Source organism: Marimonas arenosa, from assembly GCF_030848945.1.
Classification (GTDB): Bacteria; Pseudomonadota; Alphaproteobacteria; order Rhodobacterales; family Rhodobacteraceae; genus Marimonas; species Marimonas arenosa.
In genome coordinates, this window is the sequence record NZ_JANHAX010000004.1 from 30,001 (window position 1) to 87,671 (window position 57,671).

Annotated in this window: 43 protein-coding genes, 1 tRNA gene and 2 rRNA genes (2 of these 46 only partly in view); 14 read left to right on the top strand and 32 right to left on the bottom strand. The window is 63.4% G+C overall.

The genetic code is table 11. From position 1 onward, the window contains the following. The 4 genes from NO357_RS13515 to NO357_RS13530 all read left to right on the top strand — a co-directional run. Positions 1-1,410, top strand: a 23S ribosomal RNA gene (locus tag NO357_RS13515) (it extends 2,012 nt beyond the left edge of the window). Between the two features lie 82 nt (positions 1,411-1,492). Continuing rightward, positions 1,493-1,607, top strand: a 5S ribosomal RNA gene (gene rrf, locus NO357_RS13520). Between the two features lie 195 nt (positions 1,608-1,802). Then, a complete protein-coding gene (locus tag NO357_RS13525; RefSeq protein ID WP_306736223.1) occupies positions 1,803-2,681 on the top strand; it encodes a glycosyltransferase family protein in 879 nt (292 codons plus the stop codon). Positions 2,682-2,788: 107 nt separating this feature from the next. After that, a tRNA-Met gene (locus tag NO357_RS13530) sits at positions 2,789-2,865 on the top strand. Positions 2,866-3,366: 501 nt separating this feature from the next. Here NO357_RS13530 and NO357_RS13535 read toward each other — a convergent pair. The 4 genes from NO357_RS13535 to ltnD are packed head-to-tail and all read right to left on the bottom strand — an operon-like array spanning position 3,367 to position 6,912. After that, positions 3,367-4,131: a hydroxypyruvate isomerase family protein gene (locus tag NO357_RS13535; RefSeq protein WP_306736224.1), complete on the bottom strand. Its 765-nt coding sequence runs from the start codon at positions 4,129-4,131 to the stop codon at positions 3,367-3,369. Then, positions 4,128-4,775: a 3-oxo-tetronate 4-phosphate decarboxylase gene (gene otnC, locus NO357_RS13540; protein ID WP_306736225.1), complete on the bottom strand. Its 648-nt coding sequence runs from the start codon at positions 4,773-4,775 to the stop codon at positions 4,128-4,130. Before otnC ends, NO357_RS13535 begins: the two co-directional genes overlap by 4 nt. After that, positions 4,772-6,010, bottom strand: coding sequence for a 3-oxo-tetronate kinase (gene otnK, locus NO357_RS13545; protein WP_306736226.1), 1,239 nt, complete (start codon positions 6,008-6,010; stop codon positions 4,772-4,774). Before otnK ends, otnC begins: the two co-directional genes overlap by 4 nt. Then, complete coding sequence (gene ltnD, locus NO357_RS13550; protein ID WP_306736227.1) at positions 6,010-6,912, bottom strand: L-threonate dehydrogenase; 903 nt, start codon at positions 6,910-6,912, stop codon at positions 6,010-6,012. The genes otnK and ltnD overlap by 1 nt, the downstream gene beginning before the upstream one ends. A gap of 32 nt (positions 6,913-6,944) precedes the next feature. Here ltnD and NO357_RS13555 point away from each other — a divergent pair, with 32 nt between their 5' ends. Next, positions 6,945-8,078, top strand: coding sequence for a LacI family DNA-binding transcriptional regulator (locus tag NO357_RS13555; protein ID WP_306736228.1), 1,134 nt, complete (start codon positions 6,945-6,947; stop codon positions 8,076-8,078). Between the two features lie 122 nt (positions 8,079-8,200). Here NO357_RS13555 and NO357_RS13560 read toward each other — a convergent pair whose 3' ends face one another. From NO357_RS13560 to NO357_RS13640, 17 genes are all read right to left on the bottom strand, one after another. Continuing rightward, a complete protein-coding gene (locus NO357_RS13560) occupies positions 8,201-8,455 on the bottom strand; it encodes a hypothetical protein (protein WP_306736229.1) in 255 nt (84 codons plus the stop codon). A gap of 69 nt (positions 8,456-8,524) precedes the next feature. Next, on the bottom strand, positions 8,525-10,357 hold the full coding sequence (locus NO357_RS13565) for a Na/Pi cotransporter family protein (protein ID WP_306736230.1): 1,833 nt from the start codon (positions 10,355-10,357) through the stop codon (positions 8,525-8,527). Positions 10,358-10,373: 16 nt separating this feature from the next. Next, positions 10,374-11,891 (bottom strand): inorganic phosphate transporter, encoded by a 1,518-nt coding sequence (locus NO357_RS13570; RefSeq protein WP_306736528.1) that lies wholly within the window; start codon positions 11,889-11,891, stop codon positions 10,374-10,376. Between the two features lie 384 nt (positions 11,892-12,275). After that, positions 12,276-13,472, bottom strand: coding sequence for a hypothetical protein (locus NO357_RS13575; RefSeq protein WP_306736231.1), 1,197 nt, complete (start codon positions 13,470-13,472; stop codon positions 12,276-12,278). A gap of 180 nt (positions 13,473-13,652) precedes the next feature. Then, a complete protein-coding gene (locus NO357_RS13580) occupies positions 13,653-16,778 on the bottom strand; it encodes an ATP-binding protein (protein ID WP_306736232.1) in 3,126 nt (1,041 codons plus the stop codon). Between the two features lie 140 nt (positions 16,779-16,918). Further along, a complete protein-coding gene (locus NO357_RS13585; protein ID WP_306736233.1) occupies positions 16,919-17,617 on the bottom strand; it encodes an SDR family oxidoreductase in 699 nt (232 codons plus the stop codon). Positions 17,618-17,914: 297 nt separating this feature from the next. Beyond that, positions 17,915-18,466, bottom strand: a complete 552-nt coding sequence (locus tag NO357_RS13590) for a hypothetical protein (RefSeq protein WP_306736234.1) — start codon at positions 18,464-18,466, stop codon at positions 17,915-17,917. A gap of 57 nt (positions 18,467-18,523) precedes the next feature. Then, positions 18,524-19,183: a hypothetical protein gene (locus NO357_RS13595; protein WP_306736235.1), complete on the bottom strand. Its 660-nt coding sequence runs from the start codon at positions 19,181-19,183 to the stop codon at positions 18,524-18,526. A gap of 100 nt (positions 19,184-19,283) precedes the next feature. After that, positions 19,284-19,760, bottom strand: coding sequence for a hypothetical protein (locus NO357_RS13600; protein WP_306736236.1), 477 nt, complete (start codon positions 19,758-19,760; stop codon positions 19,284-19,286). 63 nt (positions 19,761-19,823) lie between these two features. Continuing rightward, entirely contained in the window at positions 19,824-20,621 is a 798-nt protein-coding gene (locus tag NO357_RS13605) for a hypothetical protein (protein ID WP_306736237.1), read from the bottom strand. A gap of 136 nt (positions 20,622-20,757) precedes the next feature. Further along, positions 20,758-21,261 carry a hypothetical protein gene (locus NO357_RS13610; RefSeq protein WP_306736238.1) on the bottom strand — a complete coding sequence of 168 codons (504 nt, stop codon included), beginning with the start codon at positions 21,259-21,261 and terminating at the stop codon, positions 20,758-20,760. Positions 21,262-21,304: 43 nt separating this feature from the next. Further along, the gene (locus tag NO357_RS13615; protein ID WP_306736239.1) at positions 21,305-21,862 is read right to left on the bottom strand and encodes a hypothetical protein; all 558 of its coding nucleotides are present in this window, start codon (positions 21,860-21,862) and stop codon (positions 21,305-21,307) included. A gap of 17 nt (positions 21,863-21,879) precedes the next feature. Next, on the bottom strand, positions 21,880-25,857 hold the full coding sequence (locus tag NO357_RS13620) for an efflux RND transporter permease subunit (protein WP_306736240.1): 3,978 nt from the start codon (positions 25,855-25,857) through the stop codon (positions 21,880-21,882). 25 nt (positions 25,858-25,882) lie between these two features. Continuing rightward, the gene (locus NO357_RS13625; RefSeq protein ID WP_306736241.1) at positions 25,883-27,208 is read right to left on the bottom strand and encodes an efflux RND transporter periplasmic adaptor subunit; all 1,326 of its coding nucleotides are present in this window, start codon (positions 27,206-27,208) and stop codon (positions 25,883-25,885) included. 59 nt (positions 27,209-27,267) lie between these two features. After that, entirely contained in the window at positions 27,268-27,672 is a 405-nt protein-coding gene (locus NO357_RS13630; protein WP_306736242.1) for an SCP-2 sterol transfer family protein, read from the bottom strand. A gap of 521 nt (positions 27,673-28,193) precedes the next feature. Then, positions 28,194-28,823: a sugar transferase gene (locus NO357_RS13635; RefSeq protein WP_306736243.1), complete on the bottom strand. Its 630-nt coding sequence runs from the start codon at positions 28,821-28,823 to the stop codon at positions 28,194-28,196. Beyond that, on the bottom strand, positions 28,820-29,710 hold the full coding sequence (locus NO357_RS13640; protein WP_306736244.1) for an NAD-dependent epimerase/dehydratase family protein: 891 nt from the start codon (positions 29,708-29,710) through the stop codon (positions 28,820-28,822). Before NO357_RS13640 ends, NO357_RS13635 begins: the two co-directional genes overlap by 4 nt. Positions 29,711-29,784: 74 nt before the next feature. On the opposite strand from NO357_RS13640, the gene NO357_RS13645 reads away from it, so the two are divergent. Then, positions 29,785-30,897, top strand: coding sequence for a polysaccharide biosynthesis/export family protein (locus tag NO357_RS13645; RefSeq protein WP_306736245.1), 1,113 nt, complete (start codon positions 29,785-29,787; stop codon positions 30,895-30,897). 44 nt (positions 30,898-30,941) lie between these two features. On the opposite strand, the gene NO357_RS13650 is transcribed toward NO357_RS13645, so the two are convergent. Genes NO357_RS13650 through NO357_RS13660 form a run of 3 tightly spaced genes read right to left on the bottom strand, consistent with a single transcriptional unit; the run spans position 30,942 to position 33,570 of the window. Beyond that, complete coding sequence (locus NO357_RS13650) at positions 30,942-31,745, bottom strand: ABC transporter permease (protein ID WP_306736246.1); 804 nt, start codon at positions 31,743-31,745, stop codon at positions 30,942-30,944. Next, positions 31,738-32,505, bottom strand: coding sequence for an ABC transporter ATP-binding protein (locus tag NO357_RS13655; RefSeq protein WP_306736247.1), 768 nt, complete (start codon positions 32,503-32,505; stop codon positions 31,738-31,740). The genes NO357_RS13650 and NO357_RS13655 overlap by 8 nt, the downstream gene beginning before the upstream one ends. A gap of 51 nt (positions 32,506-32,556) precedes the next feature. Then, positions 32,557-33,570 carry an ABC transporter substrate-binding protein gene (locus NO357_RS13660; RefSeq protein ID WP_306736248.1) on the bottom strand — a complete coding sequence of 338 codons (1,014 nt, stop codon included), beginning with the start codon at positions 33,568-33,570 and terminating at the stop codon, positions 32,557-32,559. A gap of 293 nt (positions 33,571-33,863) precedes the next feature. On the opposite strand from NO357_RS13660, the gene NO357_RS13665 reads away from it, so the two are divergent. After that, positions 33,864-34,829: a hypothetical protein gene (locus NO357_RS13665; protein ID WP_306736249.1), complete on the top strand. Its 966-nt coding sequence runs from the start codon at positions 33,864-33,866 to the stop codon at positions 34,827-34,829. 2 nt (positions 34,830-34,831) lie between these two features. Here the strand turns inward: NO357_RS13665 and trhO are convergent, their stop codons facing one another. Then, positions 34,832-35,737, bottom strand: a complete 906-nt coding sequence (gene trhO, locus NO357_RS13670) for an oxygen-dependent tRNA uridine(34) hydroxylase TrhO (RefSeq protein ID WP_306736250.1) — start codon at positions 35,735-35,737, stop codon at positions 34,832-34,834. Between the two features lie 110 nt (positions 35,738-35,847). Between trhO and pncA the strand changes: the two genes are divergently transcribed. The 3 genes from pncA (at position 35,848) to pncB (ending at position 40,105) form a co-directional block, all read left to right on the top strand. Continuing rightward, positions 35,848-36,444, top strand: coding sequence for a bifunctional nicotinamidase/pyrazinamidase (gene pncA, locus NO357_RS13675; RefSeq protein ID WP_306736251.1), 597 nt, complete (start codon positions 35,848-35,850; stop codon positions 36,442-36,444). An 81-nt stretch (positions 36,445-36,525) separates the two neighbouring features. Then, on the top strand, positions 36,526-38,748 hold the full coding sequence (locus NO357_RS13680) for a PAS domain-containing hybrid sensor histidine kinase/response regulator (RefSeq protein WP_306736252.1): 2,223 nt from the start codon (positions 36,526-36,528) through the stop codon (positions 38,746-38,748). A 67-nt stretch (positions 38,749-38,815) separates the two neighbouring features. Then, positions 38,816-40,105, top strand: coding sequence for a nicotinate phosphoribosyltransferase (pncB, locus tag NO357_RS13685; RefSeq protein WP_306736253.1), 1,290 nt, complete (start codon positions 38,816-38,818; stop codon positions 40,103-40,105). Here pncB and NO357_RS13690 read toward each other — a convergent pair. From NO357_RS13690 to NO357_RS13715, 6 genes are all read right to left on the bottom strand, one after another. Beyond that, positions 40,102-41,829, bottom strand: coding sequence for an AIPR family protein (locus tag NO357_RS13690; RefSeq protein ID WP_306736254.1), 1,728 nt, complete (start codon positions 41,827-41,829; stop codon positions 40,102-40,104). The genes pncB and NO357_RS13690 overlap by 4 nt on opposite strands. Positions 41,830-41,896: 67 nt before the next feature. Then, on the bottom strand, positions 41,897-42,313 hold the full coding sequence (gene arfB / locus NO357_RS13695; RefSeq protein ID WP_306736255.1) for an alternative ribosome rescue aminoacyl-tRNA hydrolase ArfB: 417 nt from the start codon (positions 42,311-42,313) through the stop codon (positions 41,897-41,899). Between the two features lie 346 nt (positions 42,314-42,659). Further along, a complete protein-coding gene (locus NO357_RS13700; protein ID WP_306736256.1) occupies positions 42,660-43,301 on the bottom strand; it encodes a queuosine precursor transporter in 642 nt (213 codons plus the stop codon). A 75-nt stretch (positions 43,302-43,376) separates the two neighbouring features. Continuing rightward, complete coding sequence (locus tag NO357_RS13705) at positions 43,377-44,291, bottom strand: esterase-like activity of phytase family protein (RefSeq protein WP_306736257.1); 915 nt, start codon at positions 44,289-44,291, stop codon at positions 43,377-43,379. Further along, entirely contained in the window at positions 44,264-45,127 is an 864-nt protein-coding gene (mepA, locus tag NO357_RS13710) for a penicillin-insensitive murein endopeptidase (RefSeq protein WP_306736258.1), read from the bottom strand. The genes NO357_RS13705 and mepA overlap by 28 nt, the downstream gene beginning before the upstream one ends. Then, positions 45,109-46,494: an MFS transporter gene (locus tag NO357_RS13715; protein WP_306736259.1), complete on the bottom strand. Its 1,386-nt coding sequence runs from the start codon at positions 46,492-46,494 to the stop codon at positions 45,109-45,111. The genes mepA and NO357_RS13715 overlap by 19 nt, the downstream gene beginning before the upstream one ends. A gap of 153 nt (positions 46,495-46,647) precedes the next feature. Between NO357_RS13715 and NO357_RS13720 the strand changes: the two genes are divergently transcribed. The 3 genes from NO357_RS13720 to yaaA all read left to right on the top strand — a co-directional run bounded on the left by NO357_RS13720 (position 46,648) and on the right by yaaA (position 49,847). Further along, a complete protein-coding gene (locus NO357_RS13720; RefSeq protein ID WP_306736260.1) occupies positions 46,648-46,932 on the top strand; it encodes a YggT family protein in 285 nt (94 codons plus the stop codon). A gap of 75 nt (positions 46,933-47,007) precedes the next feature. Beyond that, entirely contained in the window at positions 47,008-49,050 is a 2,043-nt protein-coding gene (gene recQ, locus NO357_RS13725; protein WP_306736261.1) for a DNA helicase RecQ, read from the top strand. Positions 49,051-49,085: 35 nt separating this feature from the next. Next, positions 49,086-49,847 carry a peroxide stress protein YaaA gene (gene yaaA, locus NO357_RS13730; RefSeq protein ID WP_306736262.1) on the top strand — a complete coding sequence of 254 codons (762 nt, stop codon included), beginning with the start codon at positions 49,086-49,088 and terminating at the stop codon, positions 49,845-49,847. 41 nt (positions 49,848-49,888) lie between these two features. Here the strand turns inward: yaaA and NO357_RS13735 are convergent, their stop codons facing one another. Continuing rightward, on the bottom strand, positions 49,889-52,090 hold the full coding sequence (locus NO357_RS13735; protein WP_306736263.1) for a response regulator: 2,202 nt from the start codon (positions 52,088-52,090) through the stop codon (positions 49,889-49,891). A 165-nt stretch (positions 52,091-52,255) separates the two neighbouring features. Here NO357_RS13735 and NO357_RS13740 point away from each other — a divergent pair, with 165 nt between their 5' ends. Next, a protein-coding gene (locus NO357_RS13740; protein WP_306736264.1) for an alpha-2-macroglobulin family protein crosses the window boundary here: on the top strand, positions 52,256-57,671 show its 5' portion. The gene runs 20 nt beyond the window's last position; 5,416 of the gene's 5,436 nt are visible here — the first part of the coding sequence; its start codon is at positions 52,256-52,258; the stop codon falls past the right edge of the window.

Consider the following 57,671-nt stretch of genomic DNA (forward strand, 5'->3'; position numbering starts at 1 on the left):
ACCCCTAAGGCGAGGCCGAAAGGCGTAGTCGATGGGAATCAGGTTAATATTCCTGAGCCATGTGGTGGTGACGGATCTCGAAGGTAGTTCATCCTTATCGGATTGAATGGGCTGCTAAGAGGTTCCCGGAAATAGCCCCACTATTAGATCGTACCCTAAACCGACACAGGTGGACTGGTAGAGAATACCAAGGCGCTTGAGAGAACGATGTTGAAGGAACTCGGCAAAATACCTCCGTAAGTTCGCGAGAAGGAGGCCCAGTTCCTAGGCAACTAGGGGCTGGGGGCACAAACCAGGGGGTGGCGACTGTTTACTAAAAACACAGGGCTCTGCGAAGTCGCAAGACGACGTATAGGGTCTGACGCCTGCCCGGTGCCTGAAGGTTAAAAGGAGGGGTGAGAGCTCTGAATTGAAGCCCAGGTAAACGGCGGCCGTAACTATAACGGTCCTAAGGTAGCGAAATTCCTTGTCGGGTAAGTTCCGACCTGCACGAATGGCGTAACGACTTCCCCGCTGTCTCCAACATCGACTCAGCGAAATTGAATTGCCTGTCAAGATGCAGGCTTCCCGCGGTTAGACGGAAAGACCCCGTGCACCTTTACTACAGCTTCACATTGGCATTAGGCCGAGCATGTGCAGGATAGGTGGTGGGCTTTGAAACCAGAACGCCAGTTTTGGTGGAGCCACCCTTGAGATACCACCCTTGCTCTGCTTGATGTCTAACCGCGGTCCGTTATCCGGATCCGGGACCCTGTGTGGCGGGTAGTTTGACTGGGGCGGTCGCCTCCTAAAGCGTAACGGAGGCGCGCGAAGGTTGGCTCAGAGCGGTCGGAAATCGCTCGTTGAGTGCAATGGCAGAAGCCAGCCTGACTGCGAGACTGACAAGTCGAGCAGAGTCGAAAGACGGCCATAGTGATCCGGTGGTCCCAAGTGGGAGGGCCATCGCTCAACGGATAAAAGGTACGCCGGGGATAACAGGCTGATACTGCCCAAGAGTCCATATCGACGGCAGTGTTTGGCACCTCGATGTCGGCTCATCTCATCCTGGGGCTGGAGCAGGTCCCAAGGGTACGGCTGTTCGCCGTTTAAAGAGGTACGTGAGCTGGGTTTAGAACGTCGTGAGACAGTTCGGTCCCTATCTGCCGTGGGTGTAGGATACTTGAGAGGAGTTGCCCCTAGTACGAGAGGACCGGGGTGAACGATCCACTGGTGGACCAGTTGTCGTGCCAACGGCAGTGCTGGGTAGCTATGATCGGACAGGATAACCGCTGAAGGCATCTAAGCGGGAAGCCCCCCTCAAAACAAGGTATCCCTGAGGACCGTGGTAGACCACCACGTCAATAGGCCGGAGATGTAAGCATGGTAACATGTTCAGTTGACCGGTACTAATCGTCCGATAGGCTTGATTTGATCCAGTAAAAGCCAGGTTGGCTTACGGATCCGAAAGCATACAACCCCATCGTATGTGACTTGGAACAAAGGTTTTTTTCGGTTTGGTGGTCATAGCGCAAGCAAAACACCCGGTCCCATCCCGAACCCGGCCGTTAAGTGCTGTCGCGCCGATGGTACTGCGTCTTAAGACGTGGGAGAGTAGGTCACCGCCAAACCTAAAAAGACCTTTGGATATCTCTCTGACGATGATTCTCCAAAATTCGCTCGCGACGCCGCCGGCCAGGCGGCTTTTTTCGTTGCGCGAGTCCCACGGGTTGCCGGGGTCATCGTCATGCGCGCTTGACTTGCCGGGCCGAGCGCCCAATTCTGCCGGAAAAAACGAGACAATCCGAGGCAGAGGCAGGGCCCGCATGAAGATCGCCGCCGTGACGATGGTTTGGAACGACAACTGGTTCCTACGTCGCTGGATTCGGTACTATGGCCCGCTGATCGGCGAGAAAAACCTCTACGTCGTAAGCCATGGCCCCCAGGATCTCGGTGAGATCGTTGGTCATGCCAATGTCATCGAGGTGCCGCGCGACCCGTCCGACATTCATTTCGACGAGCGGCGCTGGCGGTTTCTTTCCTCTTATGCATCGGCGCTGACGCAGTATCACGACGCGGTGATCTGCCTCGATGTCGACGAACTGCTGGTTCCGGCACGCGACAATCTGAGCGTCACGGAGGCGATTGCCGCAATGGAGGGCGACGCAACCCGCTGCGTGCCGGGATTCGAACTGTTCCCCGCCGAGAGCGCGGCCGAGGCTGTCGATACCGCCGGCCGTATCGCCCCGCACATGGCGGGCGCGCAGTTTTCTCCGTTCTACAGCAAGTCAGGCATCATCTTCCGCCCGGTTCAGTTCTTCTCCGGCGCTCACGGCATGATCGGGGAGCGACCTGAACTCAGCTCCGACCTTGCACTGATGCATCTGCGCTTCGCTAACCTGAAAGAGCTTGACCGCCGCAATGCGGCCCGCGAGGGTATTGCGTCGGAGGCGATCGAGTCGTGGGACGCCTTTCAGACCGAAGGGAAACCTTTCGCGACCTGGCGCCGCGCCGACCAGCGCACACGCCAGGCGTTTCGGTCGTTCCAGCGCTCGCGCCTGGTGGGTTGGACCGACATGGTCCAGACCGTCTCGACCGAACTCGAGCGGTTGCGGGTGCGCCGCGGACGGGTTCACAAGTTTCTCAACCGGAAATACGAACCCCTGCGCGCGCAGTTGCCCGATTGGATGAAGGCTCACTTTTAATCGACACTCCGGCGGGCCGGGGCGTCACTTAGCGCCGTGATTGTCGAAGTTTTCGAACAGCCCCCCTTGCGGTGCTCTTCGCCTTGCGGTAACACGTCCGAACTTGGCGCGGGGTGGAGCAGCCCGGTAGCTCGTCAGGCTCATAACCTGAAGGTCGTAGGTTCAAATCCTACCCCCGCAACCAACAAAACAAGGCCTCTTGGCGCGTGCGCGCAGGAGGCTTTTTTTGTTTGTGTCCGAAAGGTGTCCGATTTCGTCTCCGAAACAGAGGATCGCAAGCACAAAGCAATCTACCCGACCCACCTTTTTTCTGGACGTCCAGCCTCTCTCGGCTAGCCACCAAGCCGCATTCGTACGAGCCAAATTTTCGAGAATCCATTTCGGTTCAGTTTGGTTCGATCGCGGGGCCCTTGACTAGCGCACAATCACACGAAGATTTTTCCTAGTCGGTCAAAGTCCTGCTTGACGGTCTTCTTAACCGCAGAGATCGTGAGCTGCGAGCCCCCGCGACCAACGTTCTTTGCAAAACCTCCGTCGGTCTCGTCGCGGAGGTTTTTTTGCATTTCTGGGTCTGATCTTCAGCGCTATAGGATCGCGCCCTGCCGCACGAAACGGGACCGCGGTCAGGTCCACGAGACTGCCTGTGCAAAAACGCCCCGATCTTTTTGCCTTGCGCGCGTCGTGATCAAATGAATTGGCGCATCCACCCCAGTGATGCGTCTGTCGGACCGTCCGGTTTGTATTCCGCGCCCAATGATTTGCGCCAGCCGAGGGCTTCAATTTCGGAAAACACCGAGAGGTAGTCGACATCACCGTGATCCGGTACGCGCCGATCGGGAACCGAGGCGAACTGGATATGTCCGATGATGGGCAACAAATCCTTCAACCGGGCAATCACGTCACCTTCGGTTCGGCCGACGTGATAGCAATCGAACATCAGCCTCAGGTTGGGCGCGGCAACCTCTTCGATGATGCGGCGGGCCTGATCGGTGGTTTCCAGGAAATAGCCGGGCGCGTCAAAACGGTTGAGCGGTTCGATCAGGAGGTCGATGCCCTTATCCTGCGTCGCCGCAACGGCGGCCTGCAGGTTGCTTAGAAACACGGTGTGCGCCGCCTGGCCCTGCGCCTTGCCGGCCATGACGTGGATCGCCTGCGCATCGATAGCTTGAGCATAATCCACGGCCTCGGTGATCGCCGCCAGTGCCTCCTCCTCGCGCCCGGGCACGGCACTCAGGCCGTTGTCACCGGCGGAAACGTCACCGCGACGTGTATTGAGCCCGAGCATCGGCAGGCCGGTGTCGTTCAAAGCCGCCCTGACATTGGCGGCGGGCGTCTCATAGGGCCAATGGCATTCGACAGCGTGAAACCCGGCGGCTTTTGCCGCGCGAATGGCCTCAGGCAAGGAACGGTCCGTCCAGAGAAAGCCCAGATTGGCGGAAAACCGTGTCATCCATCCCACTCCACGTCGAATTTTTCTACGACCGCACGGACCTGCTGCGGACCCAGCGCGCGTGCGTCGACCCCCCGAAGCAACATCGCCAGCCGGGCGGTCTCTTCCAGTTCCTCGATGGCGTTGCAGGCCGCCTCGACCTCCTTGCCCGCGACGACCGGACCGTGATTGGCCAACATGACGGCACTGCGCTTTCCGGCCAACCCGCGCACCGCGTCCCCCATGGCCGGGTCTCCCGGCAGGAAAAAAGGCAAAAGCTTCACCTTGCCCAGCTTCATGATCGCATAGGGCGTCAACGGGGGCAGGAAATCATCCTCGTCCACGTCCGGCATCATCGACCAGGCGACCGAGTGACAGGAGTGCAAATGAACGACCGCGCCGGCGGTCGACCGCGTGTCGTAAAAGGCGGCATGCAGCGGCATTTCCTTGGTCGGTTTGTCTCCCGAAATCAACGCGCCCTGTGGGTTGAACCGGCTGAGGCGCCCGGGATCGAGGCGGCCAAAACTGGTGCCTGTGGGCGAGACCAGAAGCCCGCCATCTTCGGTTCGGGCCGAGATGTTTCCGGTGCTGCCATGCGTCAGGCCTCTGTCGAACAGGGACCTTGCCAGCATACAGATCTGCTCTCGAAGATCGGACTCTCTCATACATCCCCCGCAAGTACGCTGTCAGCCTTTTGAAAGAAATCCTCGGCGCCGAAATTGCCGGATTTCAACGCGACGACCAAATCGGGGCCGGCTCGGAGCGCGGGGACGCCAGGATCAATTTCCGGGCCGATTTCAAGTGCGCCCAATCCAAGACCTTCGACAACTGCCCCGGATGTCTCGCCACCCGCGGAAATGATGCGGCTTGCCCCGCCGCGAACCGCCAGCTTCGCCACTTCGGAAAAGAATGTCTCCAATGCCTTCGAGGATCGCTCCCGGCCGTAGCGCTCCTGAACCTTGGTGACGGTTTCGGGTTCGGCAGAGCTGTAGGCCAGCGGCACGCCACTGGCCGTGAGCAGCCAGTCGGCGATCTCTTTCGGACTCAGGCGCCCCTCGATCACGTCCGCAGCCACGATTTCCCGTGTCGGATGGTGTGAGGCGTGGCGGGCAACCTGCGCCCTGGTTGCTGTCGAACACGAACCCGACAGCGCCACCGATTTGCCTGCCTGTCCCGCCCACGGAACCGGGGCGGCGGTGCAGCCGAAATTGCCGGGCAGTCCCAGCGCCGCGCCGGAGCCGCCGGTGATAAGGCGAAACCCCTTCGCTGCCTTGCCCATTTCGATCAGATCTTCGTCCCGGATCGCATCGACGACGATGTGGCGGTTGCCGGCCTTGTGTTCTTCGTCAAGGGCCAGAGATATTTCCTCGGCACCGCCAAATACCCTCTGCGCCGAAACATGTCCGACGTCAAAGCGTGACTGCCGCGTGAGCCATCGGCGAATGTCGGCATCGGTCATCGGGGTCAGCGGGTGGTTTTGCATGCCGGACTCGTTGAGAAGCCGGTCGTTGACGAACAAATGCCCCTGGTACACCGATCGCCCGGTTCCGGGGAAGGCCGGGCAAACGATCACTTTGTGGGCGTCCAGCGCCTCGGCCAGCGCGTCGGCAACAGGTCCGATGTTGCCTTCGGGCGTCGAGTCGAAGGTGGAGCAATATTTGAAGTAGATTTGCTCGCAGCCTTGTGCCCTCAGCCATGCCAGGGCCGCCAGTGACTGCGCGACCGCCTCGGCAGGATCGACGGATCGGGATTTCAGGGCGACCACGCCGGCCTGAACGTCCATGCCCGCAGGCCCGTCCGGTGTGCCGGTATATTGCACCGTCCGCATGCCGCCCTTGGCCAGTGTGTTGGCGAGGTCGCTGGATCCGGTGAAATCGTCGCCAATACATCCAAGCAGCATCAGGTTTCTCCGGGCAAGGTCAGGCGAGCGTTGCGAGCATAAACCTTGGCCACCGCCGAGTCATCCTCGCGGCCCAGCCCCATGCCCGCGGCTGCGAGGTATTGCTGCATCGCCGCTGCCGTGATCGGCGCGCTGAAATTCGCGGATTTGGCGATATCGAGAACGATGCCAAGATCCTTCGGCCAGATGTTGACCTGGCTGTGTGGGGTGTAATCGCCGGCAACGATATGCGGCGCCCGGTTCTCCAGCATCCAGCTTGTGCCGGCGCATTTGCTGATCACCTCGACGAATTTGTCCGGCGCGACTCCCTGCGTCATTCCGAAGGTCAGGGCCTCTGCCATCGCGGCGATGTGAACACCGGCCAGCAATTGGTTGACGGCTTTCATGGCAGAGCCCGCACCGGCCGTGTCGCCAAGTTCGAACACGGTCTCGGCGATGGCATCCAATACCGGGCGGGCGGCATTGAACGCGTCAGGCGTGCCGGACGCCATGATGGAAAGTTGTCCCTTGGCCGCCTTGACCGAACCACCTGAAATCGGCGCGTCCAGGTAATGGATGCCGAAGGCGTTGCAGCGAGCCTCCATGTCCCTCGCGAAATCCGGCGGAACCGTGGCACATCCCAACACGACGGCTCCTTTTCTCATTGCGGGCACCAACCCGTCCCCGCCAAACAGGACGGTTTCGGTCTGGGCCGCGTTGAGGACGACAACAATCGCGGTATCCAAGCCCGCGGCGACATCGAAGAGGTCTGCCTTGGCGCCTCCTTCGGACTGAAGCCGTTCCATCTGGGCGGGAACGACGTCAAAGCCATGGGTTTCGTGACCCGCTCGCAGGCAGGATCGGGCAATTCCATACCCCATGGACCCAAGTCCGATGACGGCGGTTTTCAGGGCTTCTGTCATAGGACGGTCCGTTTCGATACATTGATTGACAGATGGTATCGATACCGGTATCGATACCAGTTGTCAATCGCGGTCGTCTTGCACTGGCCGTGCCGGTTGCCTCGAGAGCTTTGAAACGGTGGGCTGGTGGCGATCGAAGCCAGAAACACAAGCAGATGATCTTGGACGAAAAGAAACGAACAACCTTAGCCGATGTCGCCGTCGCGGCCGGCGTCAGCAAGATGACCGCGTCCCGCGCGCTGCGCGGCGCCGGCGACGTATCAAAAGCAAAAGCCGATAGGGTCCGACAAGCCGCCAAGGAGATCGGCTACGTCGGCAATCACCTGGCATCATCCTTGTCTGGGAAACGCTCAGATCTGATCGGCGTCGTCGTGCCCAGCGTGGAGAACATTGTGTTCGCGGAAGTTCTGGCCGGGATCGCCGACGGCATCGAAGGCAGCGATTTGCAGCCCGTCTTCGGAGTCACCGACTACGATCTCGACAAGGAATATGACGTGGTCAGAAACATGCTGTCGTGGAAACCTGCCGGTATCATCGTTACCGGGCTCGACCAGTCGGACGCCACGAAGCGGATTCTGGAAAACGCGGATGTGCCTGTGGTGCAGATCATGGATGTGGATGGCATTCCGGTGGATGCTTGTGTTGGTCTGTCTCACTTCACGGCGGGAAAAGAAATGGCCGAGGCGCTGCTGAAGATGGGCCGCAAACGCTTTGCCTATGTCGGTTGCGGTCTCGATCGGGACACCCGCGCCGCAAAACGGCTTTCAGGGTTCCAAGCGGCGCTGTCGGAGAATGGACTTGCCTTCGTTGCGACGCGGATCGGTCGCGCCCGATCGACGGTCAAAGCGGGGCGTGACCTCTCGGCCGAAGTTTTGGCGAGCCATCCCGGTCTGGATTGTATCTACTATTCAAACGACGACCTCGCGGTCGGGGGAGCCTATCACTGCATCGCCAATGGCGTGGCTGTGCCGGACGAGCTCGTTTTGGCGGGGTTCAACGGGCTCGACCTGGTAGACAGTTTGCCAATCCGGATCGCCACTACCCGAACACCGCGGCGAGAAATCGGCCGGGCTGCCGCCGAGATCGTACTCAACTCGAACCACGGTGGCGGAGTTGGAACGGAAAGGCGCAAGCAATTCCACCCGGCAATCGACATCGGGGTCTGATCCGGCGGCAACAACCAGGCTCTCCGAGGTCTTCGACCGAGCCACGTGGCGTTCGGACGGAATCCTGAGCGGGGCGGGCGCTGCGCTTCGCGTCTGCGGGCGCCCCAGGTCCCCGGCGGTGACTAGGATCGGCCGATCTTCTCGGCCAGCCAGCGGGCACGCTCTTGTTGTTCCCGCACCATTTGGAGCTTTCGCTCGAGACGCTGTTTCTTCGACTCTTTCTCGGTTTCCGAGATCTCGGTTTGTAGTAGTGCTGCCTTCGCCTCGAGCTTGCCGATCACCTTCTCGACATGGGACGGCTTGATTTTCTGAGCCTTGCCCTTTTCGAGGCGTTTGAAATACTTGTCGAGCTTCTCGACCGCACTCTCAAGTCCCATGGCATTTCTCCTTATGCGACACCCGGTTGTGCCGCCCGTATGTAACAGCTGTGTGACAGAGCCCGTGGGTCATCGCGCGCGGCCCGGGTCGGGTTCGGCCAGTGCCCCGATGACCATGCCTGCCAGCTCCTCGTCCTCGAGCGACAGGATCCGTTCGACCTCGGCCATGGCATCCTCGGTTTCGATGTAATAGGCCCGCGCGGCCCCAAGCAGGTCGCGCATCGCCGCATAAGCATAGTTCGAATCGTTCAGGAACGACGTGGCGACGATTGCCTCCAGTTCGTGGTTTCGGATCAGCGACTCGATCCGGTTGTTGGTGTCCTGCGCATCGCTTTCAACCTGAACGCGCTCCTGATCCAGCCACAAGCTGGAGCGGTCCTCGGGATCGGCCAGATCGAGCTTGCGGATCTCGACCAGGATACGGGCGATTTCGGTCCGGAGCTGGTCATAGAGCTCGGTGATCACCCCCTGCTGACGTTCGGTATAGCGGGTGGCGTTGCGCCGCAGATGTTTGACCGCCTTGACCGCCCGCACGATCCGCCCGGCGACGTCGCGTAGCGAATAGATGTCGTCGATGACGTCTTCGGGCATGTCCTTGGACCCGACCCGGGTGGCGAATTCGACGATGGCGGAATAGAGCGTCTTGATCCGCGCCTCGTAACGTTCGTCGATATCGAACTCGACCGGCTGGCGGCTTTTCTCGACGGTCGCAGCGATATCCCTGGCGGCGAAGATGTCGTGCCGGTGCAGGTTCAGCCCGTGCAGGATCAATTCGACCGCGTTGTCATAGAGATGCTTGACCTCGCGCCGCATCGCGACCTCGACGGTCTGCGGGAACTCGTCGACCGCCTCCGAGAGGTATTTTGGCTGGCTGAGATCCTCGGCAGGCTGAACGATGGTGCGCTCGAGAAAGGTGATCAGCCGACCCAGAAGCGGCAGCATGATCGCCACGCCCAGCGTGTTGAAAATGGTGTGGAACACAGCGAGCTTCAGGGTGAAGTCATTTTCGGGGATTCCGACCCCGGCCGAAATGAAATCGACCGACATCCGGATCGGGCCGATGAAGACCAGCGCGACCCCGGCGGTGATGACATTGAAGATCAGATGCGCCAGCGCCAGGCGTTTGCCCTGGAAATTGGCCGTCAGCGCGCCGATGATCGCGGTGATCGTGGTGCCGATATTGGCACCGATCGCCAGCGCCAGCGCATTCTCATAAGTAATCTGCCCGGCCGCCAGCGCGGTGATGATCAGTGTCATGGTGGCGTGGCTCGATTGCATGACCACCGTCGCGGCGGTGCCGATCAGGGTGTAGACCACGAGGCCGAGAAGCCCGGTCAGGGCAAAACGCGACAGGTCGAACTGGTCCTTGAAGGCCTCGAATCCTTCCTTCATGTGATGGATGCCGAGGAACAGGAAGCCGAGCCCGGCCAGCACGTACCCTGCGCCGCGGATGTACTTGTTCTTCTGGAAGACCAGCACGATGGCGATGGCCAGCATCGGCAGCGCATAGGCCGAGATCTTCACCTTGAGTCCGAACCCCGCCACCAGCCAGGCGCCGGTGGTGGTGCCGATATTGGCGCCAAAGATGATGCCGACACCGGCAATCAGGGAAATCAGCCCGGCAGAAAGAAAGGAAATGGTGATCACCGAGACCAGCGAACTCGACTGCATGATCGTCGTGGTGACGATCCCGAAGCCCAGCGACTTGGTAACCGATCCGGTCGCCTTTTCCAGCGCTGCTTCGAGAAATCCGCCTGAGAACAGCTTGAACCCATCCTCGAGCATCAGCATGCCGAAGAGGAAGATCGCCACCCCGGCGGCGATCTCCTGAAAATCGCCGCTGGCCCAGAACCCGAGGCTCAGGACCAGCAGGATGACCGGCAGCGTCAGTTTCTTGATCATGCCGTGAAACTCACGCTCATGGCAGCATCATGCCCCGCAGCACGAAGTAGAACAGCGCGGCGAGGAAGGCCGACACCGGCACGGTGATGATCCAGGCCGAGACGATTTTCAGCAGCGACGAGCGATGCACCAGTTGCCGCTTCAGTGCCTTTTGCAGCTGCCTGCGCTCGGCCGCGTCGATCACCGCGTCCGGCCCCATTTTCTTGAGCTCGTCAAGGATGCGCTGCTTGTCTTCGGGCGGCGCGTTCTGGAAAGTCATCAGCACCTGCTCGGCCAGGGCGAAGTCCTTTTCGCCCTCGTGATGGTGCAGCACGTCCTCGATCACCTTGCCGAGACGGGTTTCCAGAAACTCGCGCAGGAACCCGACGCCGAACACGGCACCCAATGCCACGTGGGTCGAGCTGATCGGCATGCCAAGCTGGCTGGCGATGATCACGGTGATGGCCGCGGCCAGCGCGATGCAGAAGGCACGCGACCGGTCCAGCTCGGTGATTTCCGACCCTACGGTCCGGATCAGCTTGGGCCCGAACAGCGCCAAGCCGACCGAAATACCGATCGCCCCGATCACCATCACCCAGAGGGGGATCGCCACCTTGGAGGATCCACCCTCGGCATTGGTCAGCGCGTCCACCACGCCGGCGAGCGGCCCGACGGCGTTGGCCACGTCATTGGCCCCGTGGGCAAAGCTCAGAAGCGCCGCCGAGATGATCAGCGGAACGGTGAATAGCTGGTTCACCCCGTTACGGTTGTTCTCAAGCTTCGGGGCCGCCTTGTTGATCATCGGGCGCACGATCACGATCGCAGCAAGCCCGACGACAAGGCCGATCAGAATGGCGTTGGTGAAGTCGACCTTGACCAGCTTCTTGATGCCCTTCAGCACGATATAGGTGGTAAACGCCCAAGCCATGATGCCGATCATGAAAGGCACCACCTTGCGCGCCGCCTCGACCGGATCGGACTTGAAGAAGATCGTCTTCTTCAGGAAGAACAGGAACATGGCCGCGATGATCCCGCCGGTGACCGGAGACACCACCCAGCTCAGCGCGATTTTCCCCATCGAGTCCCAGTTGACAACATCCCAGCCCGCCGCCGCGATGCCGGCACCCATGACACCGCCGACGATCGAATGGGTCGTCGAGACCGGCGCGCCCAGCCACGTGGCGGCGTTCAGCCACAGCGCCGCACCGATCAGAGCGCCCATCATCACCCAGATGAACACATCCTTGTCGGGCACGTCCGCCGGGTCGATGATGCCTTTCTTCACCGTCGAGACAACGTCGCCGCCGGCGATGATCGCCCCGCCGGCCTCGAAAATCGCGGCGATCACGATCGCCCCGGTCAGTGTCAGCGCGTAAGACCCGACCGCCGGGCCAACGTTGTTGGCCACGTCGTTGGCACCGATGTTCATCGCCATGTAGGCACCGATCACCGCCGCCGCGACCAGCAGGTAAAGCTGTTCGACATGGGCGAAACTGGCGCCGGTATAGACCATAACCCCGACCACGAAGAGAATGGCCGATCCCAGCCTCCCCATTTCCGAGCGGCTTAGATTGGTCGCACTTTCGATCTTCAGGTATTCTTTCACTACCACAGGCCTCTCCCCCCCATCGTAAGAACAGGTATACGCATTCGTTCCGCGACCCCGTTTCTTCGTGACCGCGGCAAAAGCAAGCCCTGTTTCAAGATTTGAATGGCACGCCTTCCTTGACCCGGATTTGCGCTGGGTCATTGACAGGTGCTGAAAGGCTGACACTGGGTGTTTTTTGCTACACGTCCTGATCCGCTTGGCCGGAAGGATGAAACGGGAGCCTTCGCACGAGCGTCCGGGAAATGGTGGGCGACGCTTGCCCGCGGGTCGCCGGGCGCGTTGCCGCACGCCGGACAACCGAAGCCCGAGTCGCTCGACAACGGCGGTGTGTCACCGCTCGGTGCTGTCGCGAACAGCGGCTTCGAGCGCCGCGAGCCGGGCTTCGAGATCGGGAATGCGCCGAATCTGGGATTCGAGCTGTGCGATGTAGATATGCGCGTGTTCCAGCTCGTTGAGCATCTGGCCGTGGCGTTCGCTGATATTGATCGGGGCGTCTGGCACGGTGGGGCCGATGGCCGGCAAATGACCCAGCGCAAACATTTGGTCTGCATGTTCCTCGATCGACGGCAGGTCGTAATCGTCGGAAAATACTGCGTCGCAGCCCTTTTCACAGGTTGGGCCGCCGGTGATGAGCTGGCCGGTGATCTCGAGATCGCCGGTCGTGCCGTCCAACATGAAGAACCTGGTCTTGGCGGGGCTGCGTGACCCGACAACGCCGCGCTTCATCACTAGATTGGACCCGGCACCGATGCTCCATTCACCGTCGGTGGCGGTGTTGCCCATCACCAGTTCGGGGCGGCCGTTGTTTTGCAGGTTCATCATCGTACGCGGAACCGTCGTGGCATCTGTTTCCTGCACCATGAACGTGGCCGTGCCGTCGTCGCGGCGTAAATGCAGCGCGGCTGTCGGGCTGCCGAAGCCAAGGCCGATATCGCCGTCGTCCAGGATGGTGAGCGCGTTTTGCGGTGCACCGGCCTGGATCAAGAACGGCACTTTCAATCCGCCGTCCCATGTGCGGATGCCAAACCCCACTTCGGATCCGAAGATATCCCATTCATAGGGCGCGTTGCCGTTGCTGCCGTCCTGTTCCAGCTTGATCGTGGGCGTGCTGCCGGACATCACGTGCAGGTCGGCTTGTGGCAGGAACGTGCCCAGGCCGACATTGCCGTTGTCGCTGATTTTCAGAGCATAGTATGGCGCGTCTGCGTCCACACGAAAGACGGTCTTGGCATGCGATTTGACGGCGAAGTATTCGCTGTCCGACCAGACGTCGTTGACCTCGATTTTCCAATCGCGGGTCGAGGCACCCTGGCCCGTGGACGTGTCCTCGAACACGATTGACGTGTCGGAAGATTTCAGTTTGAGCGCTTCGTAGATGAAGGATTCCGAGCCCGTACAGCCCTGCCCGGCGCATAAATGTCCATCGACGCTGTGATTGCCACTCAGCACGGTCTGGGCCAGTGCGGCCGGTGCCAGGACCAGGCACAGGAACTGACTGGCAAGAAACAGGAACATCCGGGTTCGCATGATCGTCTCCCAAAAGCATGGACCGCCCAAGGTCCGCAATTGCACCGGGATGCGCGCTTGTTCTGAAAAGGTCTCGGTTCTGAGTTCAGCTGGAAAAACGCGCTTTCCGCTCCACCCACATCTTAAGGCGGGCGCGCAGCGGGAATCCTGATCCAGTTCTAAGGAAATTCTGAAGAAGCGCTATTTTGCCGGTTTCAGCGCCAACATATGTGCGCCCATTCCGAAACGCTCGGCCAATGCGGTGGCCTCGGCGGCGTGGCGGGTGGCGGCGTCGGGCTCGCCTAGTATTTCCGCCGAAACGGCAGCCACGGCGTGAATGCGGGGCGCAAAGTACCTGTCCCCGGTTCGTTCCGCGCATGCCAACGCGTGCCGGGCGGCGGCAAGCGCGTCATCGAACCTTTCCGCCCGCAACAGGGTTTCGGCCTTTAACCCGTACCAGTTGGCCAGTTGCACTCCGGCGCCCGTGGCCTCGAAAATGGCGATGCCCTGCTCGATCTCGGCAAGCCCGTCTTCGGCCCGGCCAAGCTGACCGAGCGCCCAGCCGCGTTCGACCAGGCCAGAGCCCAGCCAGAAAGGGAAGCGGTGGTCGCGGCTGATACGGATTGCATCGTCGGCCACCGCAAGAGCGCCCGCGGCATCGCCATCGAAAATCAGCAGATCGGCACACAGCCCGGCATGGGTTGCCGCGGCGAAGGGGTTTTCGCGCAGGTCGCGGATTTCCTCCGACGTGGTCAAGTGAATTCGAGCCGCGGCGCTGTCACCCATCAGGGCCGCGGCCCATCCGGCATATGCCGCGCAGGCGACAGCGGCGTTCTGCGCCGGGATCGAGTCGGGTGGGGCCGCGGCGAGATGCGTCAGCCCGGTGCTTAGATGATCGAGCCCGGTCGCGAGCTGCCCCTCATGCACGAGGATTTCCCCTGCCGCGGCATGGGCTTGCGCCTTGAGCGCCGGGGCGTTCGAACCTTCGGCGGTGGCTAGAAGCGCCTTGGCGTGGGCGAAGGATTTCGACAGTCGTCCCAGCACCCAGTTGTTCAGCCAAAGCCCGATATCGATCTGGAACCCGACGGCCGGCGAGCGCACGGTGCGATTGAGTTCACTGGCGCGGGCATAAGCCTCGCCGACCTCGGTCGCGCCGTAACCACGCAGCGCTGTCAGTGCCAGCGCCATGGCAAGGCGCAGGTCGAGCTCAGTCTTCGCCGCCTCCGGCGTGTCGGTGTCGATCAGCGCGATCCCGGCCTCGGCAAAGGCGATCGCCTCGTGATGCGTCGAGCGGTGCAGTGCGTAACGGCAGGCGGCCTGCCAGTGTCCGATCGCCCGGTTGGTTTCGCCGGCCTCCTGGAGATGCCAGGCCAGCTGTTCCGGCCGGGCGGGTTCCGCGCCGCTGCCGGCGTCGAGCAGTCGGGCGATCTCGCCATGCAGGCGGGTGCGGTCCCGGGGCGAGACCATGGCATAGGCGGCATCGCTGATCAGCATGTGTCGGAACCCGAAGCCGGTGGCCTCTTCTCTGAGGAAGCGGGTTCGCATCAGGGCCTCGGCGTCACGCGCGAGCGCCTCGGACGATCGGCCGAGAAGTTGCGCAGCCAGGTCGGCCGGGGCCGGAGGGCCGATGACGGCCACGGCATAGAGCAGCATCCGCAAGTTATCGGAGAGCGCGCTGATGCGGGCAGAGATCACCGCCTGCACCGTGCCGGGCAGGCTGCGGGCCGGGTCGGCGCCGTCATGCGTGGCCAGCGCCAGTTCCTCGAGGAAAAACGGATTTCCGGCGGCACGTTCGGCCAGGGTTTCGAGCGCGCTGTCGTCGATCCTGGCCAGCGCGGGGTTGGTGCGCAGCAGCGCGACGCTGTCACCATGGCCCAACGGCGACAACTGCAACTGTGCCTCGGTCAATGGCGGCTGGTCGCCGGGCCGGGTTGTCAGTACGAGCAGGATGGGGTGCCGATCGATCCGCCGGGCCATCGCATCGAACAGCGCCTGCGAGGAGGCATCGGTCCAGTGGACATCCTCGATCACGATCACCAGCGGGCGATGGGAGGCGACCTCGCCAAGCAACCGTCCGACCAACGCGTTGCGCCGCTTGCGGCGCTGGTGGTCAGACAACGCCGTCAGCGCCGGGTCGGGCGCGGCGGCGTCGTCGAGCAGGTCACGCCGCAGCGCCTTGTCGATCGGATCCGGGGTCAGCCGGTCAGGCAGATCGGCGAACAGGGTCGCGCACAGCGCCCGCACCGGGGCAAGCGGCGTGTTGGCCAGTGCGGGCAGGCAATGCACGATCGCGCTGCGAAACGCACGCCTGTCGAGCCGGTCCAGAAACTCGGACACCAGTCGCGATTTTCCGATCCCCGCCGGCCCCGACAAGGTCACGGCCTGGCCGCGCCCGTCCTGCAGGGCGGGCAGCCCGGCCAAGAGAAACGCCATTTCGGCATCGCGCCCGACGAACCCGGAGCGTGAGCGAGCCGGTCGCGCCGGGATGCCACTGCGACGTTCGGCGATCGTGACGAGACGATAGCCCGACACGGCGGGGCAGGTGGTGATCTCGTCGCCCATATGCTGCAGCGTGCTGTCGCCGAGCAGGGTCTCGCCGGGCCGCGCGGTCTGGGCGAGCGCCGTTGCGCCGCGCTCGATAGCATTGGGCGGGGCCCAGTTGCCGTCCTCCGCGTCCCCGGATCCTGCGAGTTCGAGCGCCCCGGTTTCGACGGCAAAGGCCGGCATGGTGCCGGCGGCGGCAAGGGTCTCGGTCAGATCTGCCGCACAGTAAAGCGCTTGGCGAGGCGCATCGTCGGTCGAGCGCGCCATGCCAAAGACGGCGGTGAACCCGTCGATCAGCATGTGCAGGAGCTGGCCCTGATGGGTCTCGACCAATGCGCGCGCGGTCCGATAGCTGTCCTCTGCCCGATCCGGTGCCGGTGTCATGCCTGTATCATTGTCGCAGAACCGAACGCAGAGCACCGCCGCAAGCCGGGTTTCGCGCAGGGACAGAGCCGCGGCCGGGGCATTGGTATCGGCATCGGTGATCAACTCGGCGACGAAGCGGAAGCCGCGGCTGTGATAGGTCCGGACCACCATCGGGCGGCGCGGGTCGTCGCCGAGCGCCTTGCGCAGCTGGCTGACGGCGGTCTGCAGCGAGGCCTCGGAAGCATTCGCGGGCCACAGCGCGTCGAGTAACTCGGCCTTGGACACCATCCGGTCGCTGCGTTCGGCGAGGTAGACCAGCAGGGCAAAAACCTTCGGCGGGACCGGTTGTGGCAGACCGTTTCGCCGTAATTCGCGGCGCTCGATGTCGAGTTCGAAATCTTGAAACCGAAATACCATAATAATCAGGATTAACGGACGCACCGCGGCTTTTGTCAAATGACATTGCCTGGACGTCCGGAGTGCGGATCATCGCCCGCGCAGGGGGCTTGGATGGGGGGCGCGGCGCGGCGGCCAAGCCACCCCGATCCGGACGCGGGCTACATCGCCCTGGTCGTGCCGCCGTCCACCCGCAGGCTCTGGCCGGTGATGTAAGAGCTGTCCTCGCTCAGCAGGAAGGCGGCGGCCTTGGCCTGCTCTTCGGCCCGACCAATCCGCTTGAGCGCCGCCATATCGGCGAACTTGCCGACGTCGAGGCTGTCCGTGAAGCCCGGTAACAGGCAGTTCATGCGGATATTGGCCGGTCCGTAGCGGTCGGAATAGAGCTTGGTGAAGGACGAGACGCCGACGCGATAGACCGAGGAGGTCGGGAACATCAGGCTCGGTTCGAAGGCCGAGAAGGTGGTGACGTTGACGATCGAGCCGCCACCCTGCTGCTCCATCACCGGGGTGACCAGTTTCGCCATCCGGATCACCGGCTTCAGTACCATATCGTGGGCGCGGTCCCAGTCCTCTTCCGATATCTCCAGCAGATCGCCCTTTGGCGGGCCGCCGACATGGATCAGGAGCGCGTCGATCCGGCCGTAACGCTCCATCGTCAGGTTGAAGATTGCGCGTGTGTCTTCGGCCCGCTCGGCCCGGCCGCGCCGGGCGATGGCGCCAAGCTCGGCGGCGAGTGTTTCGCAACTGTCCGAGGGCGACATCAGGGCGAGGCGATAATCACGGCTATGCATTTCGCGGGCTATCGCGGCGCCCATGCCGCGACCGCCGCCGATGATCAGGCAGGTCTTTTCCACCATACTGTCTCTCCTCAGCCGGGGTCATGGTTGCATCGGATCTCTGGTCTCCCCAGACGGGCGCAGACGGCCGCGGAAGTCAAGTCCGGCGCGACCGGCAAGCGTGTCACCGACGCGGCCGCCAAGAACCCCGCCACCGTCGTCTCGAGGGTGTGCGGGAAGGTGGAGTGCCCGCCCGAAGCCGCGCAACGATCTCTGCTCACCGGTTTCCCGCAACGACGACAATCCGGCGGCCCCGGTCCGGGAGACACCCTGTCCGGGTACGGCCGGCTTTAAGGCGCGGCCGGCAGGCCGGTGCGGCTATTGTGCGTAGGGCGGCGGGCCGCCGTAGTTGCCGGGCCAGCCGAACGGCATCATCGAGTTCAGCGTGCCCATCATCGGGCTGACGGTGCGGTCGAGATTGGTCGCCGAATGCTGCATCAGCGTCACCGCCTGCTGCATCCGTGCAACGCTCGACGACATGTTGGAGATGGTGCCGTTCATCTCGGCCATGTCAGCGGACATGCCATCGATATCGGCCGACATGACCGAGATGTTCTGGTTCATGTTGACCATCGACCGGGTCATCGCCTGCATTTGCTGGGTCATTTTCTGGCTTTCACCCAGCATCAGATGCACGTCGGTTGTCAGCCGGTAGATCAGGAAGAACCCATAGAACGCCAGGATCACGAACCCGGTCATCCCGGCATAGACGATGAGCCGCACGGTGCGCATGGCGACCGTCGCCTTCTCGAGATACTCCAGATATTCCGGCGGACGGTAGACTTCGCCACGGAGTTCTGCAGCACCGCTGGAATAGTCGAAATTCGGGGGATCCTGCTGCTTGTCCGATGCACCAGTTTTTTTTGTCATGCTCTGCCTCCGCTCGGGTCGGGTCCCCGGCGGGTGTCAGGCCGCCGGGCCAAGTCGTCAATCCGTGTCGCTCTGCCCCTGAGATGCGCCCGCAGTGGCCCCGGGGGCAGTTGGTGCCGTCGCGGCAGGGCCTCCCGCCGGGCTCAAGCCGGCCGGCGTGGCGGGCATCGCCGTCGCTATCGCGATCCGGTTCCGCAGGTCCGCAGCCAGTGCCGGGGCGCCGATGCTGATCGCCGGGACCAGCGCCTGGGCTTCGCCGTTGCGGCCCTCGGCCAGCAGGTAAAGCGCGGCGGAATAATAGGCGCCCGCGGCTTCGCCGACCTCGCCGTTGTAGTAATAGACGTTGCCCAGCTCGCCATGTGCATCGGCATCCGCAGGATTGGCGGCGAGATAGACCTTGTATCGGGTGATTGCCGCCTTGACGTCGCCGCTGGCAAAGGACTGACGCGCGGCGGCGAGATCAGCCGTGACTCCGGTCCCGAGAGTGTCATCACTGCTGGCCGGAGCGGTCGCATGGGCCGGCGCGGCGGTGCCGCTGTCGCTGCCTTGCGCGCCTTCCGCGAACGCCCAGCGCCAGGCTTCGCGCGCCCCATAGGCGATCGCCTTGCCGCCGCGGGTGAGCGCGTCGCCGATCGGTTTCAGGCTGCCGCCGCTCCATGCGCCGAGCGCGAAGAAGATCGCGGCCCAGAAGATGGCCGTTATGAGTCGTCCCAGCATGGGCGTTCCTTTCCGGTTATTTCATCCGGTCATTCTGTTGGCGCCTGCGGCGGGGCGATGTCGTGGCTCCGCCGCAGGTGCAGAAGGTGCGGCTGCCGTGTTACCAGCCCATGCCGGGAACGCCGCCGAACGGGCTTCCGAACGGGCTGCCGAACGGGCTTCCGAACGGGCTTCCGAACGGGCTGCCGAACGGGCTGCCACCCCATGGCGAGCCACCCCAGGGGCTACCGCCCCAAGGACTGCCGCCCCCCCAGGGACTGCCGCCCCACGGGGACCCGCCGCCGCCCCAAGGTCCACTCCACGGGCCGCCATAGCCGCTCCACGGGCTGCCCCAGCCATTGCCCCAGCCGCTGAGGTCGGCAGAAAAGCGCAGATCACCCCAGCCGCTGCCGTAGCCGCGGCCATAGCCGGAACCATAGCCGGAGCCGTAGCCATAGGGGTTTGCACCCCACGGGCCGCCACCATAGGGGCCGCCGCTCCAGGGGGATCCACCCCACCATTGGGCCTCGGCCCCGCCGGCGGTGCTCATCGCCGCGGCCAGGGTGGCAGCGCCGATTACGTGCTTGAGTTTCTTCATGGGTCTCCTCCTTTCAGGGAGCTGCCGCCCGGGCGTGAGTCAGCCCGGGCGGCGACGCGTTGCTTACCAGTCCCAGGGGGCCCAGCCGCGACCACGGTTCCAGCCGCGGCCAGAGTTGTTGCCCCAGCCGTCGCCCCAGCCGTCGCCCCACATGTCGGAGTCGCCGCCGAAGCTGAAGTTGCCGGACATGTTGCCACGGCCTTGACCGTAGCCCGAGCCGTAGCCCCGGCCATAACCGTCGCCATAGCCGTAACCGTCGTAATAGGGGTTATAGTAGGGTCCGTAGCCGCCATAGTAGGGTGCTGGCGGGTATGGATAAGGTGCCGGCGGCGCGGCGTATTGCTGCGGTGCCGGTGCGGCCTGGCCTTGAGCGGCCGGGGCCTGCGGCGCGGGTGCCGGAGCACCATAGCCAGGCTGTGCCCAGTCCGGACGCTGCGGGCGCTCGGGGCGCTGGGCCCAGTCGGGGCGGTTCGGACGCCCGGGACGGTCAGGGCGCTGCATCGCCCATTCCGGCGGTTGCGGGCGGTCGGGGCGTTGCATGGCCCATTCCGGCGGTTGCGGGCGGTCAGGACGCTGCATGGCCCATTCCGGGGGTTGCGGGCGCTCGAGGCGCTGCATGCCATAGCCAGGCTGGGGGGCCCACGCGGGGCGCTGCATGCCCTGCATGCCGTGGCCGTAAGGCCCGTACGGGCCGGAGCGGTCGCATTCGCCCGGCTGTTTTGCGGCGGCAGGTGCCGCCGGTTGGGCTTCGGCTGCGGGCGCAGCTTCGCCTTCGCTCTGTTGTGCGCTGGCAAGACCGGCGGGCAGGACACCCAGAGCCGCCACGGCCACCGCGCTCAGAAGTCTTTCGCGATCGAACATATTCGTTCCTCTTTCTCAACTTGGCCCGTCTTGTCGACGTGCGTTTCAGGTGCGGATTACCCGTCTTGTTGTCAGGTCTCCCTGCGCGTGGGATCGCCGCCCGGGCGGCTTCAGGCCCGGGCGGTGATCGGTTCGCTTACCAGTCCCAGGGGGCCCAGCTGCGACCACGGTTCCAGCCGCGGCCAGAGTTGTTGCCCCAGCCGTCGCCCCAGCCGTCGCCCCACATGTCGGCATCGCCGCCGAAGCTGAAGTTGCCGGACATGTTGCCGCGACCGGTGCCCCGGCCGTAACCCGAGCCGTAGCCCCGGCCGTAGCCGTCGTAGTAGCCACCGCCGTAGTACGGATTGTAGCCGTAGCCATAGGGCGCATAGCCGCCATAGTAGGGGGCCGGCGGAGCATAGCCGTAGGGCGCAGGCGCATAGCCGTAGGGCGCGCCGTAAGGTGCCGGCGGCGGACCCCAGCCCTGCGGGGCCTGGGCTTGCTGCTGGGCCTGGCCCTGCGGCGCCGGTGCGGCCTGCGGCTGCTGTGCCTGGCCATAGGGGCCCGACGGCGGCGGGGGTTGCATGGTTTGCTGGGCGCTTGCGACGCCAGCGGTTGCCGCGAACGCTGCGGCAGCAATCACAGATGTCAGAGTCTTCATGAGTCTCTCTCCTCTCAGGTTGAAGTAATCGGCCACGTGCCAATCACCAGTTGCGGGGCAGGGCGCCGGAGCGCTCCCGCCACCAATTCCAGGTTTGCGAATTCGTCCAGCCGGCCAGCGGGGTCGACCAGGGTACGCGCATGTAGGGTGTGCTGAGCCCGTACGGGTTGTACGGGTCCGTCCCCGAATTGTACTGCCCGAAGCTCCACAGCATCATTGGCGAGTTGGGGCCATCGGCATAGCTGCGGAACGGCATATAGGCCCGCGGATTGGCGGCCAGTGCCGGCACGAAGGGGCCTTCGGGCGACGCGCCGGGATCACCGGGCGGAACGCCTTCCGGCCCGCCGCGCCGCGGCATCGCGCCGGGTCCTGCCATGCCGCCCGGGACGCCGGACATCATGCCGGCCCCATAGCCGGGCGGAATGCAGTTCGGCGGGCAATAGACCGGAGCGCCGGCATAGGGGCCCGCGGCATAGGCCGGGGCCATGCCCATGGTGTTCATTCCGACCGGTCCGGCGCCGCTCAGCTCGCCGAAGGTGGCGGCGGATGCCCCGGTTGCGGTGGCAAGCGCCAGGGCGAATGTCCTCACTGCAAGTGCCATGATGCCAGTCCTCCTCATCAGTCGCTTCCTTCCCGGTCATCGGTATCCGCAGCGGCCCGACGGGCGGCGGCCAGAACCTCGGCCAGCGGATCGTCAGTCTGCGGATTGCCCTGCGGCGTCTCGCCGGTCTCGGGCGGGGTTTCCGCGGCGGGCGTGGCCGTCTTGGCCGAACGCTTGCGCGCCGCCGGTTTCGTTGCCTTGGCCGGATTCTTGCGCGGCGTCGGCGCGGGTTTCTGTTCCGGTGCCGTCGCCTCTGGCGGATCGCCGGCCGGTTGTGCATCTATCGCATCCGTTTCGGCAGCCGAGGCGAGCGCCTCTTCGACCGGTTGCTCGGATTTCTTCAGGAGCTTCGGCGGACGTCCCGCGGCGGGCGGTGCAGCCGCGGCAGCCGCGGTGGCGTTGGTATCCGACTTGCGTTGCAGCTTGGCAGGCCTGCCGGCGGGGGCTTCGGGCGCGACGGCTTCGGTGGCAGCTGCGTCGGTTTCCGACTTGCGCTGCAGCTTAGGCGGACGGCCGCCTGCCTGCACCGCCGGTGCTTCCTCGGTGTCGGATTTGCGCTGCAGCTTAGGCGGACGGCCGGCGGGACTTGCCGTGGCATCCGCTGACACGGTCTCGGCTTCGGTTTCGGACTTGCGGGCAAGCTTCGCCGGGCGGCCAGAGGGCGCCGGGCCGTCGCCGCCCCCGTTACCGCCCGACGGCGGGCTGTCAGGCGCGGGGCCGCCTTCGGGGCCACCGGACGGCGACGGTCCACCGGCCAGCACCTCGAAGCGCTTGCGCGAGCTGATGCAGCCAAGCGGGATCACCACCAGGGTGAGGAACGTGGCCACCAGCGAGCCGAACAGCAGCGACACGGCCATGCCCTGGAAGATCGGGTCGCTGAGGAGCACCATCGAGCCGATGATCAGCGCCAGCGCGGTGATCACGATCGGCCGCAGGCGGACCTGTGCGGCCAGCGTGATCGCCTCTTTCACGTCCATGCCGTTCTGCACCTCGGCGCGGGCGAACTCGACGAGCAGGATCGAGTTTCGCACGATGATCCCCGCCAGGGCGATGAAACCGATCATCGAGGTGGCGGTGAAGTCGGCGCCCAGCAACCAGTGCCCGGGCACGATACCGATGAGCGTGAGCGGAATCGGCGCCATCACCACCGCCGGCAGCAGGAAGTCGCGGAATTCGGCAACCACCAGAATGTAGATCAGTACCAGCGCGGCCATGAAGGCCAGCCCCATGTCGCGGAAGGTCACGTAGGTCACCTGCCACTCGCCGTCCCATTTGAAACCCGACACGTCGGTGTTCTCGGGGCGCGAGAAATAACGGCCGCCGATCACCTGGCCATCGGGGGTGACATAGCTCTTCAACGCGCCATCGACCTGCAACATTCCGTAAAGCGGGGCACCTAGCGGACCAATCACGTCGCCGGTCACGTATTCGACCGCGCGCAGGTCCTTGTGGTAAATTGGCGGGTTGACCGGCACCTGGGTGAACTCGCCCAACTCGCCCAACGGCACCATCCGGCCGGTATCGGACGGGATCGGAAGCACCAGAAGGTTGCCAAGGTTCACCCGTACCGACAGCGGCGCCTGCAGCACGATCACCGCCTGTTCAAGGTTGTGCGGGCTTTGCAGTGCACCCGCCTCAAAACCGCCGGCCACCATCATCAGTTCGCGGTTGATGGCCTCGACGGTGACGCCGAACATGGCGGCGCGCTGACGGTCGACCTTGAACTCCAGCCGGTTATGCGGCGCTTCCATGAAGCTGTTGACGTCGGCGATGTCCGGCACGTCTTCCATGATCTGCATGATCTCGGTTGCCACCTCGCGGCGGATTTCCGGCGTGGGGCCATAGACTTCGGCCACCAGCGGCGCCAGCACCGGCGGGCCCGGCGGGGCTTCGGCGATGGTCAGGCGGGCCCCCGCGGCCCGGGCAATCGGATGCAGTACGGCGCGGATATCCTCGGCCACGATATGCGACGAGCGTTCGCGATGGTGCTTCGGCTGAAGCTGCACCGCGATATCGCCCTGCCAGGGTTGGCTGCGCAGGAAATAGTGGCGCACCAGACCGTTGAAGTTGAACGGCGAGGAGGTGCCGACATAGGTCTGGTACGCCGTCACCTCGTGGATCTTCTGCAACTCGGCTCCGATCCGCGTGGCGAGATTGGCGGTAAGGAACAAATCACTGCCTTCGGGCATGTCGATCACCACCTGCAGCTCGGACTTGTTGTCGTAGGGCAGCATCTTGAACGCCACCTGCTTAAAGGGCAGAAGTGCCACGGCGGCCATCATCATCGCGATGATCGCGAGCAGCGTTATCCAGCCAAGCAGGCGGTTGTTCATGATCGGCACGATGAACCTGCTGTACCAGCCGGCGATGATCTCGGACTGGCGGTGCTCGGATTCCGCCGCGCGGCGCATGGTTTCCATCGACGGCTTCACCCGTGCAGCCAGCCACGGCACGAAGACGAAGGCCGCGATCAGCGAGAACAGCATGGCCGCCGAACTCAGCACCGGGATGGGCAGCATGTAGGGGCCCATCATCTCGGAGACGAAGCCCATCGGCAGCAACGCCGCGATCACGGTGAAGGTCGCAAGGATCGTCGGGTTGCCGACCTCGTCGACCGCATCGACGGTGATTTCGTCGCTGGTGTCCTCGTCGGCCAGCCAGCGGCGATAGACGTTTTCCACCACCACGATGGCGTCGTCGACAAGGATGCCGATGGCGAAGACCAGCGCGAACATCGACACCCGGTTGATGGTGAAGCCGAGCACATAGGCCACGGCCAACGACATCAGCAGGACCGCCGGGATGGTGATCAGAACGATCACCGCCGGCCGGAACCCCATAGTGAAATAGGCCAGAACCGTCACCAGCGCCGAGACGATGAACAGCTTCTGGATCAGGTGGCTGACCTTGTCGCGGGCGGTTTCGCCATAGTCGCGGCTGACGATCACGTCGACCGACTCTGGGATCAGCGAGCCTTTCATCTGGTCGAGCTCGGTCAGCAGCGCATGGGCCACATCGACCCCGTTGGTTCCCAGTTTCTTGGCCACCGCCACGGTCACCGCAGGGCGGGTGGTGAAGGCGCCGTCGGCGCCGCGAATCGTGCTTTCGACTATGGTCTTTGTTTCCGACGGGCCCTGGACGATGTTGGCCACGTCGCGCAGATAGATCGGGCGGTCTTCGCGGGTGGTGATGATCAGGTTGGCGACATCCGCGGCGCTTTTCAGGAATTCGCCGGAATAGATCTCGAAATAGCGGCTGCCGTCGATCACGTCGCCCGCCGGCATGCGCTGGTTGGCGGCGGAAAGCGCCTGCGCCACCATGCTCGGGGTGAGGTTGTAGGAGCTGAGCCGCGACGGGTCGACCTCGACCCGGATATGCTCGAAACTGCCGCCGGTAACAAAGCTGAGGCCGGTGTTGGGCAGCGCCTTGAATCGCTGCTGCACGTCCAGCCCGAGCTTGCGCAACTGCACCAGGTCGAGTTGGTCCGAACTGAGCGTGACGGTTACCACCGGCACATCGTCGATCGACTTGGGCTTGACCAGCGGCGGCATCACGCCCTTGGGGATGACGTCCATGTTGGACTGCAGCTTGTCATAAAGCTTGACCAGCGACGGCTCCATCTGCTCGCCGACCTTGAAGCGGACGGTGACCATGGAAAAGCCGTCATGGCTCATCGAATAGACATGCTTGACGCCCGAAAGCTCGCTCATCAATCGCTCGAGCGGCTCGGACACCAGGTTGGCGACTTCCGTGGACGAGGCTCCGGGATAAGCCACCATCACGTCGACCATTGGCACCGAGATCTGCGGATCCTCCTCGCGCGGGGTCACCAGTGCCCCGAGGAAACCGATCAGGAAGAAGGCCAGCAGCAAGAGCGGCGTGATCGGGCTCTCGATGAAGGCCCTGGCGGTGCGCCCGGCCAGACCGAGACCGTGACGGGCCGCGTGCCCGTTTCCGGCTGGCGTGTCGCCGTTATGGTTTCTGCTGTCGCTCATTTTTCCCTACCGCGCAGCGCCCCGCTCAGTGCCCAGTGCTCGCCGCGGCCCGGCCGCGCGACGGCCCGCCGTGGATCGGATCGCCCGATTTCAGGTGCGGACTGGGTTGGGCGACGACATGTTCGCCCACCGCGAGACCGGACAGGACGGCGGTGTTCGAACCCTGGCTGTCACCGAGGCGCAGCACGCGCATCTCGACCGTACCGTCAGGTCGGGCGACGAAGGCCACCGGCAGGCTGCCGCGCTGAACGATGGCCGAGTTCGGCACCGCCGGGGCCAGTTGGCTCGGGCTGCCACCGCCGGGCTGGGCGATCCACGCCAGCACATACATCCCCGGCGCGGCCTGCGCCCCGGCAGGCAGGGTCAGCTTGACCGTCACCGTATGGGCGCCGGGTTGGGCGGCAGGATGGATCTGGCTGACCAGGGCCCAGTGGTTGGTGTCGTTCACCGTCACCGGTACCGCGTCGCCCAACCTCAGGTTTGCGACCAGCGCCACCGGCACCTCTACGCGCACGTCCAGTTGGTCGACATCGGCGATGTCGGCGAGCGGCTGGCCGGGCTGGACGATGTCGCCGACGCGGACATAGCGTGTCAGGATCGCGCCCTGCCAGGGCGCCATGGCGCGGCGGTTTCGCAACTGCGCATCCAGCCCGTCGAGCCGCGACTGCGACGCGGCGAGCTGCGAGAGCTGGCGCTCATAGGCGGCCCGCGCCGTGCTGGCGGCCGGGAAGCCGCGCTGCGCCTGCTGCTGGGTCAGCATCGGTCCGTTCTGCCCCATCGGGCTGTTGAAACCGTTCATCCCCGGAAACATCGAGCCGAACATGCTCTGGGCCATGTTGTAGAACGGCACGGTCAGCTGTTCGTAAGCATCGTAGCCCGGACCGCCCAGCGGCGAGGTGCGCGGGCCTTCGAGCTGATTGTAAAGCTGGGTGCGGGCATCCTGAATGCCGGTCATCTGCGACGACAGGTCGGCCCAGGCCGCACGATAGTTCGGCCGCAGGGCATCGTCGTCGAGCGCCACCACGACCTGGCCCGAGGCTACCCGGTCGCCGGCGTCGCCGGCCACGTAGGTCACGCGGCCGGGGGCCTGGGCGGTCAGCTTGACCATGCGACTGGCCTCGACATAGCCGCCCAGACGGATGCGTTCGGCCGCCGGCATCTGAGTGACTTCCGCAAGACCTGCCATTGGGGTCATGAAGGCGCCGATACCGGCTGCTGGAAGGGCACTGCCATTGCCACCGGTGGTTGCCGCTTGGTCGGACTCCGATCCGCCGGCAAACCATGCCGCGATCAATCCGCCGACGATGGCCGCCGCAATCAGCGATCCGAACCGCAAAACACCGGAGATCATGTCTCACCCTCCCTAACGTGCACCGCTCCACGGCGGTGCAGGTGGTTTCAGACGCGCCGTCAGCTGCGGGCGACGCGCCCCATTACGGTGAAACTCTTGATGAACGGACCGGCCATTGCCGGGTTCTTGATCATCGCGCCGTAGTCACCGGTCTTGAATTTCAGTTTGCCGCCCGTGTAGGCGAGGCCAAGCGCCATCATACCGAGGCCCTTGTTGCACCACTTTTCCCAATCATCGGGTTTGGCGCGCAGGTCCCAGTTCAGCTCCTGGCCGTCAAAGGCGCCGGCGGCGGTGACATAGCCGTTCTCGACATTGAGATAGCCGCGCGCGGTATCCTCGCCCTCGAAGCCATAGCCGATCACCGAGTTGAAGCCGATCTTCGCCAAAGCGTCGCCCAAGTCGGGCTCTTCATTCCATTCGTTGCCGAAGTCGACCATCCAGTCGTCAGAAAATAGTGCGGGCATTGCGGTCCTCCTCTCCGCAGGAATGCCGGTCCTGGCATCCTGTCCCGTTTCCCGCCCGTAGTTTTTGATTTACGGATCGTGTTTCTTGACTGCTCGAAACTGTCTCAAATAACAGTTTCAAACATTGGAATATGATGGTTCCACGAGTCAAGATGTTTCTTCCAGCTGCCTTAGATGGTGCCATTAACTATGCCGAATAAAGGCTATTTCCGGAAATCAAATGGAAATTAAGATGTTGATTTCGTGAGATAATGTTTCCGCTCCTGCGTCAAAAGTACCTAATCGGCAGCATTGTTGGCGAAACAGGGACAGCCGTTGAACATACCAAACCGAATCGTTTGGTTGATTCCTGTTCGGGGCCTGCCGGTCGCGGGCTGAGCGCCCCGCGGCCGGCCTTGCCACAGCAGATGTTCATTCCGAAGCCGGGCACGGCTGACGCGGCCTGCCAACAGCCAGGTTGCGAGGGCTGGCCGGCGGTGGAATACGGCAAGGTCTGGCCTGGGTCCCGACCGGTGTCGCGATCAGGTGCGGCGGCGACGCCGGTGCAGGGGCAGGCGGCGGAACACGGTGGCCGCCATCAGCAGCAGGTCGAAGCAGAGGTTGCGGTTGCGGGCATAGATCAGGTCGAGCCGCGCCTTGGCGGGCACGCAGCGGCGGGTATAGACGGCCTCGGTTTCAGCCGCCGTCCGGCAGGGAGCCAGCAGACGCTCCTCGGTGCGGTGATAGACCAGCGTCGCCAGGCCGGTTACGCCGGGGCGGGATTGCAATACGGTACCGTATATTTCTGGAAACTGTTCAACATAGCGACGCAGCGGCGGCCGCGGGCCGACGAAGCTGATATCGCCGCGCAGGATATTCCACAGCTGCGGCAGTTCATCGAGCCGCGTGCGCCGCAGAAATCGGCCCGTCGGGGTGATGCGGTCGGCCTTGTCACCGCCCGAGACGCCGGCGTCCCTGGCCACCACCCGCATGGTACGGAACTTCCACAGCATGAACGGCTGGCCTGGCGCCTTCATCCGTTCCGACACGTAGAACACCGGCCGCCCGTCGCGGACCAGGATGACCAGCGCGATGCCGGCGATCAGCGGCGCCAGCGCCATCGCCAGCAGTGCCGCCAGGATCAGATCGAAGAGGCGTTTGCCGATGGTCATCGCGGCTCCCTCAGTCGGCGCCAGTCGGCAATGATGTCCGTGGCAGAGGTCCGCGGGAGGACGCCGGTCAGGCGTTGCAGTCGCCCGGTATCGAGCTCGACCATCGCCGCTGCTGACGGTGGGGCCGGACGCCAGTCTACGGCGCATCCCGCGGCCCGCGCCAGTTCTTCCATCTCATACGGCTCGGGATCGGCGAGGTTGACGACGTCCGGCAGGGCGTCGATCGGGCAGGTCACCAGAGCCTGCAGCGCGCGGGCCAGGGTCGGCACCGAAAGATAACTGCGCCGTGGGCCTGCGCCGCCGTCGAACCGATCGAGCGTGATCCGGCCCGCCCCGCGATCGATTGCGGCAAACAGGCTGTCGGCGCCGACCACGTTGGCAATCCGCATCGCGCAGCTCGGTGGACCGCCCGAGGCTGTGGCCTCGGCAATCGCCGCTTCCATCGCCAGCTTGGCCGCACCATAGGCGTTCACCGCGCCGCCGGCCTCGGGTTCGGCCCGCGGTTCAGGCCCGGGTTCGTAGACCGCCGCCGAGGAACAATGCAGCACCCGACCGGCCCCGAGCGCCTTTGCCAGCGCCATGGCCGCAACCGCCAGCCGGCTGTTTTCCGCCAAATCGCGGCCCGGGCCCGGCGTCACGCCCCAGAGTGCGACAACCGCATCGATTTCCGGCAGATCCGAGGGCGCCGGCGCGCCCGGCTGCCAGACCAGGCCGTCACCTTGCGGATTCTTTCTGTATTGCCAATGGATTGACAGGCCGGGCGGCGGCGCATCCCGCCACAGATTGCGCAGCATCCGGCCGAGCTTGCCGCTGGCCCCCAGCACCAGAATGTGCCTTTCCTGCTGCATCTCGGGCATGATCTTCGCGTCTCCGCTTTGCTGGCGCATTTGAGGCTGTTTATCACCGCATCTAGCGTGTAATACAAAACGAAATACGTGATATGGAGACCTGGGGGGTCCTTGTGCGCCGATCCGTTCCGCATGTGCTGCTTTTCGCCACCATGATGTTCCTGGCCGCCTGCTCGCTTCCGCGCGGCGCCGGCATGGTCAACGAGATCCTCAGGGAACAGGACAAGGAGGCGCCGTCCTTCCAGGTGGTGCAGGTCACACGGGCCAACGTGGCGGCGCTGCGACAATGGCCGGCGACCGGCTGGGCCGGAGGATATCGCTGGCTGTCGGGCAACCGCGGCCCGTCGGGCAATATCATCCGCCCCGGCGACTCCATAGATCTGGTGATCTGGGACAGTCAGGAAAACTCGCTGATCGCCTCGCCCGAGTCAAAAATGGTGCGTATGGAAAACCTGGTGGTGTCCCCTGCGGGAGAGATCTTCGTGCCTTACGCCCAGGACATGCGGGTTTCGGGCATGACCCCGGACGCCGCCCGCCGGGAAATCCAGGATGCGCTGGCACCGGTGGCGCCGGACGCTCAGGTGCAGCTGTCGCACAGCTCCGGCCAGGGGAACTCGGCCGATCTGGTCAGCGGCGTCACCAAGCCCGGTACCTATGCGCTGGACGGGCGCAATGTCACGATCCTCAGCCTGATCGCCCAGGGCGGAGGCATCTCCAAGGAGCTGCGCAATCCGCTGGTGCGGCTGATCCGCGACGGCAAGACCTACGAGGTCCGGGCGGATGACCTCTTTGCCAATGCGTCGAAGAACGTCGTCATCCGCGGCAACGACAAGGTGCTGGTGGAAGAGGACAAACGCTATTTCACCGCGCTGGGGGCGACCGGCAAGGAAGAGCTGGTCTATTTCGAGAAGGAACAGATCAGCGCGCTCGAGGCGATGTCGATCATCGGCGGCCTGTCGGACAACCGCGCCAACCCCAAGGGTGTGCTTGTCCTGCGCGACTATTCCGAGCGCCAGCTGCGCCGCGACGGCAAAGGGCCCGAGATGCCGCAGGTTGTCTTCACCTTCGACATGACCAATGCCGACGGGCTGTTTGCCGCCCGCAAATTCGAGATCAACCCGCGCGACACCGTGCTTGCGACCGAAAGCCCAGTCAACGCCGTCCGCACCATCATGGGGCTGCTGGGGACTGCCATCGGGCTGAGCACGCGGATCGACGAAATCTGATCTCGCACAGGCTGGGCGCTGGCTTCCGACCGCGCCGGTGCGTCTCAGCTGCGCCAGCGCAGTAGGCGTTTCTCGGCCTGGGAAATAGCGGCCGAAACCACCACGCCCAGCAGAGACAGGATCACCACCCCGGCAAACAATCGCTCCAGATCGTAGAGCGAACCAGCTTCGAGAATATAGGCTCCGATCCCGTATTCCGCTCCCAGCATCTCGGCCGCGACCAGCAGGATGATGGCGATCGCAAGGCTGACGCGCAGGCCCGACAGGATGCCGGGCATGGCGCCGGGGATGACGATCTTGCGCACGATCGACCACCAGCTGAGCCCGAAGCTCTGGCCCATGCGGACGAGGGTGCGGTCGACGTTATCGACGGCCCCGTATGTCGCCACCACGGTGGGGGTGAAGGTGCCGAAAGCGATCAGCGCGTATTTCGACCCTTCGTCGATGCCGAACCAGATAACAAACAACGGCAGGAGGGCGATTTTCGGGATTGGGAACAGGGCCGCCACCAGTGGAACCAGGCCAGCCCTTATGTAGGAAAACAGCCCGATCAGAACACCGACTGAGATGCCGATCGAGGCGCCAAGGGCGGCGCCGACCGCCAGCCGGGTGAGCGACGGTTGCAGGTGTTTGAACAGCAGCCCCGAGTCCCACAGCTCGCCGAATGTGGCGAGCACATCTGATGGGCGCGGCAGGGTCAGAGCCGAGATCCAGCCTTGCCGCGTGCCGATTTCGGCGATGGCAATCAGGGCGACGAAAACGAACGCCCCGACCATACGGACCGAGCGCGGCGCGAAACCGCCGCCGCGAAACGGTACAGGCCGGATGTCGGGACCGGGCTCAGGCATGGGCAAGCTCGGCGTCGGCGGCGCGCGCCTCGTCGCGCATCAGTTGCCAGAGATGCTCGCGCCGGGCCTCGAGCGCGGGGTCCGTTGCATTGCGGTTTTGCAGCGGCTGATTGATCTCGACCACCTCGCGGACGGCGCCGGGGCGGCGCGACAGCACCACGATGGCATGGCCCAGCCGCACCGCTTCGGCCAGGTTATGGGTGACATATACGGCGGTAAACGGCGTCCGGGTCCAGAGCGTGACAAGGTCGTCCATCAGCAGCTCGCGCGTTTGGGCATCGAGCGCTGACAGTGGCTCGTCGAGCAGCATCACCGCCGGGTTTACCGCCAGAGCGCGGGCGATGGCGACGCGTTGTTTCATGCCACCGGACAACTGCCGTGGCAGGGCGCGAGCGAAGTCGGACAGTCCGGTGCGCTCGAGCACACCAGCGACGATGTCCCGTTCCCGCGTGCGGCCCAGCCGGTGATCCTCGAGCGCAAGCGCGATGTTGCCTTCGACGCTGCGCCACGGCAGCAGGGCGAAATCCTGAAACACGTAGGTCAGGGGGTTCAGGCAGCCCGCGGGCGGAGCGCCCACCTGCAGGATCTCACCACTGTCTGGCCGCTCCAGCCCGCCTATCATACGCAAGAGTGTGGACTTGCCGCAGCCCGACGGGCCGACGACACAGACGATCTGGCCCTCTGGGATGGTCAGCGTGATATCGCGCAGCACCTCGGTGTGGCCATAGGCGTGGCTGACGGAATTCAGGCGCAGTTCCATAAGATACGTGGGCGTACGGCGACGTCCCTTGCGGGGCGCCGCCACGAAGCCTCAGCCCACGGTCTTCACGTAAGAGGCGTCGACCAGCGTGTCCATGGTGATGCCGGCATCGACCAGTCCTTCGGATTTGAACCATTCCAGCTGATCGCTGACCGACGCCGTGTTCAACGCCGCGCCGGGGTTGAGCCGCATGGTGCCGTTGATGATCGACGGCGCCGCCTTTTCGCGCGGCCGGTCAGTGTAGACGTATTTGTGGATCAGATCGACCATCGCGTTGACGCCATCGTCACCGCCCGCCTTGTCGATCATGGTCGCATTGTAGTCATCCACGCCTTTCGAGAACCCGGCCAGGAAGGCGCTGGTCATGTCGCCTTCGTCGCTGGCATTCGTCGACGAGGTGAAGACGGTGGTGACCTGGTAGTTGGGAAGGTAATCGGAGATGTTGCCGATGATATGTACCGCGCCCGACCCGGCCAGCGGCTTGGCGATATGCGGCACGATCGACCAGGCGTCGATCTGGCCGGATTTCAGCGCGCCGATCACCGCGCCGACTTTCTGCAGCGGCTTGAAACTCATCTCGACACCCTCGGCGGCGGCGACCTTGGACCCCATGTAATGGAACGACGAACCGGCGGTGGTCATGCCGAAGGTCTTGCCGCCCAGTTGCGCCGGGCTGGTCAGCCCGGCCTGGTAGGCAGCGTCGGAAGCCAGGATCTTCTGGCCATCGATACTGGGCTCTTCGCTCAGCGCGCCGCCGATCACCTTGATTGCGCCCTTGTCGGCTAGCGAAATCAGCCCGCCCGAGATCGCGGTCACGGCGTAATCGACATCGCCTGAGGCAATCGCCACGGCCATTGGCTGGGCGGCCTGGAAGAATTTCAGCTCGACATCGAGCCCGGCCTCGGCGAAATAGCCGCGTTCGACCCCGATGAAGCTCGCCGAATGCGAGGTGAAGCGCAGCGCGCCGACGGTGATCTTACGGTTCGCGGCGATCGCCGGGGCGGCCAACGTTGCGGCGGCGGCTCCCATCAGGCCGATCGTCTGGCGGCGGTTCAGATGTGTCATGGTCTCTTCCCTTGTCCAAGTCTCCCTTGTACCGAGTTAAGCACCAAAGGTCACTGTGCGGAAGGAAAAACCGGACCGGAAAAGGGGACAGGACCGGGACGACGCGGGCGCAGACCGGAGCTCATATCGCGATATCCTTTTCGAAGCCGGAAGCGCCCGGATGGTCGGATTCCAACAAGACAAGCCTGCGGCTCGAAGAACCTCATTGGCGGACAGGTTGATTGGTTCTAATCTGCCCTTGTGTTTCTTTGTTGTCCTTTTCTCCATCATTCCAAACTGTACGGGGCGAGATCATGTCAGGACACGGCTTTTCACGCGTGCAGTTTCCGGCGGCACTGGCCGCGGTCGTATGCCTCACAGCCTGGTCAGCGCAGGCCTTCGGAACGGCCAATTTGCTGGGCCAGAACGCCGAGCATGAAAAGATCACCCGGCTGGCACTGGCCGGTCAGGGCTTCGAACGCAAGTCGCTGGACGAGCTGGCAGGCAAAGGCGGCACATTCGGAGCAGTCGGTGCGCCGGACAACCCGGCGCGGGGCCTCATGGACAACAAGCCGGCGCATTGTGACGGCGGCGATTATCTGGCGGTCCGGGGATATCCGCATTCGGACCGGGCCGCCCGCGCGGCACTTCTGGCCTGCCGCAAATGGATGGTCGACCATGTCAACAAGGCCGTCAAGGCCGCAGGCCGGTTGCTCGACGCCAATGGTCGCGTCAGGGACTCGCAGATACCGACCGTCGTGCCCTGCGCCTATAACGGATCCGGTGGTCGCGCCAAATGCGAGGTTTTCGAGGCGTTGGGTCTCGCGCTGCATGCAAGCCAGGATTTCTATGCCCATTCCAACTGGGCCGATGTGGCCAAACCCGGCGGGATTTCCATCCTTAACCCGCCTGGCCTCGGCAACACCGCGCCCGCCCCCTTCCTCGATCCGGGCCGACGGGCAGGTTTTCCAAGAGGGTTGATCAGTGGCTGCTACGAGGGAATACCGGAACGGCTCCATTGCGAAAACCGCATCCGGCATGACGTGCTCAACAAGGACACGGGCGCCATCAATGTCGCCGCGGGGACTGTCGGGCGCGGCACGACCAAGCGGGCCAAGGGCAATGACAATTTTGCCCGGGCCGTGCGGGTGGCGGTGTCCGACACCAGGCGGAAATGGGCCTATTTCGAAGCCCGCGTCATCACCGTCTATGGCCGGACCAGAGGCGCCCGCATCATCTGCGCGATGAAAAAGGATGACCCGGCCAAGGCCTGCCGTTGATCTCAGGCGCTGCGCAGGTGCTGTTCGCCGCGCGCCTCGGCCAGCGCAATCTGCTTCTGACGCTCGCGGAAGCGGGCTTTGTCGGCCTCCGAGGTCTCGTCGACACAGTGATGGCATGACACGCCTGGCTCGTAGCCAGGCCGCTGCATGTCGGCGGGCAGGATCGGGCGCCTACAGGCATGGCAGAGCACGTGCGGGCCTTCCTTGAGCCCGTGGCCGACCGAGACCCGGTTATCGAAGACGAAACATTCGCCCTCCCAGGTGCTGCCTTCGGCCGGCACCTCTTCAAGGTATTTCAGGATGCCGCCGTGCAGGTGAAAGACGTCTTCCACCCCTTGGCTCAGCAACCAGTTGGTCGATTTCTCGCACCGGATGCCGCCGGTGCAGAACATCGCGATGCGCTTGTTGTGGAAGCGGTCCTTGTTCTTTTCCCACCAGTCCGGGAACTCGCGGAAGCTCTCGGTTTGCGGGTCGATGGCCCCCGTGAAGGTGCCGATCGCGACCTCGTAATCGTTGCGGGTGTCAATCACGGCGACGTCCGGGCTCAGGATCAGCGCGTTCCAGTCCTTTGGCTCGACATAGCGGCCGACCTTCAGGGTCGGATCGACGTCGGGCTGGCCCATGGTGACGATTTCTTTTTTCAGCTTCACTTTCATCCGGCGGAATGGCTGTTCGCTGGCCGGGCTGTCCTTCCAGGCGATATCGGCGAATCCGGGCAGCGCCCGGATATGGGCCAGGACCTTATCCAGCCCCGCGACCGACCCGGCGATCGTGCCGTTGATGCCTTCACGTGCCAGAAGCAGCGATCCGGTGATGCCGTTTTCCTCGCACAGCCGCAGCAGCGGTTCGCGGGTGGCGGCGGGATCGGCGATCGGGGCGAAATGATAAAGAGCGCGGCAGGTGAACATGACGCGCGATTTACGCCCGTTGCGCCTGTCTGGCAAGGGGGGGCGCTGCGGCCCGTTGACCTCGTCCGGCCTTGTGGCCAGTCTTGGACCGGACAGTCAAGGAGACGGCAATGACAAACGCCCTGATCGTAATCGACGTGCAAAACGATTTTTGCCCCGGCGGGGCGCTCGCCGTCACCGGCGGTGATGAAATCGTGGCGGGCATCAACGCCCGGATGGGCGATTTCGCCACCGTGGTGCTGACCCAGGACTGGCACCCGCGGGGTCATTCTTCCTTTGCCTCCTCCCATCCCGGCAAGGCACCGTTCGAAACCGCCGAGATGCCATACGGCACCCAAGCGCTCTGGCCAGATCATTGCGTGCAGGGCAGCGACGGCGCGGCGTTTCATGCCGGCCTCAACACCGACCCGGCGGCGCTGATCCTGCGCAAAGGCATGAACCCGGCCATCGACAGTTATTCCGCATTCTTCGAGAACGACCAGAGCACCGCGACAGGGCTCGACGGCTGGCTGAAAACGCGCGGCGTCGACCGGTTGACCTTTGTCGGGCTCGCCACCGATTTCTGCGTCGCCTGGTCGGCGCTCGATGCGGCGAGGCTGGGTTTCACGGTCACGGTCGAGCGTGGTCTGTGCCGGGCCATCGATCTTGAGGGGTCGCTGACCGCGGCCAAGGCGCAGATGCAAGCCGCCGGCATAGCTCTGGTCTGACTGGTTGACACGGCGGAATTTGCCGGTTTCTTAACCCTTCGGCGCTAAACCGGGGCGGAGACGGAAACATCCCGCCCGGCCATGGTTGTCGATCTTCACGAAATCGAACGCGAACTTACCGACTTCGACGTGCGCAACAGCCCGGCGGGTCTGTTCGAACGCTATGCCCGCGCGCGGGTATCTCGGTTCTTGCGGCGCCAGGTCCTGACGGTTCTTGGCGCGGTCGCCGTCGCGCTGCTGGTCTCCCCGCTGGCCGGGGTGTTTGCTGGGCTTCTGGTGATTCTGGGCGATGGGCTCGATTGCATGTTTCTCGCCGCGGTGCCGCGGCGCCTGGCCCAGGGCGTGGACTGCAACCGGCTTCGGCGGGTCTCGGCGCTGACGGCCGGGTTACATGCGCTGACCATTTCCGCCGGCGTCGCCATTGCCTGGATCGCAACGCCCGAGCATCCCGCCGTGGCGGTGGCGCTCGCCCTTCTGCTGGCAGCGGCGACCAACGCCGGGTTGGCGCTGCCGTTCAACAGGCCCGCCGGGCAGGTGCAGCTGGCCATCTTCGCCGTCACGGCACCGGTGCTTTTTGCCGCCAGCGCCGTGCTCCATCCCGCGGCGCAGGCGTCGATCCTGACAGATGCGTCTTCCGCGCTGGTTATGGGATTTGTCTGCTTGGCGTTTACCCGTCAAGCTTGGCAAAACCGGATCCGCCACCTCACGCGAAACCGGGCGCTGATCTGCCAGCGCACGGACCTCGTCCGGGCCAATCGCCAGCTTGAGGACAGTCAGACGGAACTGCGCTATCTGGCGCTGGTAGCGGAACATGCCAATGACAGCGTTATCCTGTCGGGCCGCGACGGGCGCATCCGCTGGATCAACGATGCCTTCACCCGGATCACCGGTTACCAGCTGTCGGAGGCGCGCGGCAAAACCCCGGCCGAGCTGTTGAACGCCCCCGAAACCTCGCAGCGTGTGTCCGACGGGATCGCCCAGGCAGTGGCAGAAGGCCGGCCGCACCGCACCCAGATCCTCAATGCGACAAAGGATGGCCGTCAGATCTGGGTCGGCACCAACCTGGTTCCGGTGCAGGACGAAAACGGCGAGGTGGAATTGGTGATCGCGATCGAGCGCGACATCACCGACATCAAGGCGCGCGAGGCCGAACTGGCCCGCGCCAAAGAGCGTGCCGAGCAGAGTGAAGCCGCCAAGGCGCAATTCCTCGCCGCGATGAGTCATGAAATACGTACCCCGATGAACGGTATCATCGGCATGGCCGATCTCCTGGCCGAGGCCGATCTTGACCGGGAAAACCGTCTATACGCCGAGACCATCCGCCAGTCCGGCGAGGCGCTTCTGACCATCATCAACGACATCCTCGATTTTTCCAAGCTCAGCGCAGGCAAACCGGCCACCCATTCCGTGGTGTTCCCGCTGCGCCAGGTGGTCGACGGGGTGGTGACGCTGCTCCGGCCGCAGGCGCGGGCCAAGGGGCTCAATATCGACGTGATCGCCGACCCGGCGCTGCCCGTCCATGTGCTGGGCGATGACGGGCGGCTACGGCAGATCCTGCTCAACATCGCCGGCAACGCGGTCAAGTTCACCCACGCCGGCGGGGTGACGCTGAGCCTGTCCAGCTCGTCCGTCGAGGACGGTCACCGGCTGTGCATTGCCGTATGCGACACCGGCATCGGAATCGCGCCTGACCGGCTCGACCACGTGTTCGAGGAGTTTGCTCAGGCCGATGCCGCCACCACGCGGGAATACGGCGGCACCGGGCTTGGCCTGTCGATCTCGCGTCTTCTGGCGCGCGAGATGAGCGGCGACATCACCGTCGCCTCCACCCAGGGCGCAGGGTCGTGCTTCACGGTCACCGTGGTCGTCGGTCAGATTGTCGAGGATCCGCCCCAACGGCGGCAGACGTCGTTCGGGCCGCCCGAGGCTTTGGCCGGCCGGACCGTGCTTGTGGCCGAGGACAACCGCACCAACCAGCTCCTGCTGCGTAAGTATCTCAAGGGCCAGAAACTGACACTGCATTTCGCCGAAAACGGCCGCCAGGCGGTCGAACTCGTGGCCGCACACGACCCCGATATCGTGCTGATGGACATGGCGATGCCGGTGATGGACGGGCTGGCCGCCACCCGCCTGATCCGCAGGACACGGCGCGACCGGCCCAAGATCATCGCGCTCACCGCCAACGCCTTTGCCAGCGACAAGGCCACCTGCCTTGAGGCGGGCATGGACGGGTTCCTCACCAAGCCGGTACGCAAGAGCGACCTGCTGCGGGTCCTCGCCCGGGTCGCGCCCGGCCACACGTGATTTCCCTTGGAGCAGGGGTGAAATCTGGCATAATACCGGCTTTGCAACGGCTTGAAGGGACAGGGCCTTGGATATCGCGACCCGCGTCTGGAACCACAAGTGGAAGATCGACCCGATCGTGCGGTCGCTGATCGACAACGATTTCTACAAGCTGCTGATGTGCCAGTCGGTGTTCCACAACAAGCCCGACGTCACCGTCACCTTCTCGCTGATCAACCGCACCAAGCATATCCGCCTGGCCGAGCTGATCGACGAGGGCGAACTCAGAGAACAGCTCGACCACATCCGTTCGCTCAGCCTCAGCCGCGGCGAGTCGACCTTCCTGCGCGGCAACACCTTCTACGGCAAGCGCCAGATGTTCCGCCCCGACTTCATGGAATGGTTCGAGAACCTGCGCCTGCCCGACTACCATCTCGAGAAACGCGACGGCCAGTACGAGCTCACCTTCGAGGGCAAGTGGCACGAGGTCATGCTGTGGGAAATCCCGGCGCTGGCGGTGCTGATGGAGCTGCGCGGCCGCGCCGTCCTGAACCGCATGGATAGGTTCGAACTGCAGGTGCTCTATGCCCGCGCCATGACCAAGCTGTGGGAAAAGGTCGAACGCCTGCGCCCGCTCAAGGGCCTCAGGATCGCCGATTTCGGCACCCGCCGCCGGCATTCCTATCTCTGGCAGGACTGGTGCGTTCAGGCCATGCTGGAGGGGCTGGGCGAGGCCTTCGTCGGCACCTCGAACGTGCTCATTGCGATGAAACGCGATCTCGAGGCGATCGGCACCAATGCCCACGAACTGCCGATGGTCTATGCCGCGCTGGCCGACAGTGACGAAGAGCTGGCCCGGGCCCCCTATGACGTGCTGGCCGACTGGCACAAGGAACACGAGGGCAACCTGCGCATCATCCTGCCCGACACCTATGGCACGCAAGGCTTCCTCGACAACGCGCCCGACTGGCTGACGCAATGGACCGGCATCCGCATCGACAGCGGCGACCCGGTAGTGGGGGCCGAGATCGCCATCGACTGGTGGAAAAGCCGCGGCGAGGACCCGCGCGACAAGCTGATCATCTTCTCCGACGGGCTCGACACCGACAAGATCATCGAACTGCACGGGAAATTCCGCGGCCGCGCCAAGGTGTCGTTCGGCTGGGGGACGCTTCTGACCAACGATTTCCGCGGGCTGACGCCGGATGACGCGCTGGCGCCGTTTTCGCTGGTGTGCAAGGCGGTCGCGGCCGAGGGCCGCCCGACGGTCAAGCTCTCCGACAACCCCAACAAGGCGATGGGGCCGGCCGACGAGATCGCCCGCTACAAGCGGGTGTTCGGGGTCGGCGAGCAGGAACGGTTGGAGGTTGTGGTTTAGGTTCTCGCAGTGTTCCGCTGTTGAGAGATTTGGCGCACCTTATCAATAAGTGGTCGCGACTTTGCGCTGTCACGATCCATAGTTAGCCCAAGTTCAGCAATTGCCGTTCTTACGACATCCTCACAAGCATCGAACGCCGGTTTTGCAACATCATGATTGACTAGATGTTGCTTAAGGCCTTCGCAATACGCCTCGGCCGAACGTTTGGAAGCACTTTCAAACGTTCTATCCTCGTAAAGGTACCGGAAAGCCAATAGCAAATAAAATCTAAAGGGTCGAATATCTCGTTGCTCAATTGGCAATCTTCGAATTGCAACTTCAAACCTGTAAAGCGCAAGCGAAGACAAAAAGTACGGCTCAGGCCGATGATTTTCACGAAAGACTTGACTTCCCACGGAGCGCATTAGTGTTCCTTGATAGCGACTTGCTTGGTTCGGAAGCTCAATGAACATAGAAGCAAAGCTCTTGAGTTGCATGCTGATCGGAACAATCCTTCCCCGTTCAATATCATTCCGGTTAGCATACTGTTTTGTGCGCCTTTCGTAGTACAGACGGTACTCAGGTGGTTGGTTGCTGTAGTAGTCCTCCAAGTCTCTCTGAAAAGTTGTGAGGGCAAGAAGATCGCTTTCTTCCACCTTTGTTTGACGGTTAGTTGATTTTGTTACTGCCTGTGATACTTCCTCATTTGTGGTGTGGATTACCTTTATTGGAACAAGCAGATTGTCATCTACGTTGTCTGAGTTTTGGAACAATACGTGGCTGGTTTGGCAGCCGTTGACAATTTGATAGTCGACCAACGTGTATCGGTTCGAAGTGACTTTGATTTCGCGGGCAACGACAGTAACTCCGTTGTTTCTAAGCGCAAATTGGTCAAATTCACCTTGTCTGATAGTCTCTGCGATGTCTTCGTTTACAGGGTTCTGCCCCTGAAAGTCTCGCACATTGTCAACAAAAACTGATTTGATAATTTCACCGTCTTCGTCTGTAATCAGCTTCAGAAACTCGCTGTATGGCAGGTATCCTAGATAAGCCGCTTCAACGCCGTCGATTGCCGGAAGTGTAACCTGATTAGAAAAAACTAACTCTCGAACAATACTAGTTCGTGTTTGGCGGAATAGTTCTTGAATGCTCCGCGCGCCGATTGGTTGGTACTGTACTTCAGAGAAAAGGTTGGTGTTCTCGAGGTCCGTTTTTTTTTGATTTATCGCTGCAACTAGATAATTGTCGTTGTTCCAATTTCCAGTACACGCGTAGAAAATTCTCAAGGTTGGATTTCCACGTAGTTTCGCTGCATTTGCGAAAATCCTTTCCTTGATTTCAATTAATCTCGCGACGTCACTATTGAATGGCATAGTTTGCGTTTCAGCGAAAATTTGGTGCTTAAGATTATCCCCTAAAGCAATGATAGCTGCTCCGTCGAAGTTCGATGATGTTTTAGCTTGAATAATTATGAACTCGACGTCCAAGTAACCGTTTACTGCTAAAACGTCGTCAACAAAGTCAGCATCTGACGCCAATCTGCCGTTAACTTTCACTGCAAAAGCGTCGACGTTCAGATCTCCGCCGTCTCCGACCACCAAGTCTTCGGTTTCGAATTCTTCAGAGTACCTGTTCGAGACAATGCTGAATGCGCAGAAGTGTTCAAATTTCTGAGAGGCAGTCAAGTTTTCCAAGCTACTTGATTGTGCGAACTCGTCTACTAGAGCGGATGTAATCGGGTCCATAGGAATCTTTTCTCGAGAAGTTGGTTTATTCATTTTATACACTAGTCAATTTTATGGCGAGCACAACTCACTCAATTCTCCCCCGCAACTTCTTCACCTCCCCGCGCTCCTTCTTCGCCTTGATCCGGCGTTCCTTGGATCCCTTGGTGGGCTTGGTCGGGATCCGGCGCTTGGGTTTCACCAGCGCCCGGCGGATCAGCTCGGCCAGCCTTTCGCGGGCGATGTCGCGGTTGCGGCTCTGATGCCGGGTCTCGTCGCACTGGATCACCAGCGCGCCGTCCTTGGTCCAGCGGCGCCCCGCCAGACGCTTCAGCCGCGATTTCACCGGGCCGGGCAGGTTGGGCGAGCGGGCGGCCTCGAACCGAAGCTCGACGGCGGTGGCCACCTTGTTGACGTTCTGCCCGCCCGGGCCGCTGGCGCGGGTGAAGACTTCGGTCAGTTCCCAGTCCTCGATCTGGATATCATCGCTAATTCTTAACGCCATCGGGGCCACCGTACGCCAGACAGGGTGCCAGCCAGGGTGCCAGCCAGCGTGCCATACCCCGGTTTCCGGGGATCGGGACGACTCTTACCGCAGCGGGCGGTGAGGTAAAACACCGATAGGAAAAGGGCCGCCCCGGCGACGAGGCGGCCCTTCGAGATTTAAGGAGGTGCACCGGTTAGGTGGGCACCAATCCGGGGTGTTCCGTCACCCGAGGGCTGCCTCAGGTCCGCTTCTCCCGAACTGTTCCGCCGCACGACTCCATGATCCCTATAGACACTGAAGCACCTCCTTTCGTTTGTTTCGCCTGGGCTCAGGTTGCCACAGGCGCGACAGATGTCAAACAAAATCATGTGGTCCGCGCGGTCAGCGACCCCACGATGATGCGGAAAGGCACAAGCGCGATCAAGGCGATGGCAAGTTTCACCCCCCAGTCGGCCACCGCGAGGCTGACCCAGAGCGGCGCGTCCGGCCCGAAGGTCAGGAACGGCGCCGGGCCCCAGGCCCAGTTGATCGCCGCGTCGGCGGTGGCGCCGAACGACAGCGAGGCCGAGAAGGCGATGGTGAAGAACAGCGCGGTGTCGAGCGCCGAGCCGACGAGGGTGGAGACCAGCGGCGCGCGCCACCAGCGGCCTTCGCGGAAGCGATTAAACACAGCGACATCAGTGAGTTGCGCGATCAGGAAGGCGGTGCCCGAGCCGATCGCGATCCTGAGCGGCACGGCGGCGTATTCATAGCCGTCGCCCTGCAGCATGATCTGGCTGCCGATCAGCGAGCAGACGATGCCGGTGACGAAGCCGGCGAACACCACCCGGCGGGCGGGGCCGGAGCCGTAGACGCGGTTCATCACGTCGGTGACCAGGAAGGCGAAGGGATAGGTGAACGCGCCCCAGGTCAGGAGGCCGTCGAGCAGCAGGAACTGAACGAGGATGTTGGAGGCCACCACGATGGCGGCCATGGCAAGGATGCCGGGAAGGTGCGTGCGGTTCATGATTTCTTAGCCCGTTTTGACATGGTTGCGGCGACATGGTCCGGCGACGTGCCGAACGGGCGGCGTATAATAGTGTCAACCCGACTTGGCAAGCGCGTATTCGACGAACTCGGTGCGCTGGAAGACGCGGAAGTTGTCGTCCGAGATCATGGTCAGGCGGATCCGTCCCTCGGCATCGCGCCAGACCGCGATCCCTTCGAGATTGTCGTGCCGGCCGGTCCCGGTGACGAGGATTTCTCGTTCATCGGCGATGGCATTGGCGGTGATGGCAAAGCTGCGAACGCGCGAGCGGAAGCCGAAGCCGAGAAAGTCGCGCTCGAGCAGGTAAAGCCGGCCATCCGGGCCGAAATCCGCGCCGACGGGGAGGAAGTAACCGCGGCGCGGAACGGAAAGCTCCTTGTCCCATTGGCCGTCGCGATAGCGGTAGAGCGGGAAGGGACGTGTCATTTTGCCAGACCGCTCGGGCAGGGTGTAGAGCCAGCCGCGGTGATCGATTGCCAGCGCCTCGAGCGCGGCATTGTATTGCAGGTGCTGGAAATCGGCGTGGCGCGGCAGGCGGGTGGCGCGGCCTTGCGGGGTCGGATAGGCCCAGACGCGGTGGAGGCCTTCGAACGCGACGAAACTCACGCCACCGGGGCCGATCGCGAGTCCTTCGGCATCGGTTTGCCGGCCAGAGACCGGCTTGTTTGCCGGCGTTCGCAGGGGAGAAATCGGCTGCATATCGACACCGGTCAGTTGGCCAGCTTGACGAGCCAGCCGACCGTCGATGCGAAACCCTCGGTCAGAGATGGCGGTGAACCCGGTGCCGTCCGAGGATATCTCGAGCCCGGAAAGCCCGCCGAAGACCGGATCGTCAAGATGCCAGCTGTAGGAGCCGAGATAAGTGGCTTCGCCTGAATCACTGCCCGCGAGACCCGCGCCGGCCGCGCCCCATAGGGCCAGACCAAGCCCGGCCGCTGAGATCAGCGCGAGCGCAGTACGCTGACGCATTGTCGGGGCAGATCGGCAAGCACGTATTCGCGGCGCTTCTTGGGCGGTGGTGCGTTGGGGTCGGGCGGCGGCGGGTTGAGAATGTTGTTCACCCATTCCTGTGCGTCCTTACAGCCGTCGCCACGCGGCGGCGGATCCTGGTTGACACAGCCGCGCGCGCCTTTGGGGCAGTTCAGGCGGACGTGGAAATGATAGTGGTGTCCCCACCAGGGCCGCACTTTTCTCAGCCAGGCGCGGTTGCCCTTTTCGTCCTTGCACATCTGCACCTTGGCGCCGGGAAAAACGAAAATGCGCGCCACGCGCTTGTCATTTGCAGCGGCCTTGATGATTTCATGATGTTGGCGGGTCCAGCTTGAATTGACATAGGCACCTTTGGCGCGGCGCATCGAGATCGAGGAGATATTTTCGCGCTGTCCGCGGGACAGGTTGAGCCGCTTGGGCGGCAGCATCCAGATGTCGATGTCGAGCCCGATCTGGTGCGAACGATGGCCCGACAGCATCGGACCGCCACGGGGTTGCGAAATGTCACCGATATAGAGCCCGGCCCAACCGGGTTGGCGGGCGGCGAAGGCCGAGAGGTCTTGAACAAAATCGATCGTCTCGGGATAGCCCCAGTTGCGGTTGCGGGAGAGCCGCATGGCTTGCCACGTCGGGCCGGTTTCGGGAAGTTGCACGGCCCCGGCGACACAGCCTTTGGCATAACTGCCGAACGGTTCAGACTCCTGACGCGACGCCGATGCTTTCGCGCCGAACAGCTGCTTGGCAAGCTTTTCGGCCGCGTTGGCGGGAAGGGCGAGCGATAGTGTGATGAAGAACGCTACGGCGAAACGGACCATTTTTCCTTGTCTCCCTCGGCTTTGACCCAGATTAGCAGGATCAGCCCGACAAGGAAGAGCCCCGCGACCGGCATGATGCCGATCCGCTGACTTCCGCTCAGGTCCGAGGCGATGGCGATCAGCATCGGCGCGAGGAAGGTGGTGGCCTTGCCCGACAGCGCGTAGAGGCCGAAGGCTTCGGTCATCCGCGCCGGGTTCGATTGCCACACCACCATGGTACGGCTTGCCGACTGGATGGCGCCGCCGGCCGCGCCGATCAGCCCGCCACAGACGAAGAACGCGATGTCGGGCAGTGACGAGCCGGGGGCGACGGCGAAGCCCAGCACGCTTTGCGGCGTGATCATGATAATGGTGACCGCCGTGGCCAGAAGGATCAGGATACAGGTCACGATCACCGGCTTGGGCCCGAAGGCCTTGTCGGCCTTGCCGCCGATCCAGGCGAAAAGCGCCCCGGTCAGCGCGCCGATGATGCCGAAAATCCCGATTTTCATGATCGGCCAGTTCAGAACGCCCGAGGCATAAATACCGCCGAAGGTGTACATTCCGTTGAGCGCGTCGCGGTAGAACATTGACGAGCCGAGATAGGCCAGCAGGCTGGGGTGGTTCGGCAGCGCCCGCAACGTGCCGCCGAGGTCTTTCAGCGCGGTGCCGAACTTGTAGGGCACATGATCGGGGTCGTTCACGTCCCGCACCCAGAGAAAGAACGGGATCATGAAGGCCACATACCAGAGCGCGGTCAGCGGAGCTACGGCGCGGGTGTCGGCGCCAGTGGCCGGGTCGAGCCCGAGGATCGGCGGGATGCCGAGCATTGTGTTGCCGCTTTCGCCGGCCTGGAACAACAGCAGCATGATCGCCAGCGCGATCACCCCGCCGATATAGCCGAAGGCCCAGCCCGAGCCGGAAATCCGGCCGATCTCGTGCCTGTCGCCCAGCGTGGGCAGCATCGAGTTGGTGAAGATGGTGGCGAATTCCATGCCGATCAGCCCGATGCCGAAGAAGATCAGCGTGCGGGTGATGTCGAACTGGTCGGGGGCGGTGTACCACAAAGCCGCCGAGCCCAGCACGTAGAGCGCCGAAAAGAACCACACCCAGGGCATGCGCCGCCCGGTGCTGTCGGCAAAGGCACCGAGGATGGGGGCGAGTACAGCAATCAGGATACCGGAGGCTGTGAGCCCGTAGCCCCAATAGGCCTGTGCCTGGGCTTTGGCGGCCTCGACCTCCATGCCGCCCTCGATCAGGATGCCGCGCACGGTTTCGGCGAAATAGGGGCCGAAGATGAAGGTGAGGATCAGCGTGTTGTAGGGCTGGCTGGCCCAGTCGAAGAACCACCATCCCCAGATCCGCTTGCGCGCCGAGATCCCGCTCATACCCATGTCCCTCATTTGCCATTTATGGTTAGAGCGAAATTAACCTTTTGTGGCAAGGACTAGTTGAAGCTTGGCCGCTGCCCTTGCCCTTTGCGGGCGGCGCGCTTACCTCTGGGGCGCAACCGAAACGCACAAGGCAAGGAGAGCCGGGGAATGATGGCAATTTACGGGCCGCTGGCGCTTATTCTGAATGTCGCCTTCTTCATTCTGCTGGCCCATATCATCATGAGCTGGCTGATCAATTTCCAGGTGCTGAACCTGCATCAGCCGGTGGTGGCACAGATCTGGTACGGGCTGAACAAACTGCTGGAGCCGATCTACGAGCCGATCCGGCGCATCCTGCCCGATACGCGGCCGCTGGACCTGGCGCCGCTGGTGCTGTTCATCATCATCATCTCGCTGAGGGATTTCATCCTGCCCGAGCTTTTGCTGCGCTGATCCGGGGCTTGTTCACAGTTTCTTAAAATGTGATGGTTCTGCTCAAGAGCAGATAATAAGACTTACGGGACCATCATGCAAAGCGCTGCCACGCTTTTAAGCGATGTCTTCGGGTTCGACACGTTCCGTCCCGGGCAGGAAGAGATTGTCGAGGCGGTGGCGCAGGGGCGCAACGTGCTCGCGATCATGCCGACGGGCGGGGGAAAGTCGCTGTGTTTCCAGTTGCCTGCACTGATGCGCGAGGGCGTCACGGTAGTGATTTCGCCGCTGATCGCGCTGATGCGGGACCAGGTACGCAGCTTGCACGAGGCCGGCGTCGAAGCGGGGGCGCTGACTTCAGGCAATACACCGGAAGAGACCGATGCGGTGTGGGAGGCGCTTGAGGCCGGACGGCTGAAGCTGCTTTACATCGCGCCCGAGCGGCTGGCGGCTGGCTCGGCTCTGGGAATGCTGCGGCGGATCGGGGTGGGGCTGATCGCCGTGGACGAGGCCCATTGCGTCAGCCAGTGGGGCCACGATTTCCGCCCGGATTACCTGCGCATCGGTGAGTTGCGGCGGGCGCTCGGCGTGCCCCTGGCGGCATTTACCGCGACGGCGGATCTGGAAACGCGCGAGGAGATTGTGGCGCGGTTGTTCGATAGGCAGGCGCCGGAGGTGTTCTTGCACGGGTTCGACCGACCAAATATCCACTTGGCCTTCGAGGCCAAGAATTCCCCGCGCAAGCAGATCCTGCAGTTCGCTGCGGCGCGGAAGGGGCAATCGGGCATCGTCTATTGCGGCACGCGGGCCAAGACCGAGGGGCTGGCGCAGGCCTTGCGCGAAGACGGGCACAACGCCTGCGCCTATCACGGTGGTATGGAGGCCGACGACCGCCGCCAGGTCGAACACCGGTTCAACACCGAGGACGGGCTGATCGTGGTGGCCACCGTGGCCTTTGGCATGGGGGTGGACAAGCCCGATATCCGCTGGGTGGCGCATGCCGATCTGCCCAAATCGATCGAGGCCTATTACCAGGAGATCGGCCGCGCTGGCCGCGACGGGGCGCCGGCCGAGACGCTGACGCTTTTCGGGTCGGAAGACATTCGGCTCAGGCGCAGCCAGATCGACGAAGGTCTGGCCCCGCCCGAGCGGCGGGTGGCGGATCATGGCCGGCTGAATGCGCTTCTGGGCCTGGCTGAGGCGCTGGCGTGCCGCCGTAAGGGACTGTTGGCCTATTTCGGTGAAGAATTGACCCAGCCTTGCGGCAACTGCGATGTCTGCGCGCGCCCCGTTGAGAGTTTTGACGGCACCCAGCCGGTGCGTATGGCGCTGTCGGCGATGCTGCGCACTGAGGAGTGGTTCGGGTCGGGGCACCTCATCGATATCCTGACCGGCAACGTCACCGACAAGGTACGCGAAAGAGGGCACCACAGCCTGCCCACCTTTGGCGTAGGCAAGGACTATTCCCGCGCCGAGTGGCAGGCGATTTTCCGGCAGATGATGGGGCACGATCTGTGCCGGCCCGACCCGACCCGCCACGGTGCGCTGAAGATGACCGAGGCGGCACATCCGATCCTGCGCGGGGACGCGAGCATCACGCTGCGCAAGGATAGCATAAAGGCCGCGCAGAGACGGCCCGCGGTCAAGGCGCTGGTGTCGGACGAGGACGCGCCGCTTCTGTCGGCGCTCAAGGCCAAGCGCCGGGCGCTGGCCGAGGCGCAGTCGGTGCCGGCCTATGTTATCTTCAATGATCGCACGCTGATCGAGATGGCCGAAACCCGGCCCAAGTCGCTGGATGAGATGGCGCGGATCGGCGGCGTCGGGGCGAAGAAGCTGGAACGCTACGGCCGCGATTTTCTCGAGGTTGTCGCGGGCGACGTGGACAAAGTGCACCCCTCGCGGCGCAAACTGGCCGGGCGGGAGGCGGGTCCGCTTTACGACCGGCTGCGCGAGGCGCAGGCTGATCTGGCCCGCGGCGCCGAGGGATTCGACAAGCCGATGAGCTGTTCAGCCTCTCTCTTGGCCAAGGTAGCTGAGACACGGCCGCGGGATTCGAGCACGATGGCGCGGCTGTTGGGGGAAAAGCGGGCCGAACGTTTCGGCGCGGCGTTTCTGGAAATCCTGCGTGAGGCGGGGTAGAAACCGGGTTCGCAGCAGATGAATCGGGGGAAACCATGCTGATCGTCGTGTCGCCAGCCAAGCGGCTGAATGAAGACCCGCAGGCGAAATTCGACCTGACCGAGCCGATGTTTCAGGATCAGGCCGAAGACCTGGCTGGCGTGGCACGGGGGCTGAACCAGGGTGAAATCGCCAAGCTGATGGGGATCAGCGACAAGCTTTCGAAGCTCAACTACGAGCGCTATCGCGAATTCGGCGAAATGAAACGCGGTGCGGCGGCGCTGATGTTCGACGGCGATACCTATGCCGGGTTGGAAGCGAATTCGCTGGATCAGGACGAGATGACCTGGGCCGGTGAGCATCTGCGGATTCTCTCGGGGATGTATGGGCTGTTGCGCCCGACCGACGCGATTGAGCCGCACCGGATGGAGATGGGCTCGCGCCTGAAAAACCCCCGAGGCAAGAATCTTTACGACTGGTGGGGCGGCCAGATTGCCGAAGCCCTGAATGCGCAGGCCGAGGCGATCGGCACCGATATTCTGATCAACTGTGCCAGCGAAGAGTATTTCAAGGCGGTTGACCGCAACGCGCTGAAGCTGCGCGTGATCACGCCGGTATTCAAGGAAATGCGTCAGGGAACCCCCAAAATCGTCAGCTTCTTCGCCAAGAAAGCGCGCGGATCGATGGCGCGGTTCATCATCGAGCGCCGGTTGACCGATCCCGAAGCGCTCAAGTCATTCGACATGGGGGGGTATGCCTACCGGCCCGAGATGTCGGAGAGCCACACGCTCGTCTTCCTGCGCGACGAGGAGGGGTGAGCGCGCGGCAGGACGACCGCCGCCCCGCGCCGGCCCCCGCTCTAAGCCGATTGCGCCGTGTCCTCGTCTGCGATGACGGGACGGGCGGCTTCGGGACAGTGTTCACCGATCACGGCGAAGATTTCGGCCTTGCGCAGCGGTTTGGTCAGGTAGTGGTCGAGCCCTGCGGCGAGGAAATCCTCGCGGTCGCTGTCCATGGCATGGGCGGTCAGCGCCACGATGGTCACATGCTTGTCGGTTTCGCGTTCCAGCGCCCGGATCTCGGCGGTGGCGTCCTTGCCGTCCATTTTGGGCATTGAGATGTCCATGAATATCAGATCGGGATCGAATAACTTGTAAAGGTTTACTGCCTCAAGCCCGTTACCGGCAAATTGCAGGTCGATGTCGAGGGTCTTGACCATCTTGCGGAAGACCAACTGGTTGGTCTTGTTGTCCTCGGCCGCGAGCACCCTCATGGCACGTTTCGGCGCAGCCTCGGGAGATCGTGTCGACGGTGGGAGATCCTTCGGTACAGCCAGACTTGTGGCGATGTCCTGCAGGCCGGCAAACAACTCGCTGCGGAGCAGCGGTTTCTGCAGCAGCGCCTGAACCTCGCCGATAGCGGGGTCTTTCTCGGCGAAGTTGGTCGAGGAAGACAGCACGGCGATCGGCAGTGTATGCCCGCGCCGGCGCAGTTCGGCCGCGAGTTCCAGCCCGTCCATCTCGGGCATGTTGTGATCGGTGAGTACGAGGTCGATTCCGTCGTCTATGAGCTCAAGCGCCTCCGTCCCGCTGGCGCAGCAAACGGTAGTCAGGCCCAGCACCTCGAGCTGTTTGGACAGGATGATGCGGTTGATTTCCAGATCATCGACAATAATGACCCGTCCCAGTGCTGCGGGCAGGGTCGGGACCGCGGTCCGAGGTGTGGCAGTGGCGGCGAGCGTAATGCGAAAACCGAAGGCCGAGCCTTTGCCCTCTTCACTATCGACCCAGATCGCGCCGCCCATCAACTCGATCAGTTTTGTTGAGATCGCGAGCCCCAGTCCAGTGCCCTCGAACTGGCGGTTGCGATCGTCTTCGACCTGATTGAACTCGCCGAAGATGTGGCCGATCTTGTCGGCCGCGATACCGATGCCGGTGTCTTCAATGGTGACATGCAACTGGGTTTCGGGGCTGTCCTCGCCCTGAACGCCGACGACGCGGACCAGGACATGACCCTCGAGTGTGAACTTGACGGCATTGCCTATCAGATTGGTCAGCACTTGGCGGATGCGACCGCCGTCGCCGATGAAGCCGGTCGGCAGGAACAGGTCGTAGTCAACGGCCAGATCGAGGCCTTTGTCGCGTGCTGCCGGCTGCAGGAGCAAGATGATCTCGTGGATCGTGCGTTCCAGATCGAAGGGCTCGGGCCGCAGCACCAGCTTGTCGGCCTCGATTTTGGAGTAGTCGAGGATGTCGTTGATGATGACGAGTAGCGCCTCACCGGAGTTCTTGATCGTATCGACGAATAATTGCTGCTCATCGTCGAGCGCGGTGTCGCACAGAAGCTCGGCCATGCCGACGACGCCGTTCATTGGCGTTCGGATCTCGTGGCTCATGTTTGCCAGGAAAGCTGCCTTGGCGCGGGCCGCCTCTTCGGCGCGGCGGCGTTCGCGTTTGAGTTCCTTTTCATAGCGCACGGTGTCGGAGATATTGAGCGCCAGCGTGACGATGTCGCCGCCATGGCCGCGCTGGTCGATCACCTTGACATATTCGCCGTTCCACAGTCGCAGCACAATGGGTTCCGGGGTGGGTTTGTGCCAGCGGTCCAGCATCATTTTGCGCCACGCCGCGGGGAGGGTGTCACCAAGGTCAACTATGCCCTCATCGGTCAGGAATTGCAGGACCCGTACATAGGAGACACCCGGGCCGACATCTTCCAGCCCGTCGAAAACAGCGAGATAGGCCTTATTGGCGGCGATCATCTTGCTGTCAGAGTCAAAGAAGGCGAAGCCGTCCTGGATGGTTTCGATCGAGTGCCAAAGGCGGCGCTCGGCGATCTCGACCTTTTGGTTCGCCACGGTCAGGTCGGATTTGATCTTCTCGTGTTCGGACCGGATGGTCTGCACCTCGGCCCGGGTTTCCACGATTTCGTGCGACAATTTGCGCGCATGCAGGCCCAGCTTGCGGTTGGCAGCGAAAAGTTCGGCCTGTTTCTGCTCCAGCAGCCTTTCGGCGGCGAGCCGCAGGCGCCGCTCTTCCGCGAGTTTGCTGGCGAGATTCATGCCCATTCTCCGGCCTGCCCGAACGTGGCGGTGATCATGCTGGGTCATGGTGAACATTCGTTTAAGCCGGGTGGGGGCACGGTCATGCCCCCCCGCGCCATGGGGAATCGTTGCCACCGGTCGCCCGTCATGCCACCATCAGCGCATTCGAGACTGGAGGATTTCATGCGCCGCGTTCTTGCCGCCTTCGCCCTGTTGATTGGATTCGTTCTGCCGGCTCTGGCTGACCAATACGTCCCCGATCGCCGCCTCGTCGTGACCAAGGATGTCGATTTCTACGGCTCCGATCTGCAGGCGCTGTTCGACACCGACCTGCAATCCTGCCGCAACGCCTGCCTGAACGACAATCGCTGCAAGGCCTTTACCTTCAACAGCCGCTCGAACAGCTGTTTCCCGAAATCCGCGGTCAGCGACCGACAGCCTTACGAAGGCGCGACCTCGGCCGAGGTGCTGGAGCTTGATCCGCGGGTGGCACGGGTGGCGGATGCGCGGGGCGAGGAACTCGACCGGGTCCTGTCGAAGCGCGATCTGTCGGAAGCGCTGGCTCAGGCAAGGGACATCGGGTCGCGCCATCCCGGTGGGCAGTACACGACCGAAGCCCTGCTGAATGCGGCCGAAGACCGGCGGGCGCAGAAGGATTATCTGAACGCGATGCGGTGGACCGGGGCCGCGGTGGCGGTGACCGATCGCAGCGATCAGTGGGTGGAATATGGCCGATTGTCGCTGGCGATCCAGACGCAGAAATCAAGCGACAAGAGGAATTATGCAGATCGCGCGGTCGGCGCAGCGGTCAACGGTTACCTTCGCGCACTGAACGATGCCCAGCGGGTCAACGCATTGTCGGCGATAGCAGATGCGTTCGAACGGCTCGAGCGTGGACGCGACATGATCCCGGTGCTGCGGCTGGCCGAACAGATCCAGCCGCGCGAGGAACTGAAGGCCCGGCTCGACAGCGCGATTGCGAAATACGGCTTCCGCATCACCGAGCATGAGGTCGAAAGCGACAAAGCCGACCCGCGGGTCTGCGCCGAATTCTCGGAACACCTGGTCCGCACAGGGGTGGATTACGCGCCTTATATCAAGCTGCCCGATCAGCGTATGTCGGTCGAGACCGAGGGCAACCGTATCTGCATTGGCGGCGCCACCCATGGTGAGCGTTACGTGGTGACCTTCCGTGAAGGCCTGCCTGCGGCCAGCGGCGAGAAGCTGATCAAGGATGTCGAGCTGCGTTTCTACGTGCGCGACCGGTCGCCGTCGGTCAATTTCGCAGGCCGGGCCTATGTCCTGCCGAAGGCTGCAGATGCCGCAATCCCGGTGCAGACCGTGAACCTGACAGAACTTGACCTGGTGCTGCGCCGGGTGTCGGACCGCAACATCCTGCGCGCCATACAGGACAACTATTTCGGCAAGCGGCTGACCTACTGGAATTCGCGCAGCTTTGCCGGCGAGGTTGGCGAAGAGATTTGGCGCGGCACGGGCCAGGTGGACAGTGAGATCAATCGCGACATGACCACACGCCTGCCGATGGGCGACATCGTCAGGGATCTGGCCCCCGGAGTCTACGCGCTGAGCGCAGCGATTCCCGGCGTCGATGTCTATGATGACGAGGGCGCGACGCAGTGGTTTGTCCTGACCGACCTGGGGCTCACGACGATGAACGGCGCCGACGGGCTTCACGTCTTCGTACGCGCGCTAGGTGATGCCTCGGCGCGGGCGGGAACGAAGGTAACGCTACTGTCACGGTCGAATCGTGTGTTGGGCACGACCGTGACTGATGCGCAGGGCTATGCAAGGTTCGAGGCAGGGCTGACGCGCGGGTCAAAGGGGGCCGAGCCGGGTTTGGTTCTGGTCGAGGATGGCGACACCGACATGGCCTTCCTGTCGCTGACCGACCCGGCGTTTGACCTGTCCGATCGCGGCGTCGAAGGCCGCGCTCCTGCCGGGGCGGTGGACGTGTTCCTGGCGACCGACCGCGGCGCGTATCGCGCGGGCGAGGTGATCAACGCCACCGTGCTGGCGCGCGACGGTGTGGCCGAGGCGGTCGACGACCTGCCGCTGACGGCGATTCTGACACGGCCGGACGGGGTGGAATATGCTCGTCACTTCTCGAGCACTGGGGTGTCGGGCGGCCATGTCTTCAACATGCCGGTGGGTCTTTCGGTGCCGCGTGGGACCTGGCGACTGGACATCAAGGCCGATGTCGATGCGCCAGCGTTGGCGAGCACGACCTTGCTGGTCGAGGATTTCCTGCCCGAGCGGATCGATTTCGAGCTGGCGATGCTGCAGGACCGGCTGCGGCCAGGCGAGACGGCGGATATGAGCGTGAAGGTCGACTACCTCTTCGGCGCGCCGGGCAGCGATCTGCCGGTCGAAGGAGACACCAACCTGCGCGCCAAGCGCGAGGTCGAAGGGTGGAAAGGTTTCGTGTTCGGCCGTCACGACACTCAAGCGACGTCGCGTCGGGGCTATTTCGACGGTGGCCGCACCGGGGCGAACGGTGTGGCCATCGTGCCGGTGAGCCTGCCGCAGGCGCCGGTCGAAGACCGGCCGCTGGAGCTCGAGGTGATCGCCCGCGTGGCCGAGGGTTCCGGCCGTCCGGTTGAACGCCGCCTGATCCAGGCCGTGGCCCCAGCGGGTCCGGTCATCGGGATTAAACCCCTGTTCGAAGACGAGGTCGAAGAAGGCAGCGAGGCGCGCTTCCAGTTGATCGCGCTGAGCCCGGATCTGACGCCCGTGGCGATGCCGGTGAAATGGACGCTGAACCGGGTCCACCGCCGCTATCAGTGGTACAAGGAATACGGCGACTGGCAGTGGGAGGCGATCACAACCCGCAAGAAGGTCTCCCAGGGCGAAGTCATGCTGGGTGGCACCCCAGTTGAAATTGGTGCGCAGGTCGACTGGGGCCGCTACGAGCTTGTGGTCGAACGGGCCGATGGCGAGTACGTTGCCAGTTCCGAGGATTTCTATGCCGGCTGGTACGTGCCCGCCGATACGGTCAGCACGCCGGATGTGCTTGATCTGTCACTTGATGCCCCGGGGTATCGCAGTGGCGATACCGCGACGTTGCGCCTGGTGCCGCGCTATGCCGGCAAGGCGCTGATTGCCGTGATGTCGAACCGGCTGATCACGATGAAGGCGGTCGAGGTGCGTGAGGGCGAGAACCTGGTCGAACTGGAGGTTACGGACGACTGGGGCGCGGGGGCATATGTGACGGCTTCGGTGATCCGGCCGATGGACGTTTCCGCCGGCCAGAACCCGGCGCGGGCAATGGGGCTTTCCTATGCCAAGATCGACCCGGGTGCGAAGCAACTGCAGGTCGCCATGGAGGCGCCGGAGCAGTCCGCGCCGCGCGGGCCGCTGACGGCGGCGGTTAAGGTCGAGGGTGTGAAAGCGGGTGAGACCGCCTATGTCACTGTCGCGGCGGTGGATGTGGGCATTCTGAACCTCACAGGCTTTGAAAGTCCCGACCCGTCGGATCACTATTTCGGCCAGCGGCGGCTGGGGATGGACATCCGTGACGTCTATGGCCGACTGATTGACGGCATGTCGGGCGCGCTTGGCGCGGTGCGGTCGGGCGGGGACGCCATGGACGAGGCAAGCCTGCAATCACCGCCGCCGACCGAGGAGCTGGTCGCGTTCTTCAGCGGACCGGTCGAGGTCGGCACCGATGGTCGGGCCGAGGTGTCGTTCGATATCCCAGAGTTCAACGGCACCGTGCGGCTGATGGCCGTGGCCTGGAGCAAGGGGTCTGTCGGGCAGGCCGAGGCGGACGTTCTGGTCCGTGATCCGGTGGTGGTGACGGCGAGCCTGCCGCGTTATCTGTCGCCTGGGGATACCTCGCGGCTGCTGCTGGAGATCGTCCATGCCGAAGGGCCGACCGGCCGGATGGGGCTGGACGTCAGCGCAACCGGCGTGAGGCTGTCCGGTGACGTCCCGTCGGGTCTGACACTCGGGGAAAAGGAAAAAGCAACCTTCTCGATCCCCGTGGTGGCCGGTGATGTCGGCGACCATGCGATCCGCGTGGCGCTGACCACACCGGACGGTAAACAACTGACCAAGGAACTGACGATGCCGGTGCGGATGAACGACCCGGAAGTGGCGGTCACCCGGCGGTTCACGCTGGCGGCGGGCGATACCTTCACGCTCGACGACAACGTCTTTTCCGAAATGCGACCGGGCACCGGATCGGCGATCGTTTCGGCGGGGCCGTTGGCCAAACTCGACGCGCCGGGTCTTCTGACCGCGCTCGATCGGTATCCCTATGGTTGTACCGAGCAGGTGACCTCGGTGGCGATGCCGCTGCTCTATTTCGGCTCCGTCGCACAGGCGCTGGGGCTGGGCGCGCGCGACAAGGTGCAGGAGCGGGTCGACCAAGCCATCGAGAAGGTGCTTTCACGGCAATCGAGCAACGGGTCGTTCGGGCTGTGGTATCCGGAGTCAGGGGATCTTTGGCTCGACGCCTATGTCTCGGATTTCCTGAGCCGAGCGCGGTCCGAAGGTTATGACGTGCCGCAACTCGCCTTCCGACTGGCAATGGACAACCTGCGCAACCGGGTGAACTATTATCCCGATTTCGACGAGGGCGGCAGTGAGATCGCCTATGCACTGATGGTGCTGGCACGCGAGGGCGCGGCGGCGATGGCGGACCTGCGCTACTATGCCGACGAGAAAGCTGAAGCCTTCACAACGCCATTAGGCGTGGCCCAGATCGGTGCGGCGCTGGCGATGTATGGCGACCAGACCCGGGCCGACCGGATGTTCGCACGGGCTGGTCGGATGATCTCTGCCCGGTCGGCCAAGACGGAAGCGCCGGTTTGGCGGGTCGATTACGGCACCAACCTGCGCGATGCCGCCGGGGTGCTGACGCTGGCTGTCGAGGCCGGTTCGAACGCGGTCGACCGTCAGGCGCTGGCCGCTCGAGTCGGTGCCGCACAGGGACGGCTCTCGACCCAGGAAAGCGTCTGGACGCTGCTGGCGGCGCGGGCGCTGGTCGAGGATCCGTCGATTGCCGGGCTGACCCTGAACGGTACACCGGTCGAAGGACCGCTGGTCAAGCTTTTGGAAGACGAGACCCTAGGCAATGGCGTGGCGATCCGCAACGAGAGTGGGCGCGACACCGATGTGACGCTGACCACGTTCGGCGTTCCGCAGGTGGCGCCGGAGGCGGGCGGGTATGGCTATCGCATCGACCGGCTCTACTACACCATGGACGGGCGACCGGTCGAAACGCTATCTCCTGAGGTTGGCGACCGTTTCGTGGTGCTGCTGCGCGTGACGCCCTTCGAGAAGGGTGAGGCGCGGCTGATCATCGACGATCCGCTGCCGGCTGGTTTCGAGATTGACAATCCGAACCTGATCCGCTCGGGCGATATCCGCGCTCTGGACTGGTTGAAACCGGGTGAGGCGGACCATGCCGAGTTCCGCTCGGATCGTTTCCTGGCTGCCATCGACTGGCGCCGCGACGAGGCCTTTCAACTGGCCTATATCGTGCGCGCTGTCAGTCCTGGGGAGTTCCATCACCCGGCGGCGCAGGTCGAGGACATGTACCGCCCGAACTACCGCGCACAGACGGCGACCGGGC

Coding starts and splice junctions, on each gene's coding strand:
- NO357_RS13680 (WP_306736252.1), top strand. CDS start 36,526: ATGGTTGTCGATCTTCACGAAATCGAACGCGAACTTACCGACTTCGAC.
- arfB (WP_306736255.1), bottom strand. CDS start 42,313: ATGGCGTTAAGAATTAGCGATGATATCCAGATCGAGGACTGGGAACTG.
- NO357_RS13715 (WP_306736259.1), bottom strand. CDS start 46,494: ATGAGCGGGATCTCGGCGCGCAAGCGGATCTGGGGATGGTGGTTCTTC.
- NO357_RS13570 (WP_306736528.1), bottom strand. CDS start 11,891: ATGGGGAGGCTGGGATCGGCCATTCTCTTCGTGGTCGGGGTTATGGTC.
- recQ (WP_306736261.1), top strand. CDS start 47,008: ATGCAAAGCGCTGCCACGCTTTTAAGCGATGTCTTCGGGTTCGACACG.
- trhO (WP_306736250.1), bottom strand. CDS start 35,737: ATGTTCACCTGCCGCGCTCTTTATCATTTCGCCCCGATCGCCGATCCC.
- yaaA (WP_306736262.1), top strand. CDS start 49,086: ATGCTGATCGTCGTGTCGCCAGCCAAGCGGCTGAATGAAGACCCGCAG.
- NO357_RS13665 (WP_306736249.1), top strand. CDS start 33,864: ATGTCAGGACACGGCTTTTCACGCGTGCAGTTTCCGGCGGCACTGGCC.
- NO357_RS13620 (WP_306736240.1), bottom strand. CDS start 25,857: ATGAGCGACAGCAGAAACCATAACGGCGACACGCCAGCCGGAAACGGG.
- otnK (WP_306736226.1), bottom strand. CDS start 6,010: ATGCTGCTTGGATGTATTGGCGACGATTTCACCGGATCCAGCGACCTC.
- pncA (WP_306736251.1), top strand. CDS start 35,848: ATGACAAACGCCCTGATCGTAATCGACGTGCAAAACGATTTTTGCCCC.
- NO357_RS13690 (WP_306736254.1), bottom strand. CDS start 41,829: ATGGACCCGATTACATCCGCTCTAGTAGACGAGTTCGCACAATCAAGT.
- NO357_RS13560 (WP_306736229.1), bottom strand. CDS start 8,455: ATGGGACTTGAGAGTGCGGTCGAGAAGCTCGACAAGTATTTCAAACGC.
- NO357_RS13735 (WP_306736263.1), bottom strand. CDS start 52,090: ATGAATCTCGCCAGCAAACTCGCGGAAGAGCGGCGCCTGCGGCTCGCC.
- NO357_RS13705 (WP_306736257.1), bottom strand. CDS start 44,291: ATGCGTCAGCGTACTGCGCTCGCGCTGATCTCAGCGGCCGGGCTTGGT.
- NO357_RS13640 (WP_306736244.1), bottom strand. CDS start 29,710: ATGCGCCAGCAAAGCGGAGACGCGAAGATCATGCCCGAGATGCAGCAG.
- NO357_RS13655 (WP_306736247.1), bottom strand. CDS start 32,505: ATGGAACTGCGCCTGAATTCCGTCAGCCACGCCTATGGCCACACCGAG.
- NO357_RS13615 (WP_306736239.1), bottom strand. CDS start 21,862: ATGGCACTTGCAGTGAGGACATTCGCCCTGGCGCTTGCCACCGCAACC.
- NO357_RS13610 (WP_306736238.1), bottom strand. CDS start 21,261: ATGAAGACTCTGACATCTGTGATTGCTGCCGCAGCGTTCGCGGCAACC.
- NO357_RS13720 (WP_306736260.1), top strand. CDS start 46,648: ATGATGGCAATTTACGGGCCGCTGGCGCTTATTCTGAATGTCGCCTTC.
- NO357_RS13605 (WP_306736237.1), bottom strand. CDS start 20,621: ATGTTCGATCGCGAAAGACTTCTGAGCGCGGTGGCCGTGGCGGCTCTG.
- NO357_RS13700 (WP_306736256.1), bottom strand. CDS start 43,301: ATGAACCGCACGCACCTTCCCGGCATCCTTGCCATGGCCGCCATCGTG.
- NO357_RS13585 (WP_306736233.1), bottom strand. CDS start 17,617: ATGGTGGAAAAGACCTGCCTGATCATCGGCGGCGGTCGCGGCATGGGC.
- NO357_RS13630 (WP_306736242.1), bottom strand. CDS start 27,672: ATGCCCGCACTATTTTCTGACGACTGGATGGTCGACTTCGGCAACGAA.
- otnC (WP_306736225.1), bottom strand. CDS start 4,775: ATGAGAGAGTCCGATCTTCGAGAGCAGATCTGTATGCTGGCAAGGTCC.
- NO357_RS13580 (WP_306736232.1), bottom strand. CDS start 16,778: ATGGTATTTCGGTTTCAAGATTTCGAACTCGACATCGAGCGCCGCGAA.
- mepA (WP_306736258.1), bottom strand. CDS start 45,127: ATGGTCCGTTTCGCCGTAGCGTTCTTCATCACACTATCGCTCGCCCTT.
- NO357_RS13600 (WP_306736236.1), bottom strand. CDS start 19,760: ATGAAGAAACTCAAGCACGTAATCGGCGCTGCCACCCTGGCCGCGGCG.
- NO357_RS13535 (WP_306736224.1), bottom strand. CDS start 4,131: ATGACACGGTTTTCCGCCAATCTGGGCTTTCTCTGGACGGACCGTTCC.
- NO357_RS13625 (WP_306736241.1), bottom strand. CDS start 27,208: ATGATCTCCGGTGTTTTGCGGTTCGGATCGCTGATTGCGGCGGCCATC.
- NO357_RS13660 (WP_306736248.1), bottom strand. CDS start 33,570: ATGACACATCTGAACCGCCGCCAGACGATCGGCCTGATGGGAGCCGCC.
- NO357_RS13525 (WP_306736223.1), top strand. CDS start 1,803: ATGAAGATCGCCGCCGTGACGATGGTTTGGAACGACAACTGGTTCCTA.
- ltnD (WP_306736227.1), bottom strand. CDS start 6,912: ATGACAGAAGCCCTGAAAACCGCCGTCATCGGACTTGGGTCCATGGGG.
- NO357_RS13555 (WP_306736228.1), top strand. CDS start 6,945: ATGGTATCGATACCGGTATCGATACCAGTTGTCAATCGCGGTCGTCTT.
- NO357_RS13565 (WP_306736230.1), bottom strand. CDS start 10,357: ATGATCAAGAAACTGACGCTGCCGGTCATCCTGCTGGTCCTGAGCCTC.
- NO357_RS13595 (WP_306736235.1), bottom strand. CDS start 19,183: ATGCTGGGACGACTCATAACGGCCATCTTCTGGGCCGCGATCTTCTTC.
- NO357_RS13575 (WP_306736231.1), bottom strand. CDS start 13,472: ATGCGAACCCGGATGTTCCTGTTTCTTGCCAGTCAGTTCCTGTGCCTG.
- NO357_RS13650 (WP_306736246.1), bottom strand. CDS start 31,745: ATGCCTGAGCCCGGTCCCGACATCCGGCCTGTACCGTTTCGCGGCGGC.
- NO357_RS13635 (WP_306736243.1), bottom strand. CDS start 28,823: ATGACCATCGGCAAACGCCTCTTCGATCTGATCCTGGCGGCACTGCTG.
- NO357_RS13590 (WP_306736234.1), bottom strand. CDS start 18,466: ATGACAAAAAAAACTGGTGCATCGGACAAGCAGCAGGATCCCCCGAAT.